At 56.5% G+C, this 57,671-nt stretch carries 46 protein-coding genes and 1 tRNA gene (2 of these 47 cut by a window edge); 25 read left to right on the top strand and 22 right to left on the bottom strand.

Annotated features, from left to right (window positions below; translation table 11 throughout):
- A protein-coding gene (locus Pan181_RS13225; protein ID WP_145252199.1) for a PEP-CTERM sorting domain-containing protein crosses the window boundary here: on the top strand, positions 1-681 show its final stretch. Its footprint begins 2,079 nt before the window's first position; only the last 681 of its 2,760 coding nucleotides appear in the window; its start codon lies beyond the left edge, outside the window; the stop codon is at positions 679-681.
- Positions 682-792: 111 nt separating this feature from the next.
- On the opposite strand, the gene Pan181_RS13220 is transcribed toward Pan181_RS13225, so the two are convergent.
- The gene (locus tag Pan181_RS13220) at positions 793-2,496 is read right to left on the bottom strand and encodes an alpha-L-fucosidase (protein ID WP_197529236.1); all 1,704 of its coding nucleotides are present in this window, start codon (positions 2,494-2,496) and stop codon (positions 793-795) included.
- Positions 2,497-2,898: 402 nt separating this feature from the next.
- Between Pan181_RS13220 and Pan181_RS13215 the strand changes: the two genes are divergently transcribed.
- From Pan181_RS13215 to Pan181_RS13150, 14 genes are all read left to right on the top strand, one after another.
- Positions 2,899-3,801, top strand: coding sequence for an alpha/beta hydrolase (locus tag Pan181_RS13215; protein ID WP_145247282.1), 903 nt, complete (start codon positions 2,899-2,901; stop codon positions 3,799-3,801).
- Between the two features lie 36 nt (positions 3,802-3,837).
- Positions 3,838-6,162: a pectinesterase family protein gene (locus Pan181_RS26125; RefSeq protein WP_197529235.1), complete on the top strand. Its 2,325-nt coding sequence runs from the start codon at positions 3,838-3,840 to the stop codon at positions 6,160-6,162.
- Between the two features lie 446 nt (positions 6,163-6,608).
- Positions 6,609-8,069: a nicotinate phosphoribosyltransferase gene (locus Pan181_RS13205; RefSeq protein ID WP_145247281.1), complete on the top strand. Its 1,461-nt coding sequence runs from the start codon at positions 6,609-6,611 to the stop codon at positions 8,067-8,069.
- A gap of 121 nt (positions 8,070-8,190) precedes the next feature.
- Complete coding sequence (locus Pan181_RS13200; protein ID WP_145247280.1) at positions 8,191-8,880, top strand: NUDIX hydrolase; 690 nt, start codon at positions 8,191-8,193, stop codon at positions 8,878-8,880.
- Positions 8,881-8,959: 79 nt separating this feature from the next.
- Entirely contained in the window at positions 8,960-9,556 is a 597-nt protein-coding gene (gene pncA / locus Pan181_RS13195; RefSeq protein ID WP_145247279.1) for a bifunctional nicotinamidase/pyrazinamidase, read from the top strand.
- A 12-nt stretch (positions 9,557-9,568) separates the two neighbouring features.
- Positions 9,569-10,030 carry an NADAR family protein gene (locus tag Pan181_RS13190; protein WP_145247278.1) on the top strand — a complete coding sequence of 154 codons (462 nt, stop codon included), beginning with the start codon at positions 9,569-9,571 and terminating at the stop codon, positions 10,028-10,030.
- Positions 10,023-10,574, top strand: a complete 552-nt coding sequence (locus Pan181_RS13185) for an RNA 2'-phosphotransferase (protein WP_145247277.1) — start codon at positions 10,023-10,025, stop codon at positions 10,572-10,574. Before Pan181_RS13190 ends, Pan181_RS13185 begins: the two co-directional genes overlap by 8 nt.
- A 272-nt stretch (positions 10,575-10,846) precedes the next feature.
- Complete coding sequence (locus tag Pan181_RS13180; protein WP_145247276.1) at positions 10,847-11,854, top strand: AAA family ATPase; 1,008 nt, start codon at positions 10,847-10,849, stop codon at positions 11,852-11,854.
- Between the two features lie 47 nt (positions 11,855-11,901).
- A complete protein-coding gene (locus Pan181_RS13175; protein WP_145247275.1) occupies positions 11,902-12,762 on the top strand; it encodes a DUF58 domain-containing protein in 861 nt (286 codons plus the stop codon).
- Positions 12,759-13,610, top strand: coding sequence for a hypothetical protein (locus tag Pan181_RS13170; RefSeq protein ID WP_145247274.1), 852 nt, complete (start codon positions 12,759-12,761; stop codon positions 13,608-13,610). The genes Pan181_RS13175 and Pan181_RS13170 overlap by 4 nt, the downstream gene beginning before the upstream one ends.
- Positions 13,607-14,527 (top strand): vWA domain-containing protein, encoded by a 921-nt coding sequence (locus Pan181_RS13165; protein ID WP_145247273.1) that lies wholly within the window; start codon positions 13,607-13,609, stop codon positions 14,525-14,527. The genes Pan181_RS13170 and Pan181_RS13165 overlap by 4 nt, the downstream gene beginning before the upstream one ends.
- On the top strand, positions 14,521-15,594 hold the full coding sequence (locus Pan181_RS13160) for a VWA domain-containing protein (RefSeq protein WP_145247272.1): 1,074 nt from the start codon (positions 14,521-14,523) through the stop codon (positions 15,592-15,594). The genes Pan181_RS13165 and Pan181_RS13160 overlap by 7 nt, the downstream gene beginning before the upstream one ends.
- A 9-nt stretch (positions 15,595-15,603) precedes the next feature.
- Positions 15,604-16,329 carry a hypothetical protein gene (locus Pan181_RS13155; RefSeq protein ID WP_145247271.1) on the top strand — a complete coding sequence of 242 codons (726 nt, stop codon included), beginning with the start codon at positions 15,604-15,606 and terminating at the stop codon, positions 16,327-16,329.
- A gap of 102 nt (positions 16,330-16,431) precedes the next feature.
- On the top strand, positions 16,432-20,586 hold the full coding sequence (locus Pan181_RS13150; protein WP_145247270.1) for a hypothetical protein: 4,155 nt from the start codon (positions 16,432-16,434) through the stop codon (positions 20,584-20,586).
- A 24-nt stretch (positions 20,587-20,610) separates the two neighbouring features.
- On the opposite strand, the gene Pan181_RS26120 is transcribed toward Pan181_RS13150, so the two are convergent.
- Positions 20,611-21,132, bottom strand: coding sequence for a winged helix-turn-helix transcriptional regulator (locus tag Pan181_RS26120; protein WP_197529233.1), 522 nt, complete (start codon positions 21,130-21,132; stop codon positions 20,611-20,613).
- Between the two features lie 764 nt (positions 21,133-21,896).
- Here Pan181_RS26120 and Pan181_RS13140 point away from each other — a divergent pair.
- Positions 21,897-22,652, top strand: coding sequence for a methyltransferase domain-containing protein (locus Pan181_RS13140; RefSeq protein WP_145247268.1), 756 nt, complete (start codon positions 21,897-21,899; stop codon positions 22,650-22,652).
- 9 nt (positions 22,653-22,661) lie between these two features.
- Here Pan181_RS13140 and Pan181_RS13135 read toward each other — a convergent pair whose 3' ends face one another.
- Genes Pan181_RS13135 through Pan181_RS13115 form a run of 5 tightly spaced genes read right to left on the bottom strand, consistent with a single transcriptional unit; the run spans position 22,662 to position 29,006 of the window.
- Complete coding sequence (locus tag Pan181_RS13135) at positions 22,662-23,339, bottom strand: MIP/aquaporin family protein (protein ID WP_145247267.1); 678 nt, start codon at positions 23,337-23,339, stop codon at positions 22,662-22,664.
- A 36-nt stretch (positions 23,340-23,375) separates the two neighbouring features.
- On the bottom strand, positions 23,376-24,536 hold the full coding sequence (locus tag Pan181_RS13130) for a cysteine desulfurase family protein (RefSeq protein ID WP_145247266.1): 1,161 nt from the start codon (positions 24,534-24,536) through the stop codon (positions 23,376-23,378).
- Positions 24,533-26,425 (bottom strand): prenyltransferase/squalene oxidase repeat-containing protein, encoded by a 1,893-nt coding sequence (locus Pan181_RS13125; protein ID WP_145247265.1) that lies wholly within the window; start codon positions 26,423-26,425, stop codon positions 24,533-24,535. The genes Pan181_RS13130 and Pan181_RS13125 overlap by 4 nt, the downstream gene beginning before the upstream one ends.
- 21 nt (positions 26,426-26,446) lie before the next feature.
- Entirely contained in the window at positions 26,447-27,322 is an 876-nt protein-coding gene (locus Pan181_RS13120) for a prenyltransferase/squalene oxidase repeat-containing protein (protein ID WP_145247264.1), read from the bottom strand.
- The gene (locus tag Pan181_RS13115) at positions 27,264-29,006 is read right to left on the bottom strand and encodes a polyprenyl synthetase family protein (protein ID WP_145247263.1); all 1,743 of its coding nucleotides are present in this window, start codon (positions 29,004-29,006) and stop codon (positions 27,264-27,266) included. The genes Pan181_RS13120 and Pan181_RS13115 overlap by 59 nt, the downstream gene beginning before the upstream one ends.
- Between Pan181_RS13115 and Pan181_RS26790 the strand changes: the two genes are divergently transcribed.
- On the top strand, positions 29,005-29,130 hold the full coding sequence (locus tag Pan181_RS26790) for a hypothetical protein (RefSeq protein ID WP_261342253.1): 126 nt from the start codon (positions 29,005-29,007) through the stop codon (positions 29,128-29,130). The genes Pan181_RS13115 and Pan181_RS26790 overlap by 2 nt on opposite strands.
- Here the strand turns inward: Pan181_RS26790 and Pan181_RS13110 are convergent.
- From Pan181_RS13110 to Pan181_RS13090, 5 genes are all read right to left on the bottom strand, one after another.
- On the bottom strand, positions 29,121-30,311 hold the full coding sequence (locus Pan181_RS13110) for a radical SAM protein (RefSeq protein WP_145247262.1): 1,191 nt from the start codon (positions 30,309-30,311) through the stop codon (positions 29,121-29,123). The two genes, Pan181_RS26790 and Pan181_RS13110, sit on opposite strands and share 10 nt — an antisense overlap.
- A 323-nt stretch (positions 30,312-30,634) precedes the next feature.
- Positions 30,635-31,498, bottom strand: coding sequence for an ATP-binding protein (locus Pan181_RS13105; protein WP_145247261.1), 864 nt, complete (start codon positions 31,496-31,498; stop codon positions 30,635-30,637).
- On the bottom strand, positions 31,495-31,860 hold the full coding sequence (locus Pan181_RS13100) for a hypothetical protein (protein WP_197529232.1): 366 nt from the start codon (positions 31,858-31,860) through the stop codon (positions 31,495-31,497). The genes Pan181_RS13105 and Pan181_RS13100 overlap by 4 nt, the downstream gene beginning before the upstream one ends.
- A 125-nt stretch (positions 31,861-31,985) precedes the next feature.
- Positions 31,986-33,092 carry a GTP-binding protein gene (locus Pan181_RS13095; protein ID WP_197529231.1) on the bottom strand — a complete coding sequence of 369 codons (1,107 nt, stop codon included), beginning with the start codon at positions 33,090-33,092 and terminating at the stop codon, positions 31,986-31,988.
- Positions 33,086-33,565: a glycine cleavage system protein H gene (locus tag Pan181_RS13090; RefSeq protein ID WP_231943833.1), complete on the bottom strand. Its 480-nt coding sequence runs from the start codon at positions 33,563-33,565 to the stop codon at positions 33,086-33,088. The genes Pan181_RS13095 and Pan181_RS13090 overlap by 7 nt, the downstream gene beginning before the upstream one ends.
- Before the next feature lie 293 nt (positions 33,566-33,858).
- Between Pan181_RS13090 and Pan181_RS13085 the strand changes: the two genes are divergently transcribed.
- From Pan181_RS13085 to Pan181_RS13050, 8 genes are all read left to right on the top strand, one after another.
- Complete coding sequence (locus tag Pan181_RS13085; protein WP_145247259.1) at positions 33,859-35,016, top strand: AraC family transcriptional regulator; 1,158 nt, start codon at positions 33,859-33,861, stop codon at positions 35,014-35,016.
- A gap of 423 nt (positions 35,017-35,439) precedes the next feature.
- Positions 35,440-36,006 carry a hypothetical protein gene (locus tag Pan181_RS13080; RefSeq protein WP_145247258.1) on the top strand — a complete coding sequence of 189 codons (567 nt, stop codon included), beginning with the start codon at positions 35,440-35,442 and terminating at the stop codon, positions 36,004-36,006.
- Between the two features lie 40 nt (positions 36,007-36,046).
- Positions 36,047-36,988, top strand: coding sequence for an IS5 family transposase (locus Pan181_RS13075; protein ID WP_145244898.1), 942 nt, complete (start codon positions 36,047-36,049; stop codon positions 36,986-36,988).
- Positions 36,979-39,207: a PEP-CTERM sorting domain-containing protein gene (locus Pan181_RS13070; protein ID WP_145247257.1), complete on the top strand. Its 2,229-nt coding sequence runs from the start codon at positions 36,979-36,981 to the stop codon at positions 39,205-39,207. Before Pan181_RS13075 ends, Pan181_RS13070 begins: the two co-directional genes overlap by 10 nt.
- A gap of 100 nt (positions 39,208-39,307) precedes the next feature.
- A complete protein-coding gene (locus Pan181_RS13065; protein WP_197529275.1) occupies positions 39,308-40,360 on the top strand; it encodes a DUF1559 family PulG-like putative transporter in 1,053 nt (350 codons plus the stop codon).
- A 207-nt stretch (positions 40,361-40,567) separates the two neighbouring features.
- Positions 40,568-41,704, top strand: a complete 1,137-nt coding sequence (locus Pan181_RS13060; RefSeq protein WP_145247255.1) for a DUF1611 domain-containing protein — start codon at positions 40,568-40,570, stop codon at positions 41,702-41,704.
- Positions 41,701-42,720 (top strand): dipeptide epimerase, encoded by a 1,020-nt coding sequence (locus Pan181_RS13055; protein ID WP_145247254.1) that lies wholly within the window; start codon positions 41,701-41,703, stop codon positions 42,718-42,720. Before Pan181_RS13060 ends, Pan181_RS13055 begins: the two co-directional genes overlap by 4 nt.
- Positions 42,721-42,839: 119 nt before the next feature.
- The gene (locus tag Pan181_RS13050; protein WP_197529229.1) at positions 42,840-45,137 is read left to right on the top strand and encodes a serine hydrolase; all 2,298 of its coding nucleotides are present in this window, start codon (positions 42,840-42,842) and stop codon (positions 45,135-45,137) included.
- A 1,102-nt stretch (positions 45,138-46,239) separates the two neighbouring features.
- On the opposite strand, the gene Pan181_RS13045 is transcribed toward Pan181_RS13050, so the two are convergent.
- From Pan181_RS13045 to Pan181_RS13000, 10 genes are all read right to left on the bottom strand, one after another.
- Positions 46,240-47,091, bottom strand: a complete 852-nt coding sequence (locus Pan181_RS13045) for a carbohydrate porin (RefSeq protein WP_145247252.1) — start codon at positions 47,089-47,091, stop codon at positions 46,240-46,242.
- A 9-nt stretch (positions 47,092-47,100) separates the two neighbouring features.
- A complete protein-coding gene (locus tag Pan181_RS13040) occupies positions 47,101-47,691 on the bottom strand; it encodes a hypothetical protein (protein WP_197529228.1) in 591 nt (196 codons plus the stop codon).
- 548 nt (positions 47,692-48,239) lie between these two features.
- A tRNA-Leu gene (locus Pan181_RS13035) sits at positions 48,240-48,323 on the bottom strand.
- A gap of 133 nt (positions 48,324-48,456) precedes the next feature.
- Entirely contained in the window at positions 48,457-49,854 is a 1,398-nt protein-coding gene (locus tag Pan181_RS13030) for a hypothetical protein (RefSeq protein WP_197529227.1), read from the bottom strand.
- A gap of 53 nt (positions 49,855-49,907) precedes the next feature.
- Positions 49,908-52,229: an ABC transporter substrate-binding protein gene (locus tag Pan181_RS13025; protein WP_197529226.1), complete on the bottom strand. Its 2,322-nt coding sequence runs from the start codon at positions 52,227-52,229 to the stop codon at positions 49,908-49,910.
- A 26-nt stretch (positions 52,230-52,255) separates the two neighbouring features.
- A complete protein-coding gene (locus Pan181_RS13020) occupies positions 52,256-55,534 on the bottom strand; it encodes an outer membrane protein assembly factor BamB family protein (RefSeq protein ID WP_145247248.1) in 3,279 nt (1,092 codons plus the stop codon).
- 53 nt (positions 55,535-55,587) lie between these two features.
- The gene (locus Pan181_RS13015; RefSeq protein WP_145247247.1) at positions 55,588-56,091 is read right to left on the bottom strand and encodes an ExbD/TolR family protein; all 504 of its coding nucleotides are present in this window, start codon (positions 56,089-56,091) and stop codon (positions 55,588-55,590) included.
- Positions 56,092-56,191: 100 nt separating this feature from the next.
- Positions 56,192-56,725: an ExbD/TolR family protein gene (locus tag Pan181_RS13010; RefSeq protein WP_145247246.1), complete on the bottom strand. Its 534-nt coding sequence runs from the start codon at positions 56,723-56,725 to the stop codon at positions 56,192-56,194.
- Positions 56,726-56,778: 53 nt separating this feature from the next.
- A complete protein-coding gene (locus tag Pan181_RS13005; RefSeq protein WP_145247245.1) occupies positions 56,779-57,417 on the bottom strand; it encodes a MotA/TolQ/ExbB proton channel family protein in 639 nt (212 codons plus the stop codon).
- A gap of 23 nt (positions 57,418-57,440) precedes the next feature.
- Positions 57,441-57,671: the final stretch of a hypothetical protein gene (locus tag Pan181_RS13000; RefSeq protein WP_145247244.1), read on the bottom strand. Its footprint extends 651 nt past the window's final position; the window shows 231 of its 882 coding nt (coding positions 652-882); its start codon lies beyond the right edge, outside the window; it ends in the stop codon at positions 57,441-57,443.

The raw sequence follows: 57,671 nt of genomic DNA, 5'->3' as shown, positions 1-57,671 counted from the left end.
CGCCGTTCGTCGGATGGCAAGACCTTCACCGGGCGGGTGGAGTATACCGGTTCGAAGGTGAATAATCTCGTGCTGCAAGTCGACCCCTCCGGTTCAGGCGATGTGTATCTTCGCAACACGTCGAGCACCACCGTGGAGATCGACGCCTACGAGATCCTCTCGAGCAGCGGTGCTTTGAGCGAAGCGGGCTGGAACAGTCTCGCCGAACAGTCGGCCACTACCAACACCTGGCTCGAAGCACTCGACAACGGGGCTTCGCTGTTGGCTGAGTTCGACACCGAAGGCTTCACCACCATCGGTCCAGGAGCGGCCATTAACCTCGGCCCGCTCTACACTGGGAGCACGCAGGATCTGCAGTTTAACTTCCTGTTGATGGGCGACGACGAAGGCACGGCCGGCGCGGTCATGTACGGAGCCTTTACGGCCGACGCACTGCCAGGCGATTACAATGAAGATAACATCGTGAACCTGGCCGACTACACCGTCTGGCGCGACAATCTTGGCAGTGGCGTACTGCCGAACGATAACGGGCTGGGTACCGTGGGGTACGAACACTACGAGCTGTGGAAGGCGAACTTTGGTTCGTCGCTTCCCATCAGCGGTGTTGGTGCGGTTCCCGAGCCTTCGAGTTGGCTATTACTGGCGATTGCCGTTGCAGGACTAGGCTATCGGCTTCGCTAAGTCGGCCATCATCACTGTTCGCGCACGGCATTCGGCATTTCCAAGCTTGTGCCAGCCGTGCGCGAGCAGTCTCTTTTGATTTCCCCCGAGGAAATGGCTCTTCTGATTGCGTTAGTACTGCACGCGGAATCCTACTGCCGTGCGAAACTCTTTCATCATCGGGCACGTAATCTCTAGGGCGTCTCCGGTCGCCTTCCAGGTTACGGGAGCATCGCTGCCGAGCAGTTCGACACTCTTGGGAGGGGGCGACACTCCTTTACGCGAGGTTCCCAGCGATCGAATCTTCAGGCATTCGAGATCGTCTGGTACGGTCATGCACCAGACGTACAAGGCACCATCTTTGCCTTTGGTGAAGCGGAAGTCCTCGGTGGTGAACTCATAGTCAGCCGTTTTCTGATTGAGTCCCCCGCCGGGTAACTGGTGCGAGCCTTCGCCGAACGTGAAAGCAGCCGAACTGCCATAGATGCCTTGACCGTTGATCTTCATCCAGGCGCCAAACTCTTCGAGCATCGTGGTCGCCTCGGCGGTAAGTTCCCCCTCCGGCGTCAGTGGCACCGAGAGAGCAAAGTTGCCATCGCGCGACACGTACTCGAGCAGCGAGTGAATCACCGAACCGCTGTCGTACACAAAGTCGGGCGCGTAGAACCAGCTGCCGATGGCCCGCTCGCCCATCCACATTCGCGAGCTGTTGATCCCGCCCGACACCCGGCTTTCGCTGGTCGAGGCCAGCCCGTGCTGTGGGCGGCTGAACTTGACGATGGCAAACGTATCGATGTCGCCTCGTCGCTCAAGCGTGCGATTAAAGTAGTGGGCGACCACCCGCTGGGCGGCGTCGCACTTCCAGCCCGAACCGCTCCGTTTGCCGCTAAAAGGCTGCGTGGAGTTGCCGTCGGTATAGATGAAGTCGGGATCGTACTTGTCGATCACATCCATGATCCGCAGCGCCCACTGCGTCGCGTACTGCCGAGCATACTCCTGATGGTGATCGAAAATGCCCTGGCGGCCGTGGGCGATCAGGTGAATCGGTTCGTAGGCGGGATATCCTGTGAGCGGAATGCCATACAAATCCTTCGGGTCAAGTCCATCCCACCAGGTCCCTTTACCATCGGCCGCGGTAAGGTTGCCGTCGTACGGAACCCCAGCCAGCGGGCCATTGGTGTCCGCACCGAACGCGGGTTGCCACCACCACCAGGTATACTCATGGTGAAACGTCACCCCGTAGCGCATCTGATGCGAGCGTGCTGCGTCGACCCACTCTTTTAGAATGTCCCGCTTCGGGCCTATGCGGGTGGAGTTCCATGGCTGGTATTTCGAATCCCACAAATCGTAGTTGTCATGGTGCACGCCCATGATCACCGCGTAGCGAAAACCCGCCTGATGAAAGCAGTCCATCAGACGCTCGGCGTCGAATTTCTCGGCCTTCCACTGATTCAGCACGTCTTTGTACCCAAACTCCGAGGGATGGCCAAACCGCTCGCGATGGTTCGCTGCTGCCGAGTGGTCTTCCAGGTACATATGCTTCGCGTACCAGTCGCCCGACTCTCCCGCAGCTTGAGGCCCCCAGTGAATCCAGATGCCGACCTTCGCTTCGCGGAACCAAGGGACCTCGCCCGGATGATGCTCGTCGATCGACTCCCAAGTCGGCTCGAAAGGACCATCGGCAATCGGAAAATCGAGCTTCGCTTCGGGGAAGCTATCAACGTCGACCTGAGCCATCGCAGAAGAGATCGCGACCAGCGAACTCACCATCGAAGTGACAAGGCATTTGAGGTTAAAGCGGGAAACGATCGGCTGAAACGCAAGGCATCGTAGCATCAGGTAACCTGCCAGTCGGTAAAGGGCTCCCACCATGCGATCCGCATGAGGAAAGCGGAGAAGAAGAGAACACATACAGTGATCACGAACAAGCGGCTCGCCAGTATAGCAAAGTCGCCGATCAGGATGCCGATGAATCGTGGGTATGCATTGGGTGATGTGACCAATTCGAGATTGGCAGTTTATCGACTGGTCAATTTGCGAAATACTGAGGAATTTGATTGAAACAGACTCGCGTGCGGTACGCATCTTGTTTGCTTATAAGAACGACGTAGCAGCAGACAGCGCGTTGCGACTGGTGGGGCTCCTATGCGACAATGACGTCTCGCTATTGGCAGCGACACTCCTCAACAGGTCCGCCTTGGTTGGCAACCGTGACTCTACTCCAGGATCGAAAGAACGATGGCTTCACTCACTTTGTATATAGCAGAGCGATGGCAGCGTTTGATCCAGGGGTGCGCACTCGTGTTGTTACTCGCAACTGCGCAGCCAGCAACGGCCGAACCCACTGTGACCACACTGACCTACAAGCAGGTGGGCGACGAGGAGTTGCTGCTCGACGTGGTGGTGCCTGAGCAGGTCGAGACCAAGGAAGCCAGCGAGTCGGCAGATCGCTCGTTGCCGGTGGTCATCGTCGTGCATGGCGGGGGATGGGGATCTGGCGATCGTAAGACGATGATCGCCCCGGTGCTCGAGACACTCACCCAAGCGGGGTGCATCTACGTGTCGCTCGAGTATCGCTTGAGCCCCCAGCATCGTTGGCCAGCTTGCTTGGACGACGTGCAAGACGGAGTCGCCTGGACCAAGGATCACATCGCGGAGTATGGCGGGGACCCTGATCGCATCGCGATACTTGGCTACTCGGCCGGCGGGCAACTGGCGTTCTGGGCGGCCATACGCGATACCAGTCCGCACCGACTTAAGGGACTCATCGGTCTGGCGCCGACTACCGACTTTCTCGAAGATCTCGGCCGCCGCAGCGGGCCTAGCAAAGCCCTGCGAGACTTGATGAACTGCGAGCAGGACGAGTCGCTGGCAATCACTTTGCAGCGACTCTACGAGGCGTCGCCGATCAACTACCTGCACGACAAGATGCCACCGATACTGCTGATCCATGGTAGCGCCGATCGCAGTGTCCCCCTCCAGCAGTCGGTACACATCCAGCAAAAGATCGCCGAGCAGCGGTGGGACGTACCGTGCGAGCTATACCGCATCGAAGGAGCCCCGCACCGCCAGTCGGAGTGGGACCAGTTCGACGAAGGGTACAAACGCAAGCTGCGTGAATGGCTTGGTAAGCACCTGTAGCTTTTCTAATCACCTCTTCTATACCTAATTCTTATCATGCAAACCAATCGTTGCCGACTCGTCTTTCTCATAGTCCTTGCCGGTATTGCAAGTAACTGCTTCGCCCAGACCAATCGTGCCCCGGAAGATCGCACACCACCAGCCGACGCAGTCGTAGCAGCCGATGGTTCCGGTGACTACACATCGATCCAAGATGCGGTGTATGCCGCGCCGTACCGCCCTGCGGGGCCCGCGTGGGTGATCCTTGTGAAGCCTGGTACCTACAACGAGCGAGTCTACATCCAGCGCGAGCGGGGTAACCTGCGAATTGTTGGCGAGGAGGCCAGCTCCACGATTCTCACCTACCATTTGAATGCCAAGAGTTTGGGCGACGATGGCCAGCCGCTCGGTACGTTCCGCACGCCGACCTTACAGGTAGATGGAGAGCGTTGCGAGTTCGCACAACTCACCATTCAGAACTCTGCAGGGCCGGGGAGTCAGGCGCTCGCGATGCGGACCGATGGCGACAAGCTGGTGTTTCGCGACTGCCAGTTTCTCGGTTGGCAAGATACGCTCCTCTTGAATCGCGGTCGCGCTTATTTCGAGCGTTGTCGTATTGAGGGCCATGTCGATTTCATCTTCGGCGCCGCGACGGCGTGGTTCGAAGCGTGCGACATCCACCTTCGCGGCAGCGGCTACATCACTGCCGCCTCCACGCCCCAAGAGCAATCCTACGGGTTCGTGTTTCACCGTTGCCGAGTCACCAGCGAGCCAGACGTGCGGGCCTACCTCGGGCGGCCCTGGCGAAGCCATGCGATGACATGCTTCCTGCAGTGTGAGCTCTCCGAATCCATACGCCCCGAGGGGTGGCACAATTGGAGCGACCCCGCCCGCGAATCGACCGTGCGGTATAGTGAGTATCAGAATAGCGGACCTGGAGCGGCCGGCGAAGAGCGAGTCACTTGGGCAACACAGCTCAACAACGATCAGGCGGAGCAACTTACCATGACCAACGTGTTGTCTGGCGACGATGGGTGGAATCCAGAGGCCGATCGAGCGAAGGCAAGCTTCACCCCGCGTGGCTGGAGCGATATGCAGTCGGTGCTCGACCGGATCGAAGCCCCAACGTTCCCAAATCGTCGCTTCGATATCACCCAGTACGGGGCGAAGCTTGGCGAACGTTGTACCGCTGCAATTCAGCAGGCGATCGACGCTTGCCACGAAGCGGGTGGGGGACGCGTGGTGGTGCCAGCGGGCACCTGGCCGACCGGCGCGCTCGTGCTTCGTAGCAACGTGAATCTGCATCTTGAACAGCAGGCGACGCTCGAGTGGGTGTTCGACCTCGACGAGTACCCGCTTGTGTTTACTCGGTGGGAGGGGACCGAGTGCATGAACTACTCGCCGCTGATCTATGCGTTCGAGCAACAAAACATCGCCATCACCGGCCAAGGCACCCTCGACGGCGGGGCCACTCACGAAACCTGGTGGGCGTGGAACCCCAAGGACCCAGCGCTTCGCAAACGGGGTCCGGCGCTGCAAGTGAAGGATCGCAACGCGCTGGTGGAGTATGGCACCACAGGCAAACCTGTCTCCGAGCGCGTGTTCGGCGCGGGGCATTACCTGCGACCCAATTTTATTCAGCCGTATCGATGCCAGAACGTACTCATCGAAGGAGTCACCATCGTGCGGTCGCCGATGTGGGTGATCCACCCCGTGCTCTCGCAGAGTATCACCGTACGCGGGGTGACCATCGAGAGTCACGGAGCGAACAGCGATGGCTGCGATCCGGAGTCGTGTCGCGACGTGTTGATCGAGGATACCTTGTTTGATACCGGCGACGACTGCATTGCCATCAAGTCGGGCCGTAACAACGATGGCCGCCGTGTCGATGTGCCTAGCGAGAACATCATCGTCCGCCGATGTACCATGAAGGACGGCCATGGTGGGGTGGTGCTCGGATCGGAGTGCTCGGGAGACATTCGCAACGTGTGGGTCGAAGATTGCCAGATGGATAGCCCGCACCTCGATCGGGCGCTGCGTTTCAAGAACAACGCCGAACGGGGCGGGGTGCTTGAGAACGTCTTCATGCGGAACGTGCAAATCGGCCAGGTGGCCGAAGCCGTGCTGACGATCGACCTGCTGTACGAAGAAGGTCCGAACGGCCCGCATCAGGCGATCGTGCGGAATATCGAACTGCAAAACGTCACCAGCACCGCCAGCCCTCGCGTGATGTACGTCCGCGGGTACGAAGGTGCGATCATCGACAATATCCGCTTCGCCAACTGCGAGTTCGCAGGCATCTCGGCGACCGAGGTCATCGAGCACGCCGGCTCGATTTCGATGGAGCACGTGACCATTCGGCCGCAGAAAACTCCTCGCTAGCCACCCATTCGAGTCAAGCACATTCCCCGATTTACCGGGATGAAATGGCCATAAATCGTTGTGGTAATCAGCCGACGAATTGCTCTAATAGGTGTACGAACGTTGGGTGGTCTCACGGTGAGATCACCACGGTCGAGTGGGGCGAAATCGCCCGCTAAAAGTGCCGATAAAGCCCCCACCCTGGGGGCACACTTGGAGACTTACGTCATGAGCCATATCGCTAACCCCTTTAGTGGCCAAAGGTTACGAGCGAGGCGATCGACGAAGATTTCGCCCCGCGCATCGATTTCCGGGTTTTGGGGGCACAACGAAAGTGGGGGCACAATCGTCGCTCAGCAACGGCAGCCGGCGTCGTTTACCGAGCTGGTTCTGCGAAAGAGTTGGCCGCTGGGACTTGCGGCGTCCGATGATGGTGTAATAATGACACTAACTAGCGAGGCCCAACGATGACGACTCCTACCGGATTAGCGCTGCTTACTGATCTTTACCAGCTCACCATGGCGTTCGGCTATTGGAAGCTGCAGCGAAGCGAGCAGCACGCGGTGTTCCATCTCTTTTTCCGCAAACCTCCGTTCGCCGGTGGGTACGCCATCGCGGCCGGACTGGCGCCGGCCATCGACTTCCTGCAGTCGTTTCGATTCGAGTCGTCCGACATCGACTACCTGGCGACGCTCACCGGTAACGACGATCGTCCGTTGTTCGATGCCGGCTTTCTGGAGTACCTGGCCGAATTGCGTTTAACGTGCGATGTGGATGCCATGCCCGAAGGCACTTTGGCTTTCGCCCAAGAGCCGCTGGTGCGGGTTCGCGGGCCGATTCTCCAATGTCAGCTTTTGGAAACCGCGCTGCTGAACATCATCAATTTCCAAACGCTCATCGCGACCAAAGCGTCGCGCATCAGCGGAGTCACGGCCGGCGAGCCAGTGCTCGAGTTCGGTTTGCGACGAGCCCAGGGAGTCGATGGCGGATTGGCAGCCAGTCGGGCGGCTTATCTCGGCGGTTGTGCGGCTACTTCCAACGTGCTGGCTGGCAAGCAGTTCGGCATCCCCGTCAAAGGTACCCACGCCCACAGTTGGGTGATGTCGTTCGACGACGAACTCGAATCGTTCGCCGGCTACGCCGAAGCGATGCCGAACAACTGCGTGTTCCTGGTCGATACTTACGACACGCTCGATGGAGTGCGGCACGCGGTCGAAATCGGCAAACGGCTTCGCGAGCGTGGGCACGAGATGGTGGGCATTCGGCTCGATTCTGGCGACCTGGCCTACTTGAGCATCGAAGCCCGTAAGATGCTCGACGCAGGGGGCTTTCCCCAGGCGACGATCGTCGCCTCGAACGATTTGGACGAGCACATCATCGAAAGCCTGAAAGGGCAGGGGGCCAAGATTGCCGTGTGGGGAGTCGGCACAAAGCTCGCAACTGCCTACGACCAACCCGCCCTCGGGGGAGTCTACAAGCTCGGAGCCATGCAGCAGCCCGATGGTAGCTGGCAACCAAAGCTGAAACTATCGGAACAAACCGCCAAGACCACGATTCCAGGCGTGTTGCAGGTCCGGCGGTTCGAGCAGCAAGGCACCTTGGTCGGCGACATGATTTACGACGAAACTTCCGGCATCGACTCCCGCGAGAGCATTGTCGACGTCAAGGATGCAAACCGTCGCAAACACTTTCCTCCTGAGGCTACTAGCACCGATTTGCTGGTGCCAGTGCTGCGGGGAGGAGACCTGGTTTCCCGTCCCGAGTCGATTCACGAGAGCCGATCGCGGGCGACCACCGAGCTCGCGCGGCTGCACCCAAGCGTCCGCCGGCTGATGAATCCGCACGAGTACCCAGTGGGACTCGAAATCGGGCTGCACGAATTGCGCGAGCAAATGATTCGCGACCGCCGCTGGGGTTCAGCGAGCTAGTCCCCGTTCTTGCCTTGAAGGGTTCCATCAACAGAAAGCGTTGCAAAAACAGTGAACATCGAATTGACTTCGTGTGTTAACAACACTATGGTGGTGTACATCATACACCAAGGAGCATAGCATGGCTTACACCTATGAGTTCGCCCGCGCGGCGTTGACGGTCGACATTGTCGTATTCGGGCTCGACGAGCAGGCGCTGCAGGTGATGCTGATCGAGCGCGATTTGCCGCCGTTCGAGGGAGAGTGGGCGCTGCCGGGGGGATTTGTCCGCGTCGACGAACCACTCGACGAAGCCGCCCGCCGGGAGTTGAGCGAAGAGACTGGTCTCAATCAGATCTATCTCGAGCAACTTTATACGTTTGGTAGCGTCGAGCGCGATCCGCGAGAGCGGGTGGTGACCGTCGCCTACTACGCGTTGGTAAACCTTGAAGGTCATCACGTACAAGCGAGCACCGACGCCCGCAACGCCGCCTGGTTCGACCTGAATGATTTACCCAAGCTGGCGTTCGATCACGAGCAGATACTCGAGACCGCCTACGAACGGCTGCGCGGCAAAGTACGTTACCAACCGATCGGTTTCGAGCTGTTGCCCGAGCGGTTCACGCTACGCCAGTTGCAGCACTTGTACGAGGTGATTCTCGACCGTGAGCTCGATAAACGCAACTTCCGCAAGAAAGTGCTCGCGATGGGCATCTTGAAAGAAACCTCGGAGATCGAAAAAGACGTTGCCCACCGCGCCGCACGGCTCTACCGCTTCGACAAACGGGCCTACGACCGACTTACCAAGAAAGGATTTCACTTCGAGATTTAGTCATGGAGCGTTACTCACAAAAGCATTGATTAACAAGCTTACAGCCGCAAGAAATCCCCGTCTAACAAGCGACAAGCCGATGAAAGCACTATTGCTGATTGACATTCAGAACGATTTTCTACCGGGCGGTGCGCTGCAGGTTCCGGAGGGGGATCGGGTGATCTCGGTCGCGAATCGCCTGATGGACGACTACGACCTGGTGGTCGCGACGCAGGATTGGCATCCGGTCGATCATCAGTCGTTCGCCAGCCAGCATCCAGGCCATAAGGTCGGCGAGGTGATCGTGGTCGATGGACTCGATCAAGTCCTCTGGCCAGACCATTGTGTGCAAGGTACCGCGGGGGCGGAGCTGGCCGGTCAGCTCGATCGCGGGAAGATCGATCACATAGTCACTAAGGGAACCGATCGCACGATCGATAGTTACAGCGGGTTTTTTGATAACGGTCATCGTAAGGCGACTGGGCTGGGCGACTATCTGGCGAAGCATGGCGTAACAGCGGTCGATCTGGTGGGATTGGCCACCGACTATTGTGTGAAGTTCACCGCGCTCGATGCGGTGAAGCTCGGATTGGCGACAAGCGTAATTGCCGAGGGGGTGCGAGGGGTCGAACTACAGCCGGGAGATTGCCAGGCGGCGTTTGCCGAAATGCAATCGGCCGGAGTCGTGATTCAATGAAAGGAGTAACAGGTGGCCATTGAATTTTATTCGAAGCGAACGTTGTACAGTGAGTTGTCGAACTTCTCGAATCATGCATTCGAGATCGATGGCAAACACTACCCGACGGTCGAGCATTATTTCCAGGCGATGAAGTTCCCTGGTCATGAGCAGGCCGAGACCATCCGCACAGCAGACAATCCGATGGTTGCCAAACAGCTTGGGCGTACTCGTAAGGTACCGCTACGGTCGGATTGGGAAGCGGTGAAGCTCGACATCATGCGCGATGCGGTGCGGGCGAAATTCACCACGCATCCCGAATTGCGTGAACTGCTGCTCGGCACCGGCGACGAGACACTCGTCGAAGCCGCTCCCCGCGATTACTTTTGGGGATGCGGTGCGAAAAAGACCGGCCAGAACTGGCTCGGCAAAATATTAATGGAGGTGCGTGACGAATTGCGAAACGCACCAGTAGGAAATGAAAGCGATGAATAAGGAACAATTGAAGAAGATTAGTAAGGGCCTGAGCTACGTGCTCCGGCATCGCCCCGACTCGGTCGGCATCGAACTCGGCGATGGTGGCTGGGTAGAGGTCGACCGATTGTTGGCCGCCTACCAAGAGCATGGCAAAAGACTCACTCGCGAAACGCTGGAAGTGGTCGTTGAGGAGAACGACAAGCAGCGATTTGAGTTTTCGAGCGACGGCCGCCAGATTCGCGCCCGACAGGGACACTCCACCGAGGTCGATCTCGGCTACGAGCCCCAAACCCCGCCGGAGGTGTTGTACCACGGAACCGCGACGCGGAATCTCGAATCGATCCAGGCCGATGGATTGCGAAAAGGTCGTCGACACCATGTGCATCTCTCGACCAACCAAGAGACGATGCTGCAGGTCGGCATGCGTCACGGCAAACCGGTGCTGGTGGCGGTCGACGCCAGGCAAATGGCGGCCGATGGATACCTATTCTATAAGACCGGAAACGAGGTATGGCTCACCGAGCACGTGCCGCCGAAGTACTTGGGGGTGATCGAACCATGATCGTGGGTTGCCCTGGTAAACTAGTGACAAACCATGGATTCGAGGAATTCGAAGGGAATTTGAGTGTATCGAGCAAGTTTGCGGCTGTTGGAATAGCACCGCTTCGCCGTGCGAAATAATTGACATCTGAATTGTTGTGACCCGCACCTGCATCGTCTAGAATCGAACTCGCCTCGGTGAAATGCCGTACAGAACGCCATCGGGGTACCGTAGGGAACATTGCGAACCAGCCAATTTGTTGGCTTGAATAAGAAGTGAGAGAGGCACCCACCATGTCCATCGTAGAGAGTGATCCGCCGACGCAAACGGTTGACGGGACGATTGAGTTCATTGCTCGCGTTCGTGAGCGGGTAGGGCAAGTCGTCGTCGGCCAGGACGTGGTGGTCGAGCGATTGCTCATCGCGTTGTTCACCAGCGGACATATTCTCTTGCAAGGCGTGCCGGGCGTCGCCAAGACGTTGCTCGCATCGACCCTGAGCAAGGCGATTCATCTCGACTTCAGTCGTATTCAGTTTACGATCGACTTGCTCCCTTCCGATATTCTCGGTTCCGAGATTCTCGATCAGCAGTCGGGCAGTTTCCGCACCCACAAAGGTCCGATCTTCACGAACTTGCTGCTGGCCGACGAAATCAATCGGGCAGCTCCCAAGGTGCAGAGCGCCATGCTCGAAGCGATGCAGGAACGCAAGGTAACGATCGGCGATACGGCTTATCCGCTACCGGTGCCGTTTTTGGTGATCGCCACCCAGAATCCGGTCGAACAGTCGGGCACGTTCGAACTGCCCGAAGCCCAGCTCGATCGTTTCATGTTGCTGCATCGACTCGGATATCCGGAGCCAGAGCACGAACGCGAAATCTTGCGACGCAACATGTCGCTCGGTATCCGTCGCGAAGGCAAAGGAGCCGTCGCTCGCAACGAGTTCGACTCGATCAACGACGAGCCTGTCGGCAGCGAAGACATGCTGGTCGAAGCGATGCATTCGGTGCATGAAGTGCACGTGAGCGACACCTTCCTCGAACACGTGATCGAAATCATCGATCGCACCCGCCGGCACCCCGATCTTGAACTCGGCTGCAGCCCTCGTGCTGGTATCGCGATGACCAAAGCCGCCCGCGCTCGGGCGCTGATCCATGGTCGCAACTACGTGACTCCCGAAGACCTCTACGAACTGGCGGAAGACGTCATTCTGCACCGCATCCGCGCCAACTACGAAGCGTTGGCCGAAGGACGCACCACGGCGTCCGCGCTGCAGGAAATCTTGCAAGAAGTCGGTGCGTAATTGGTTGCAGGCGAACTGGCAGATCAGTTCACCGAAAGGATGAATGGTTGGAAGGTACACTTCATAATATTGAACCGCTCGACTCGCGGCAGTTCGTGATCGCTATCAAGCGATTGGCGACCAGCCTGAGCTACGGCAACGATCGCTCACCGTTCCTCGGGTCGGGCCTGGAGTACGTGCAGTCGCGGCCATACCAATTTGGCGACTCGGTCAAAAGTATCGACTGGCGCGTGACTGCCCGGGCGGGGCGGGTGTTCGTTAAAGAATACGAAGCTCCCAAGCGGCTCCCATGTTATCTGCTGATTGATACGTCGGCTTCGATGACGATCAGCAGTCATCACATTAGCAAGTACTGGATGGCCATCCATATTGCCGGAGGAATTGCGTTCGCCTGCCTCGACCGTGCCAGCCCTGTCGGCGTGGTAGCGGTCGGTGAGCGAACGCTGCGGGTGGAGCCGAGCCTGTCGAAAACGCAGATCCTACAATGGTTCCATGAATTGCGAAGCCATCGCTACGACGAATCGACTTCGCTCGGCATGCGAGTCGCCCAGCTCTCGCCTCGACTTTCGAGTACGTCGTTGGTCATTGTGCTGAGCGATCTGCACGACCCGCGGGCGGTGCCAGCGCTCCGGCAACTGGCCGAGCAACACGACGTGGCCGTGATTCAACTGCAGGACCCAGCCGAGTCGGGCGTGCGGCGGGCGGGGTTTGTGCGTGCCGGCGAGGCCGAAACTGGCAAGCAGTTTACCACTCGCTCCGGCAGGAAATGGCTCGAGCACGACGAAACCGCCGAAGCGCTGAAACGCCGCGGAATCGATCATTTGCTACTGCCGACCGACCAGCCGTTTGTCCACAACTTGCGGAACTTTTTTCGCGCTCGCGATCTACTACGAAGGGGAGCGCGTTGATCAAGACTCTATTACCAGCTGTCTGTTTATTCGCCCTGCTGGCGGTTCCCGCAACCAGCGCGGACGTGTCGCCGAGCGATACGCCGGAAGCCACTTCGGTCGGCTTTCCGGTGACGATCGAAGATCTCGTGCTGCCAGGTCCACTGCTGCAAGTCAAACCGCTGGAGACTCGCGACGATCCATTCATCTTGCGATTGGTCCAAAGCCATCCGCATGGCACGTCGCATCGATACACGTTTGAGTACTACGCCCTCGAACCAGGGGAGTACAACCTGGTGGAGTACCTGGAACCGACCGATGGACAACAAGCGGTCGAGTTGCCAGCGACCATGGTAACGGTCACAGCCATCCTGCCGCCGGGGCAGATTGAACCCAACATGCTCGAGTCGGCTCCACTTCCCCGCGTGGGAGGGTACTGGACCTGGGTGCTGCTCGGTTTTCTCGCCTGGCTGGCAATCGGGTACGCGATACTTACGGTCGGCAAGAAGCGATCGGCCGCTTTAGAGGCCTCAAGCGAAGAGCGTCCACGGACTCTCGCAGATCGACTTCGTCCGACGGTCGAAGCCGCTGTGGCTGGTGAGCTGACCCAGGCGGAGCTAGCGGAACTCGAACGGGTGCTGTTTGCCTTCTGGCGAAAGCGACTCGGCCTCGATCATATTCCGGCCGCCGAAGCTCGGCGAAAGGTGCTTGAGCATCCCGAAGGGGGCCAGCTGCTTCGTCAGCTCGAAGCCTGGCTGCACCGCCCGGACGACGATATGCCGGTCGACATCCCCGAGCTTCTCGCACCCTACCGCAACCTGCCGAGTGAGTCGTTGACCACCGAGGCGAAGGAGGCGGTCGAGGTATGAGCTTCCGCCTGTTCTGGCCAATTATTGTGCTGCTGATGTTGGTGCCAATCGCCATTTTGCTATGGCAATGGCGTCGCCGTCGGCCGGGGGTGGTGATGCCCTACGATCATGGCCAGACGGGTAGCGGGCCCTGGCTGCGAACGCTGCTCAACTCGGTTGCATCGCTGCCGGCACTGCTGCTGGCGGTGGTCGTGCTGATTCTGGCAGGGCCGACTCGGCTGACCGAGCCAGAGGTTCATCGCAAATTGACCAACATCGAGTTCTGCGTCGACGTCTCGGGCAGCATGATGGCCACGTTTGGCGAAGGCAATCGGTACGACGCTTCGATGCAAGCGATCGACGATTTTCTCGTCGCCCGCGAGGGTGATGCCTTCGGGCTTACGTTCTTCGGCAACGAGGTGATGCACTGGGTACCAATCACCACCGACTCGTCGGCGATTCGCTACGCCCCGCCGTTCATGCGACCTGAAGTCGCGCCGCCGATGTTTGGCGGTACCGAAATCGGCAAAGCACTGCTCGCCTGCCAGCGGCGTTTGATCGAAACCGACAATGGCGATCGCATGATTCTATTGGTGTCCGACGGCAACAGTTTCGATCTACTCAATGGCAGCGATATGGAAATTGCCAACCAGCTCAAAGAGAACAACATCGTGCTGTACGCGATTCATATTGCCGAGTCGGAGATCCCCGATCCCATCATCAACATCACCTCGTACACCGGCGGCGAAGCATTCTCTGCCGGCGATGTCGAAGGGCTGAACTCGGTGTTCACGCGCATCGACGATATGGAACAGGCCGAAATGGAACGCACTGCCGCCGACGCGGTGGACTACTATCGACCTTACGCTTTGACCGGCCTGAGCATCATTGGCTTGGGACTCGTTTGTTCATTGGGATTACGTTATACGCCATGGTAGCCGTACTTGCCGCATTCATAGCCTTGGCCATCACGCTGCTGGCCGAAGCGTTGCACTGGCGACGTATGCATCGCATTGCGCACCTGGCGTTCGGTCCCGAAGCCCGCCCGCGAATGTGGGTCCGTGTCGCCCCGTTTGTGTTGGCCGCCGCCGTGGCCGCCTGTGTGTGGGGGCTGACGACATTGCTGCTGATTGAACCAAAGGTGCACACCAGCACGAAGATTGCCGAGAGTGAACTCAAACATCTGGTGCTGGTGCTCGACGTGTCGCCGAGCATGCGGCTGGTCGATGCGGGCCCAGAAGGCGATATTAGCCGCCAACAGCAAGTGCATCGCTTGATGAACTCGTTTTTCGAGCGGGTGCAGCTGCCGAACTATCGAACCTCGGTGGTCGCGGTCTACAACGGAGCCAAGCCGGTGGTGATCGATACCAAAGATCGGCAGGTGGTCGATAACATCCTGGACGACTTGCCGTTGCATCTGGCTTTTAACATTGGCAAAACCGACCTGTTTGCCGGCCTCGGCGAGGCAGCCGATATTGTCGCCGATTTCCCGCCGCGTTCCACCACGCTATTGCTGTTGAGCGATGGCGACACGGTGCCAGCCACCGGCATGCCCGAAATGCCGAAGTCGGTCGAGCACGTCGTGGTGGTTGGTGTGGGAGATCCAGTCGCGGGCAAATTCATCGACGGCCGGCAAAGTCGACAAGACGCCTCGACGTTACGGCAAATTGCCGTGCGGTTGGGGGGCGTTTACCACGATGGCAATCAAAAACACCTTAGCACGTCGCTTATTCGCTCGATTGCCGCTACCGATGCCGTGAGCACGCTCGAAAAACTGACCCTTCGCGAGTTTGCCCTGATTGCCTCAGCTACCGGTGCGGTAGCGATTAGTGTGATTCCGCTGCTGCTGCATTACTTTGGATCAGGCTGGCAACCAGGCGTTCGCTACTCCAATACCGTTTCCAGGGAAAGAAAACGGGTAACGTCTCAGAAGTTTAATCGACACGCGCCTAAGGCTGCCTTACAATCGAAGGCCAGCCCATCGGTTACCTCTGCCCCCTCATAGGAGATTGTTATGCGCCTCGCATTACTACTAGCATGGATCGCCGTGCCAGTCGGCTTCGCCTTCTACCATTTTGGCCCCGGCCAAGATGCGGTTCAAAACGAGCTGGCTGGTCTCGAACTGCGTAAAGCATCGCTCGACTCGAGCAACGAGCGCTGGGCGGCCGTCGATGCGTCGTGCAGCGCTGCCCTAGAGACGCTGGAAACCGACCTGCCCGAGGTCGAGCAGCGTATTCGGCTGGAACGCGCTAAGGCACGCATGCTGTCGCAGCAATTGCCCGCTGCCTACGACGATTTGACCTCTTTGCTCGACGAGTTGGAGAAGAGCGAAAGCGCGGATGCCAAGATTCTTACCGAAACGCGGGCGGCAATGGCTTCGGCCGAATACTATTTGACCTGGCTCATGCGACTAGAGGGGGAACCCCGTGAGCATTGGGAACTCGAGATCGAGTCGGCGCGTCAAACCTATCGCTTGCTGGCTGAAGAAGCGAAGGAATCCGGCGACGAGAAAGCGGCCGAACAGTACACCGAAGACCTCGAAGCCAGTATTCGCCTCGCCCGCATGGATTTGACGGAATTAGAAGCCCTCGACCTGCCAGGGCAGTGCAAGAGCTGCAGCAGCGGTCAATGCAATTGTAAATGCAAGAAACCTGGCAAGAAGCCGAGCAATGGCAAGAAGAAATCGAAGGACGCTCGTGGGGCCAGTTCCGGTCCTCCCGCGGACGGTAGTGGATCGTAGTCGTATTGAAACAAGACTTTTCCAGCTCATGCGGCCGCTTGTTTTGCTTGGCCGCGTGAGCTGGTTGTATGTAAGCTCGCGTTGCTGAAGAGAACCTCTGTCATGAAGAATACCCTCGCTAGTACGTTTGCAGCCCTGTTATTGGGTTTCCTTGCCACTGCATCGCAGCCTGCGTGGGCACAAGCCATTCCGGCTCCGACGTCCGGCGCCGTCCGAGTGATCCAACGGTCGCAAAACGGTCTATCGTTCGAAGTGGTTGAAATGTTCGGGGAGGGAGACGATGAAGTTGAGTTTGTCGACGACATTGAAGGCGAAGCCGTCGAAACCGGCGAGGAGGGAGACAGCGAAGCACAGCAGGAAAAGCAGGAGCGTCTGCAAAAGATCCAGCAGCTTCGGTTCGACCGCCGACCCTCTACGATTTTGGCCACTTGGAAGGCTTTTGAGCTGAAGCAAATCAAAGACGCGGAGAAAGAAGCCGCCGACAAGAAAAAGGCTGAGGAAGCAGCGACCGCGGAAGGCAATGCTGAGGAAGGTGCGGCAGAGGATAGTACCCCTAAGGAGGGTTCATCCGAAGAAGAAACGTCCCCTGAAACGGAGGCGACGGAGACCGACCAAACGACTGCGGAATCAGACAGTGTAGAGAACGAAACGACCGAATCACCGGCATCCGAAACTGAAGATACAGCAGAGCAGGCGTCAGCGGAATCTTCCGAAGAGGAGTCGGCCGTTGCACCCCCAGAAGGGAACGCGGAAGAGGCCAATAGCGAGTCAGCAGGCGAAACCAGCGAAGAATCCGAAAGCGAGGAGGAGCCAAGCGAGCCTGAGGGGCCAAGTTTTGCCGAGCAACTCAAGCAGTTGCAGCAGGATGTGACTCTCGGTCGGTGGGATTCGGTCAAGGCGTTTCTCGAAACGCTTGAGGAAGACGAAGCAAAGGCGGTTTATGAAAAAATCGTCAAGTCGCTCGCAACCACTCCCTCACAACCTCCTGTCGACGCTTCACCAGAAGTTCGTGAGCAGTTGCAGCAACTGTTTCAAATGCAGAACCAGCGAGGGGCTCAACCAGAAACCAATGTGATCTCGCTCGACGATTACATGGCGATCGTCAAGCTAGCTCCCGCTGAGTTGGATGAAACCCAAGTGAGAATGCTCGCGGGGCTCGTTCGCGTTTATCTCGCCAGCGGATATCAACTGGACGAGTTGCTCCACGCATTCCAACAAGAACTCTCCCAAGACGAGGAGACGCGGGCGTTCGATGCCACGCAAGTGGTCGATTTACTGATGCAGTCAGGCCACACGCTCAAAGCCGATGCATTTCTACCGAAGCTCGAAGAGGCCATTGAAAATCAGCAGTTCAAGTCGCTGATTCAATTGTCTCGTTATTTCTATGCGTTGTATCGTAAAGATCACCGCGTGGAAGATCTCGAAAAGGCGTGGAAATCGGTGCAAGAGATTCTTGCCGCTGAAGAGGTAGAGGAAACCGAGCAGCAACTAGCGTTGACCCAAGCGGTCGATTTAGCCCCCCAAGTTCGCGAGAATCTCGGACAAGAGTGGCTGGCCGATGCGTTTCGCGAGGCCAGCTATCGCGGCGTCGAAATCCTCTCGACTATCGGCAACCAATCGGCTCGCGCATTGCAGGCGAACATTCACGATCCGGGAAAACGATTGCAATTGATGAAGCTGCAGTCGACCGCCGTGGAAGCGCTGGTGGAAACCTCGCCGGAGACCGCCGAATTATGGAAAGACAAACTGAGCGTTCTTGCGAGTGTCTGGTTACGTGAAGCGGAAGTGTCGTATCAATTTGACACTTCCGACTCTCGACGCCCCGCACTGCAACGCGATATGTATGGCAACATTTTCTACTACGACACGATGCAGGTGTCGCGTTCACGCAATAGCAACGACCCCGAAGCGATCGCCGTGGATGAAATACTTAAGATTCAGCCCAGCAATACCTGGCTCAAGTACGTAGACGAAGGACTTCGTCCCAAGATCGATAAGCAAGTGGCCCAATTGCTGCTCAAGGTGAATGAAGAGGACGAAGCATTCCCCTACATCGAACGGCTCGCACAAACACACCCTGAAGTGGCAGACAGCCTGGTGAGCGATTTCTTGCGAATCTGGACTGATAATCACGATCCGAATGTCGATCGCAACCGCACAAATAGCTATGTCTACATGTATGGCTTCGAGCAACGTGCCGAGAGCATTCCGCTTACGCGTTCGAAGCAGGAACGTAATCTTAAAGAGCTGGCGGAGTTGGTGGAGCGACTCAATGCTTTGCCATTGGACAACGTGGACGAAAGCTTGCTGGCAAAGGCCTTTACCACCTGCCATAGTTCTGCAGAGGTTTACAAGCTCGAAGCCATCGCGAAGGTGTTTGGTCCGATCGATAACCTGAAGCCCGAGACCCTCGCCGCGCTCGCGGAACAAATGCGAACCAACCTCGTCGGCATGTGGCGCGTTCCCGCGGTACAGAAGGATGCCAAGACGAATCGAAAGCAGCGGGATATCGCACTAGAAGTTCAGCGCGGCTACGAGGTCGCCCTCGCGGTCGTGCAGGGGGGACTGGCCAAGCATCCTGATGATTGGTCGTTAGTATTGGCCCAGGCTTCGCTAAGGCACGACGCGAATGACTTTCGTCGCGAGATTGCTCCTGACTCGCAGTTTGTCGATCGCTTGGAGAATGCCTTCGACGATTTTCAGCTTGCAGCCGATCTTTACTCGAAGACCGTCGGCGATATTCGTGAGGATCAGGAAACCACTCAGCCATTCGAAATCTGGTACTACGCTAGTCTCGGTGCCTGCGATCCGGGACGCTTAAGCCAGGACAAGCCGAAAGACCCCAGCCAGCTTCCTTTGATTCGTCAGGCGATTCTCTCACTTCCAGGTGATGCCGCCGACCGTCACATGGCAAAGTTTGCCAACTCGTTGTTCACTCGCATGAGCAGCATCAAACCGGCCCTTAAGTATCGCTATCTTGAGAGCGGACTGACAATCGTCGGCGATCATGAGCGTGCGGAAGAAGCCCAGAAAATCTTCGACTATTACGCAGATCTGGTGACGGAGATCAAGCTCGAAACCAAAATCGATGGCAGCGATACCATTGGTAAAGACAAGCCGTTTGGGGTGTTCGTGAATCTGGTGCACACCCGCGAAATCGAGCGCGAGTCGGGCGGTTTCTCTCGTTACTTGCAGAATCAGAACAATGGCTCCCGTTACTACTACAACTACGGCCGCCCTCTGGAGAATTACCGCGACAAGTTTGAAGAGCAAGTCGTTTCTGCGGTGGGTGATAGCTTTGAAGTGTTGTCGGTCACCTTCCAGAGCGAGGACGTGAATTCGCGCTCGCTGCCGGAGTACGGCTGGCGATACACTCCGTATGCCTACGTATTGCTGAAGGCGAAAGCTCCTGAAGTCGACAAGATTCCCTCGTTCCAGGTCGATCTCGACTTCTTGGATACCTCGGGATACGCGGTGATTCCGATTTCGTCCCCGCCGCTGCCAGTGGATGCAGCGACCGCCCCGAAGGATCCCCGCCCAGCAGATCAGATTCGCATAACCCAGACCCTGGATGAACGTCAGGCAAAGGATGGGCTGTTGGTTCTGGAAGTGAAAGCCGTGGCTCAAGGTCTGGTTCCAGATCTCGATGAGCTGCTGTCAATCGAACCAGAGGGTTTTGAAGTCACCGAAGTGAAGGACGAGGGATTATCAATCTCGCAGTTTGATCCCGATAGTCCTAGCAACGTGATCCTTTCGGAACGTTCGTGGTTGGTTAACATGGAAACGAAAGAGGACCTGCCAACTCCGCCGACCTCGTTTGAATTCGCTGAGCCGAAGTTGGAAGTCACCGAAGCGATTTACCAACGATACGACGACGCTGATCTGCTGGCGGTCGATTCAGTGATTGAGTTGGAGTCGCAGTACGCGTCGACCGCAAGCACTCCCTGGTGGTGGTACGCGGGGCCGATCGTAGTGATCCTCGGGGTGATTGCATTGATCGTCGCATTCTCGTCGCGTCAGCCGATTGAAGTGACTCAGAATGAGTTTGCGATGCCTGAACGGATTACTCCCTTTTCGGTCATCGGATTGCTCGATCGCATAGAGTCACGCAACGGAATTGATGCAAAGCAGTTGCAAGAACTGCGTCAGTCGCGTCAAGGAATCGAACAATACTACTTCGAAGAAGAAGCCGGCGAGAAGCCCGACTTGGTGGGTATTGCGAGAACCTGGTCGCAGCAAGCTCGGCCGCGCGGCTAGTGTTGCTACTTCTGAAGCAGAGCACTATGCCTGCAAGACGTAGCCGACACCGCGAATGGTCTTGATCATTCCGCCAGCCGGGCCGAGACGCTTTCGCAAGTTCGACATGTGCGACTTGATCGTCTGGTCCGTAGGATTCCCTCCACCAAACTGCGAAATAAAGTGACGCAGCTCGTCGTGCAGAAACACCCGCCCAGGGCGACGAGCTAACCGCGAAAGTAAGTGAAACTGAAGTTTTGTGAGTAGTACATCCCCATGGTCAGCAACCGTGACTCGGAAGGTTATCGCATTGATCGTCAGAGGGCCGACAACTAATGGAGTGTCAGAGTCGACTGTGCGGTCATCCGGCGCCAAATGATAACCTCGCACAGCAACATGCAGCCGAGCGAGCAACACCCGTTCGTCGGAAAAATGAGGCCCCGAGATGTAATCGCTCGCTCCGTTAGTCAAGCAGTCGACTACCTGGTCGGCCTTAAACCGATCTTGCAAGACAATCACCGAGGAGGTGATCGGCAGCCGTCCCCACTCTTTGATTTGTCGACACATCGAAACCGCGTCGATATCTCGAACCTCACAGAGGAGAACAAGTTTGTAATCGTTCGTGTCTCGAAGGCAGCGTAAAGCTTCTCGACCAGAGGGAGCGAAATCAACGTCGTAACCAGCCTGTGTGACAATCCGTTCCATCTGCAGTCGACGATTTTCGTTGCCTGCAACCAATAGCACTAGCGGCCCTTGCTCCCCAGCACGGCTGCCGTTGGGAGAAGCTTGTTGAATTGGGACGTTGGTACTTACCGGAGTATTGGAGTAGGGCTCACCTGCGCGATCGGTCGAGGGCCGATCAGCGGTGAAACCAGCTTCCAGTTTTCCAGTTGGGTTTTGCACCGAAGTCGTACTCCTATACCGCCTGGCAGATCGAATTAGCTTGTTCCTATCGAAGAAAACGAGTCAGCTTCACTATTATGGCGTATTTAGGGGATTGTGGAAGTCACAAAGGAAGGAGCTCAATGGTTTGAATTGGAGAAAAGTGAAACGAGGTTCAGCCATTCAGCGGCTTCCCATAAATGAATGTGAACCAAAAAGGGAGAAAGTTAGGTAAGTAGTTGCCTTAATCGAGGACTGCGGATGTCTGCAGTAGGTGTTTCTGTCTCCTGGAAAGTGATCCTTATAGCGACTGATTGGGCCTGAGTTCACGGTATGGAAGAAAGACGGTTGCGGCGATACGCCAGGTCGCTACCATCAAGTGCTGTATTAACGCCCGACTCACAAGAGTCGGTACCGCATCTGGATTTACCATCGTTGGGTTGCGTGTTATGTCTTCGGTTAGCAAGTCTGTTAAATCCTATGATTCAAGCGATCCCGCATACTACGATGCCTTTCGTGTTTTCCTTGAACACACGAACCAGAAGCAGAATGCGATGCAATGGCTTGAGCAGGCTGTTTCAAAACTATCTCAGCGACGCGTACTAATCGACGCCGGAGCGGGCAATGGTACGCTGACTCAGTGGTTGCTCGAGTCGTTCGATTCTGGCATCGGTATTGAGCCCAACGAGTCGTTGTTCAACGAGTTAGCCCCTCTTTGCGGGCGGTCGCATCAAGTGACCATCATGGATTCGGAACCGGAAGCAATTGGCGATCTTGTTCTCTGTTCGCATGTGTTCTACTACATTCCGAAATCGGAGTGGTCCAGCAACTTGCAGCGTTTGTTAAGTTGGCTCGACGACGAAGGCGTGCTGGTATTGGCGTTACAGAATCCAAGAACCGATTGTATGCAGATGGTACAACACTTTCTTGGAGATTCGTTTGACATCAGTCAGCTGGTACCGATGCTGAACGATATGGAGGGAGGGCCCTACCGCGCCGAACTAGAACGCGTGCAAGCAACCATCCATGCGAATGACCTGGAGACAGCCTGCCAGATTGCGGAGTTTGTGCTGAATGTGTTGCCTGTTCCCGAGGGACTTCCGTGGGGCGATTTAGAAAAGTATGTCGAGGAGCGATTTGCTGACCTAGATGGAGGCTACTCATTTTCTTGCCACCAAGACTTCTTGAAGATCCAACGTCAGTAGACGGCGTTATCAGTTATGCGTGATCTTGTACGTGAAAACGGCCAGCGCGGCACCGATCGTGGGGCCAATTAGATAGATCCAGAGCATCTGCAAGTTCCCTGAAGCAAGTGCGGGGCCTAGCGATCGAGCGGGATTCATCGACGCTCCGCAGATCGGCCCTCCCATCATGGCGAGTAAACCTACGGTTGCACCAATGGCCAAGCCTGCAACGAGTCCTTCCTCCTTGGCCCGCGTTGCAACAGATAGAATGACGTACATCAAAAACCAGGTGAGAATGATTTCGAGCAAGAAAGATTGTTGAGCCGAATATCGCGGGAGCGTCTCGCCCAGCGAAGTGGCTTGCGTAAAGAGTAGTTTCAACGCAGATCCGGCGACGATCGCCCCTAAGCATTGGGCAACGATGTAGGGGAGGACGTCGCGTGAAGCAAAACGGCCAGAAATCCAAAACCCCAAGGTGACCGCTGGATTGATATGAGCGCCCGACTGCTCTCCTATTGCCGAGATGATTGCGAAAACCACCAAACCAAACACGATAGCGATACCAACGTGCGTGATGGCCCCACCGGTCGCGCTATCCACTGCGGCCGCTCCCGCTCCCAAGAACACGAGGGCGAAGGTACCAATCGCTTCGGCGAAGTAACGCTGAAATGAAGTGGAAACCCGCGGGGCATTATCCGATGTGTTCATGGAATGGATCGAATCCGTGACAGGCAAGCCGTCGCTCTAGGATGACGTTGAATCGTTGTTTTGCAAGTCACCAAGTATACCAATGGCATGCGGTAGAGTGTCGCGTAATTCCGCTAAGTTTGTCTGATAGCTCCAAGAGAGTCTAATAGCACAATCCGCCAGGGAGTCGGGGACTCCCATCGCACGCAAAACGTGACTCGCAGTGGCGCAGACCGAGGTGCAAGCCGATCCGTCGGACAAGGCCAGGCAGTCATCGAGCACCTCAATCGCTTGATCAGAGCTAATGCCATGGATGGAGATATTCATGGTGTTCGGAAGCTGGTCTTTAGAGCTGCCATGGCAAGTAACGGAAAGCGAGTTTAGCGATTCGAACAACAAGGCTCTTACCTGCTGGCAGTGAGCTTTGCGTGCGTCGGCTTCCGCGGCTGCTAGTTCGGCGGCCAGTCCAAACCCTGCGATTAACGCAGTTGGCAAGGTGCCGGGGCGAATGCCGAGTTCCTGGCCACCGCCGAACATTAAGGGCTGTAGTGGGGGCAACTCGTTCTTGTGGCGTCGCGCGATCAGGGCACCAACGCCCTGAGGGCCGTGAATCTTATGCCCACTGATGCTGATTAGATCGATTCCAGCGTGGGTGAGTGGATCGAGGTCTTTACCAAATCCTTGGGCTGCATCGACATGGAACCACACGTCGCGAGACACTATGGCCTCGGCGAAGGCAGCTATTGGTTGGCGGACTCCGGTCTCGTTGTTCACCTGCATGACACTCAGCAGCAACGTATCGTCGCGGATGGAATCGACGATCGACTCTGCCGAAACAACGCCTTGGGAATCGCAAGGAACCAGAGTGATATCGAAACCACGTGTTCGCAGTTGCTCCAGTGGTTCCAGCACTGCCTTGTGTTCGATTTGTGTGCTAACGATATGACGCTTGCCGGTTCGTAAGCCATGCTCTGCAAGTCCGAGGAGTGCCAGATTGTTACTCTCTGTCGCTCCGCTAGTAAAGATTACCTCGTGGCGACGTGCGGCTACTAAGTTCGCGATTTGGTCGCGAGCCGTATGGATCAGCTGCTTGGCCTGCGAGCCGAATATGTGCGAACTACCAGCATTGCCATATTGGTTTCGCATGACATCGACCATTAAGTCAATGACACGTGGGTCGACTCGCGTGGATGCATTGTCGTCGAGATACAGTGTCATGACGTCGGCTCCATGACAGTTGCTGGAGTCTCAGCTGACAAGTAGGCATGCGTTCCCCCCAGTGCGGCGACCGTGTAGATCATGGGATATAGCCGCTCATGGTACCAGAGTTTGGCAAAGTAGAATCCTACTGGAGTCGCAGGGAAGTTGGTCCCTTGGTTGGTATGCTCGATGAGCCATTTGGCCCCACAGCGAATCACCTGTTCGATGTTGGGAATGGCTTGAATCATGGCGACCGCGGTCAGTGCTTCCAAAGCGTAAGCGGTTTCCTCAATCGACGAAGGAACAGCCTCCACTCCTCCCCAGCCCCCGTCTGCATTCTGGGCGGTTAGCAACCAATCTGTTCCACGCTTCATGCATGATGACTGCTGTTGCAATCTAGTGCCCTGCTTTTCGAGCTCCGCCAGAGCAAGCACCACGCGAGAAGTACCGTACGTGAGATTGGTTTCATCTTCGTTTACAGCGAGCTGATTGCCGAACCAGAGTGGGGGCCAGGCACCATCGGCGCGCTGTCGAGCAACCAGAAACGACATAGCCTGTGTTAGGGCCTTGTCGACTTTTGGTTGCATTGATTTCGGCAGCTCAGAACGCCAGGTATTCCAGGCTCGCATTCCATGGGCAGTGATATCGCAGCTGCTGCGATCAAAAGGCAGTGTTCCCCAGCCGCGACAGAAGGTGGGGATTCCCCCATCGGAGTTTTGTAGGTCGAGCAACCATTGCACGCCTGCTTGTACGACAGCGTCGAGCGTTGAGTCGCTAGCCTTCAGGTTCTTCAGCGCAAGTAGCGCGCCAGGGGTGTCGTCAGCATCGGGCACGCCGCCTGGCAGATCGGTCCACGCCCAACCACCTGGGGCAGCGTAGGTGTAGGGGTGGCGTTCGCTATACTGCTGGTCGAGTAGCCAGTCAGTAAGGTGTGATGAGGAGTTGTCGCTGAGCACCTTGGCGTCATCCGAATCATTCACTAATGCATTGACCGAAAGCGTGCTTACCCAGGTGGCCAGGTTCGTATCGATGGGCCAACTGCCATCTTCTCGGAAGGAGCGGAGGAGAAAGCCTGCACCTTGAGCGACTACTGGTGAGGAGTATTCGTCGGAGTTGAGCAGTCCGAGAAGTACAAAACTGGTGAGCGGAGTCGCTTCCAGAAACCCACCGCCCGGCGGTTGGATGCTTTCAAGCACCTTTAGTGCTCGACGACGCACTACATTGCGAACGCAGCGAGTCAGAGGGTTGCGGGTGGGGCTCTGGTGATGATGAACTAGTCCGATGGCGATCAATGCGGGCAGGGCGTAGCTGACGACTGGCAATCGCAGAGCGGCGAACCACTCGCGTGGGAAAGCCGAGAGCTCAAAGGGCAACGATGGGATTCGCCGCCAAGCGCGACGGGCGTCGCCGAGTCGGCCATGTAGCGTCATGGTGGTGAGGATCGGTACCGAGAAGGTATGATCCTTACCGTATCGTTCTTTTACTGTGCGGACTAGATCGGCGGTTTCGAGACTCCCTGACTTCTCGGTGATGTACCGCTCAGCTGCTTGTACCGTGTCGGAGTACTGCGACTCGACCCCCGCAAACGCACACCAGCACAGTACCGAAGTACTGATGTTGCTCAGGCTATTGGTCGTGTCGCCCCAACCGCCGTCAGTGTTCTGGTAAGTTGCTAACCATTCGCGACCGGCTGAAACCTGCTGGGTTGCGACATCCACATCGCAGGTGGAGTCAGCGTTGGGAGCCTTTAGCAGGCGTGAAAGAGCACACACCGCGGTTGCCGTGGAAAGGGCACTGCTTGCCAGTTCGCCTTCCCAATGTCCCTCACGGTTCCGCTCGTTAAGCAGCGTGTCACGCGCGTTCTTGAGCGTAAGTCGCAGTTGTTCGAGGAACGAGAAATCGATCATTGGGTGCAGCGGGGTGAGGTGTTACAGGCTCAGATGTCCCAAGGCAAGCAACCCATAGTAGGTGTACTCGCAGTCTAAGGTGTCGTCTTCCCAAGTTCCATAGAAACCACCTTGAGCAGTCCACAAAGTGTCGAGGAAGTCTAGGCAGGCGTCCTGCAATGGTTCGATTGGCGACTTCATACCAGCCAAGGCGTGGATCGCGGTTGCGGTGGATAGCAGATCGGGCAGCGGAGCCTCGTCGAGTGCGTAGAATCCACCATCGGGGTGCAGTCGTCTCAGCAGCCAGAGTTCATGCTCCGCGTCGGCGTGCTGTGCGCTCGGTGCCAAGTGGCGAAGCAGTGTTTCCGCGGCAGCGGTGGGAGGAGTGAGCCCCATCGTCAGCCCGTAGCCATTGGAGTAGCCACCATCCTCGGTACGCAAAGCTTGCACGCACTGAACAATACCTGATGGATTGGGGGGCGTTTGGCCAAGGTCTTGGTAGGCCCCCAGAGCAAGAAAGCAACCATAGATGTCGCCATGTTCGGAATCACGATCGATATGGTAACCGCCATCTGGGGTGCGGTAAGCTTCGATTTCGCTCAGCAACTTGCTGGTTAACGTAGGATCGACTTGACCAGGAGCGACCGACGCCCAGCAGCGAGCCAAGCAGGCGGTGTGCACGCAATCGAGTCCCTCGCCGTCAGCGAATGACGAGAGATAATGCCGGACTTTCTCGACGGGAACCTCGCACTGCAAAGCCGCAAGACCTTGCAGGCCAAAGGCGGTGTAGTAGAGGTCGCTCTTGCCGTCGCGGTCGGCGAATCCACCATCGTCGTTCAGTTGGCTCCAATAGAAGTTCTCAACCAGCGGCGTTGCTTCCCCCAGTTGATTGGGGGCTAGTCTCGCTACTTGCAGCATTTCGAGCCTCAAACTCACTGCACCAGTCCTTCACTTCGATGGAGAAAATCTTGCTAACGACGCGCCGCAGCAGCCCTTTTAGGCTGGCGCTCTTCAGGTCCTTCAGGCATTGCACCGCTTCTTCCTTGTACGACTCTTGCAGTACTCGGCAGCGGGTTTCTACTTCGAACTCTTCCATCAATTCCTTGATGGTTGCGATCTCTTCGGGCGTGCACTCTCGCCGCCAGGCTTTTTCGACAAGGGCTCGCTGTTCGGGTTTCGCCTTGGTGCGTTCGTGGAGAATAGCCAAGGGAAGCGAAGGACGCATCGCCAGCAGATCGTTTGGCGAATCGGCGTCGGTCAGGTCTTCGACATCGTCGCGAATCTGATAGGCGATACCGAGGGCTTCGCTATAGCGAGTGATGATTTGCATCTCCTCGCTGGTTGCACCAACAAGCGAAGCTCCCAGTTGCAGGGCAACTTCGAACGCTGGCGACGTTTTCTTGCGGAAAATGTCGAGCACCTGAGTCAGGCTCAAGGGCGAGGGGGCCAGGGTCCAGTTGAGTTCCGCACCTTGGCCGAGACTCAGCGTGCGATGGCCAGAGGCTGCCGCCTGGGTCATGGCCAGACGTGCTTCAGCGGGCGCGTCGCACTCGAGTATCAGTCGATATCCATCACCGAGCAAAAGGTCGCCCAAGTTCAGCGCAACCGGCACGCCATGCTGCTTGTGCAGAGTCGCTTCGCCGTAGCGATAGTCGTCGTTGTCTTCGATGTCGTCGTGGGCCAGCGATGCTTTGTGGAAGCATTCCACGGCGATGGCTGCCTTCTTTACCGAATCGGGGATCTCGACATCGTGATCTTCCTGCGCAGCTTTCCATACACAAGCAGTCAGGAATGGGCGCCAGCGTTTGCCATCCTTCGCCAGCCACTCGCGGGCTTGTACTTCGGTTTCGCTCGCTGCAGGCCCCATGAGATGCTCAAGCATCGCTGAATCGAACCACCCCTTCACTTCTTCACGGAGGCCATCAAGGTTCAAGCGATGCGTGCGATCGTCGCTGGTCAAGTGCAGTACTTCCCACACCCAGTCGAGGTCCACGGTGACATCGACACAGTCGTCTTGCAGCAGGGGAATGGCGATGCCGGGAATTGCGGCCGCTTCCATGTACGGGAACGAACGTTCGAGCACCGACAAGCAGCTAACACCTACGATGGCGTCGATTTTTCCGGTTTCGATAATCGCCATCACCAGGGCCGAACCTTCGGCCACCAACACAGCGTAACCAAGCCGCTCGGCTTCTTCCTGCAGGTCTTGAATCGAACAAAGTCCGCATTGCTTGCAGAGCAGGCCGAACTCGTCGAACGGAGCGGGGCACTGGTCTTCAATTCGCAGACACTTGGGGAGCAGCAGTAGCCGGCGTTCGAACGGGATGGTCGCCAGATGATCGCGCCAGACTTCGCTGTTGAGCAGCACACCGACGTAGTCGGTGTAGATGGTGTCCAAGCCTTCCCGTTCCACAAACTGCTCGGCAATGCCCCGGAGTTCGGTCATACTTAGCGGAGGAACCGCACCGACTTCCTCTACGTAGGCGCGCAGCCGACTACGTATCTGCTCGCGCTCACCGCGAGTTTGCGGGATGTTCTCTTTCGGCTTGCGTTCACGTTGCAGAGGAACCGCACGCGGCAAGCTTATTACGGGTAATTCCATGGTGTACTCCGAGCGATGCACCAAGCATTCATTGTATTTAGACGACGCAGGAACCGGCAATTCGCATTTCTGGTTGTCGATGATTCAAGCGTACGAAATCGTAGGGGGCGAGCGTTACGTGTAGGCTCCAAATCCGAAATACCAGTGCTTTTTCGCAAAGCGATAGAGCCAGTGTTTCTCTGGGATTTGTGTTTCTGGATTGTGTTGACTGCTGCTAGGAGCCAGCTTGTCTAACTCCGCCATGGCCGTTTGGCGCTGCGTGGTATCGCTGGCGGAATGCTCGATGACAATATCTTTCACAAGATCAGGTCGTTCGAGCACCACGCAGCCTCGCGTGGCCTCGGCCGACAACTCGCGAAAGTCCTTCAGGAACTGCGAGTTGGTCATCAGATCGTAGATACTGTCGCTGTCGCGAATGTTCTCCTTGGAGAACTGAATGATCGGGCAAGGTTCGATCGAACCGGAGGGACCAATGTGATGACTCACACCTGTCGACATGGGGCAAAGTGCCTGGCCGCGATCGTCCCAGTAGGGCTCGACGATGCCGATCGGCATCCGAGTCCGCATGTTGACGATAAACCGGCGCAACTCCAGAACTTGTTCAGGCCGCAAGGCGAGATGCGGAGCCGGCTCGGGACCAACCACTCGATACGTGTTAAACCATACGTAGTGCACGCCGAGGTCGATGAGTTGCTTCAGCCATTGCTCGCTAACCAGATCGTAGTTGGTTTGGCAGATACTGCTAGTGACACCAACGATGAGTCGGTGCTTGATGCAGTTCTTCAGACCGGCAACGGTCTTATTGAAAACTTCCTGGCCTCCGCGACGCTCGTCGCTAACGACCTCAGAGCCTTCGATGCTGATCAGCGGGGTTGCGTTGCCAAGCTTGCGCAGCTTTGCCGCGACTTCGTCGGTGATCAATTGGCCGTTGGTGAAGATCTGAAAGTAGCAGTCTGGATGCCTGGCCAGCAGCTCGAGCATCTGTGGATGCATGAACGGCTCGCCGCCGAGCAAGCCAAAGAAGCTATTGCCGTGCTTTTTGGAGTCAGTTACCAGGCGATCGAGTTCCTCAAGGCTCAGCATTTGCCTGGGCGACGATACATCGACCCAGCAACCCTGGCAACGGAGTTGGCAAGAGTTAATGATTGAGATGAAGAGAAAAGGGGGAAAGTGCACTCCCTTTTTCAGCCGCTGTTTGTATTTCTGAACCGATCGCATGCCTTTGTAACCGAAGTTATAAGCGAACTTCCAAAGCAGTCGCTTATCGGTTTCCATCAGCATCCGGGTAGCAAGTCGGGCGAGCATACGTGAAATCGGCGAAGGGCAGGAGCGGGGCGGGGAGAGACATTCGGGCCAGCAGAGTCTAACCCTTTATTGCAGGGGGCAAGCGTCTGGCAAGCCGCAGGCGAGTCGAATTGGTAGGAACTTACGGTAGCTACGAATGAAGAGGCCTCTGCAGGACCGACATCGCGACTGAGATGTCGAACTCACAAAGGCCTCGGGCGATCGTGGATAGGCCTTCTAGTTTAACCGATCTGGGGCTTGCTGGTTACGTAAAAATCCACGGATCTCGCGGGTTAGACCCTCAAAATCCCGCCTTGGTGGGGAATTTTGCGACCAATTGTGACCTAAAGGTCTTTTTTCTGTCTTTCGAGTGCTTCCTGGGCAATCTTCTTCGACTGTTCGGCTTTCAACCGGATTTCGTCGGCACTCGGTAGATTGGTCAGGGCTTCGGCCGGAATGTCCAGATCGCCCATGCCAGCTTGTAGCTTCTTCAGGCACCGCTGCCGTTCCTTGAGCGCCCGTTCGTCGTCGCGTTCCTTGGAGAACCGCGACTTCGCTTTCGCATTGCGGTCGCGAAGCATGGAGTAGATATCTCCGCCAAGCAGCGACGAGATATCGACCTTCATCGCCTCACGGCGGACATCGTCGGTATTCACTTCGTCGCCATTGATCGGTCCCGCTTTGTACTTGGGGAACAGAATGGCCACTTCCGGGCAAACCCGCGAACACGCAGGGCAATCGGTCTTACAGTTCGTTTCGTTGCGGACGGTGATCTTGCCTTCTTCGGTGGCCCCGTACACATCGAACAGGCAAAAACTCAAACACTGCATGCAGTTGGTGCAACGATCGTAATCGATGACCGGGAACCAAGGCTTCCAGCCCTCGGAACCGACGCCGCCGGTGGTCTGGCAGGCGTCTTCCACCACTCCTAGCACCTGGTCGGAATCGAGCCCTGCGATATCGCGTACGTGCAGGTTTGCTTCTTTGGTGTCTTGCGGAGTGATCGTAGGAATTGGGCCGTTAAACTGCCCAAGAACAACGAGATTTTGATGACCTTGGCCGCGAAAATCGTCGTCGGTCTGCACACAGCTCACCGAATACCCGCGATCGAGCAACGCAGTGAGTAGCTCGAGCCGGGCTCCCTTTTGAAATGGCTCGCTCGCCTGGCCTTCGTAGAGGACGACTCTCTGGACGGTGGCACTCATCATTCGGTCTCCTGGGTAGTATTGTCTGCTTCGCCAGAGGGCTCACCGAGTAGTTGGGCACATGACTCATCGGCATTGAGAGTTCGCATATTCACGATTTCGACATTCTCCTCAGTGAGCGGAGACCCAGCAGCAGCGAACAACCATTTCACCGCTCGAGGGTAGCAGGCGGCAATCTTCAAGCCAGGTTGTTGAGCGTAGCACGCGAGGGTCGGATCGCGTTTGGCCGACATATTGCACAAGTCGGCGACCGATTCGAACGCCACGCCCGACTCTACCAATTGCTCGAGCACGCCATCTTTGACCTCTTTTGGTACCACTTTGGCATAGGCACAGCGACAGTAGAGAATGGGGGGCGACGACATAGCAACTCGTGAAATATCTAATGAAGCACGGTGATGGGCGGCAAATCACCAGTGTACCCGCCGCGGAAGTCTAGTTGAACTTCCCGGGAGATGATAATGTTCGCATTTCGGTAGGCTACACCACGTTAGTCGGCACAAGTAACCCGATGCGTCGGCTGGGGCGGGGCAGGGCGGAAGGCTTCGGCATGGCGGATTTCCGAGTTTGCCGAAAACTTGCTGGACACTTTTTGCAGCTCGTCCTCCACGATCGACTTAAGATCCTGCGGGTCTCCCTCAGCCCGCAGATTCACCAGCAGCTGGCCGGCCGCAATGGGAGCGTTCAATTCGTAGGCCAATTCCACCTCCGAGGCTTGTCGCACCACGTTCGCCACTGCCAGATCCAGCCCTTCTGAGGGGGCGAGCGTGGCCTTCAGGTGGGCTACTTCGATCGATTGCTCGTTAAGCTGTTGGTTGATCGACGTGAGTAGCTCATGCAACAACGCATTTCCATCGAGATCGTCACCGGTGAGGGTCGCTGAAACGTTTACCCAACCAAGCAAGGCTTCCCCTTCGGCATAGATATCGTAGTCGACATCCATGATCTTTCGCGTTGCAGGGCCTTCCTGCTCCATGCGGTCCATCCACTGGTCCAATCCATCGCCATGTCGCGCCGAGATGCGTAAGACTTCGGACTGCGGAAATCGCTGCTCGAGTTCACGCTGCAATTCATCTAGATCTGATTCTTCTAGCAGATCGCACTTGTTGATCACTATCAAATCGGCTTCTTCGAGTTGCTTGCAATAGATGTACGATACTTTTGGCGAGAACGACTTGCCTTCGAGCAAGCCGAGAATGCGCTGGGCACGTATCGGATCGACCAATACACTCAGCGGCGAAACGTTAAAGTGTTCTCCATAGAGCTTGCGAAGTGGGTAGCCAACCGTGGCTTGCAAGTCGGTGCAGCTGCCCACTGGTTCGGCGAGAAACACATTGGGGCTGGCGTCGGCCGTCAGACGTTCGGATGCCTGCACCAACGAATCAAACTTGCAGCAGAAGCACCCACCGCTTATTTCCTCGGTGGCCAATCCTTGCGCACCAAACATCGTCGTATCGACGAGACCTACGCTTTGATCATTGGAAATGAGTCCTACGCGTAAACCTTGGTCAGTAAGACGTTTTGCGATCGCCAGGATGGCAGTGGTTTTGCCGGCACCCAAGAATCCGCCGATCATTGTATAGCGGGCTTTTAGCATGATTTATCCTCTTGCTGCTGTTGCTCGGCGAGCATTTTATCGATGGTGGAGTCTAGCAATGCAATATATTCATCGGTCGTCAGCACTGTGCCAGGCATGCTCCCATTATAGGAAAACAGCCAACCACGGTCGTACGGATCGTTGTCCACTTGCTGAGGATCACTATCGATTGATGGATTGCGACCGACGAAGGTTCCTGAAGCGATACAGTAGATGTCTGCTAAAGCCTTAAACCCCTCAACCCAGCCGATGGTCTGTCCTTCCTCAATTTTGTCTTCAGGATGCGTGTCGAAATGAATCTCGACAAAATCTCCTAACATCCTAGTAGCAAAACGGGTTAAGCCAACCCGAAAGGTATCATCGCCGGTTTGTTCGATCCAATAATGCGATGGAGTAAAAAAATACTCTTTGGGGAGTCGCGTCGTAAAACGTCCTCGGCGGTAGTAAACCGTTTTCGACGGATCAATGGGCATCGCTAAGCTGGCGTAGGTGGGGGGAAGGTCAATCGGGTTAGCCTGCCGAGGTGTCGTCCGAATCACCTGCAAATCGGGGCTGACATAACCCTCTACATATAGCTGCCGACGCGGCAAATCGCAAGTATTCCAAGCGACTTGCGGCCGCTTCTGTCCCGAATTACGCTGCAGTATTACGGGCACTACAGGCGTGTTCCGTAGAGGCATCTGTCGGCAGCTTGGAGTCACTCACCAGATTTGCCTTTCTCCCTCCCATGCGTTGGCAATTTCAGGCGTGTGACGAGCCGTAGTTCATGTTGGACAAGAAGAATTCTCACGTCGTGCAGATTGCGGTGCTGGTTGATATCGACGACTCCTGGGGGCGCGGGATTGTCGAAGCAGTGGCTCGCTACGCGGTAGGCGTCTCTTGGCAATTGCTCATCGCTCCGCGCGACTCGCAAGGCCGGCTCCGCTTGCCCAAAGGCTCGCAACTCGATGGCATGATTGTTTCGATGCGCGAACAATCGATGCTTGCACATGTGAAGCAAGCCAGCATTCCGACAGTGAATGTGTCGGGTATGTTTCTCGACGAGCCCTGGGCTGGTCACGTTGCGACCGACGACACCGCGCGGGCCAAGATGGCGATGGAGCATTTCCGAAGCCGGTTGTTGGAGAACTTTGCGAGCTACGCCCCTCAGATTGGTCGCTATAGCGCTAGCCGCGAGGGAGAGTGGTGTCGCATTCTGGCCGAGGCTGGATTTGAATGTCATCGGTATGCTCCGCGCAGGAACTCTTCAAGAACAAAGTGGTTGGATGATCGTGATCGTGTTGCGAGTTGGTTAGAGTCGTTACCAAAGCCTGTGGGGGTGTTTGCGGCCGATCCTTATCCAGCACGGCAGTTGGTGGAAGTTTGTAGTTGGAAGGGCATCGATGTTCCTGGCGAAGTTGCTGTACTTTCGGGCGACGAAGACGACTTGCTCTGCCAGTCGGTTACGCCAGAGATCTCGAGCATCGAGTTGGCGTATCATCGAATTGGTCTCGAATCGGCAAAGCTCCTCACCCGGATCATGAACTCAGGTAAGACGCCGCGGAAGACTCGCTATATCAAGCCATTAAGCATTCGACTTCGGCGTTCTACCGATATGATGTCGATCAATGATCCGGTCGTATCGGAATGCGTAAAGTTGATTTGGCAACTCCCGCCCGATCAGGTGGAAGTGCACAAGCTTGTCCGCATGGTTCATATATCACGAAGATCCTTAGAGCAGCGTTTTCAACAAGCACTTGGTAGAACTCCCGCGCGGGAGATTCGCCGTATGCGACTCGAGAAAGCAAGACAGCTTTTACTATCGACAACGCTAAGCATCGCCAGCATCGCCGATCAGTGTGGCTTCTCCAGTGGACCCTATTTATCACGAGTGTTTCGGCATCAATTCGGGGTGAATCCGAGCGACCTACGCATCGGTCGCTAGTCGGTGCGCAAAAAGACACAGGGTGTGCGTTGGAACGCATTGCATCGATTTTACCTGTGGCTATCTTGGAAGTAGTGGCAGTCTTCGCGACTGTTAGTGGGGTGATACAGTTCCGCTCTACGAGCGAACAATCACTGCTTGGGTGTCATTCCTATCCATTCATCTTTCAACTCTTCCTCACGGGAGGAGCGACAGGCGTTATTGTCGCAAGGTGATCATCCATCGTTGAGTCTCATGTCTCTTAGGACATTGCAAGTTGCTAGACAACTTGCGATGCGGGTGCTTCCGTCCCGTAAGACGCGATGACTCGAAACGTACCCACTTAGTGCAGGTGGATACGAACAATCAATAGCTAAGTCACTTCTAATGACGCATCGCATGCGAGTTGTGTGGTGGTGGTTAGGTATTCAGAAGGGCAGTTCCATGATTTGTAAGAAACGTCAGCAATCGCTTCGTTGGTGTCTGGCCAGTGCCGTGGCATTGATCTCTCTTGGGTCGGGATTGGCAAGAGCCGAGATTCTTGTATCCGATAACTTCAGTTCGATCGGATCCGGCGTCGGCTGGGCCGAGAATTCCGCCTGGGGCAACCTTTCGAGCCTCGAAGCGGGGGTGCTTGAGTTCGTCGACAGCGGCGTGCGTGAGTTTGCCGAGCCGATCGATGTGAACGCGATTGGCCAAATCTACATGGCCCTCGACTTCACCCAAATTACTCCTGGCGATGGTACCTACTGGGGGGGATTCACCGTGTGGGAAGCCGATTGGGGCGAAGCCATTTTCTATGGCAATCCATGGGGTGGAGAAAACGGGCTGAGCGATCTTGGTGTAGCGACCAATGCTTCGAACGTTGCGGAGGATCCTTCGAGAATGGCTCCTTATAATGTGCTGCATACGGGAGTTGATTTGGACGGGACACTTCAATCCTCGATTCTTGAGATCACACTTCGCAACGGCCTTGTTGAACAATTAGTCACAAACCTCCGTAAAAACTAACGTGGAATGGAACCACGTACCTTTTTTACGGAGATCGAACATGGCTACGAAAGAAAAACGAACCTACAAAGTCACGAACTGGAAGGAGTATAACAAGTCGCTCATCGAGCGTGGAAACATCACTATTTGGTTTAGCGACGAGGCGTTGGAGAACTGGGAACATCCTAACGACCAGACAAAAGTCGGTCGCCCTTTTGTCTTCAGCGATACGGCGATCGAGTGCTTGCTGACGATTCGCGAACTGCTGAAACTTCCCTATCGGCAGACTGAGGGATTCGGCCGCTCGCTGGTGGCGATGTTGGGCGTCGAGGCAGCGATTCCCAATTATTCTTCGCTCGCCAAGCGAGCCAGCAAGCTGAATGTTTCGCTCGATATCGCTAACAAGAGGGGCGACATCGATATCGTGGTGGATAGCACCGGCATGAAAGTGTTTGGCGAGGGCGAATGGAAGATGCGGACGCATGGCAAGTCGAAGCGGCGGACATGGCGGAAGCTGCATTTGTCGGTGAATCCTGACACCCGCGAGATTGTGGCGGAGATTTTGACCGAGAACAGTTGCCACGATGCCGATGCGGTTCCCGAAATGCTGGAGCAGGTGGAGCAGCCCGTAAAAAAGTTTCACGGCGACGGTAGTTACGACAAGTGGAAGGTTTATGAAGGGCTGGAATCCGAAGGCATTGAGCCGGTGATTCCGCCGCAGCACAACGCCAAGATCAAACAACATGGCAACTCTGCGGAGGAGCCTTTGCCCCGGGACGAGGCAATTCGTCAGATTCGACGCAAGGGGCGTAGGAGTTGGAAAGAGGAAGTGGGCTATCATCGTAGAAGCTTGGCGGAAACGACCATGTACCGAGTGAAACAAAGCTTTGGGAGCCATCTCAAAAACCGAGTATTCGAAAACCAACAAACGGAAGCCCGCTTGCGCTGTAAAATCATCAATCAATTCACCCAACTCGGGCTTCCACAGTTCGAGTGGAGTTAGTCAACAAGGCCCTTCGCAACAATCAAGCGAAGTATCGCCTGTGGGGTCCTGGCAATTACGACTTTAGCTCGCCAACTGACGAGTTCGTGGTACCTCTTGCCGACTCTCCGATCGACGCTCCTTGGGTCCGCACCGCGTTTCGTTCGAATCCCGATGATGGAGTGCTGAACGCGGCCGACAATCTGGTGATCGCTACGTTGCCGACAGACGTTGGGTTGACCTCCACGGTGGATGTCGAGGTCGATCGCACCACTGGCACGGTGACCATAGCCAGTTCGTCGACCCAAGCGAACGTGGTTGGTTACACGATGACTTCTTCCTCGGGTTCGCTCGATCCTGTGGGATGGACTCCGATTGCTGGCAATTACGACGCCGCCGGGGATGGTTCGGTAGACGACACAAACTGGCAAGTCATGTCCAATTCGATTGGAGGACTCGTCGAGATGACTGTTCCTCCCAATGCAGTAGACGGCGCAAGCCTTGGCGGTTCGACCATCGACCTCGGCAACGCCTGGATTCCGTCGCCTTTTGAAGACGTCGAAATCTCGTTGATGGTTAACGACGGTGGGCAAGTCAAGGAAATCTTGGGCATTGTCACTTTCACCGGCTCTCGTGAACTGGCCGACCTCAGCGGCGACGGCGTTGTCGACGTCGACGACTGGACCGCTTTCAAGTCGGGACAAAACGCGACTGCCGGCCTGAGCTTCGGGCAGGCGTATCGGGTCGGCGATATGGATGGTGATCTCGATCATGATCTCGAAGATTTCCGACTCTTCCAAAATGCGTATGACGAAGCAAACGGGCTGGGGGCCTTTGATGCCATGCTGGCAGGGGTGGCGGTTCCCGAGCCCTCTTCGGTGGTGTTGTTAGGATCTCTTCTCGCAATCGGCGTTGCCGCGCGTCGGAGTCGTGTGCGAGTGTTGCTGCTAGCTTTGTGCTTCACGTTTGGCCTTGCGATTTCGACCCAAGCCGAAACCTACGTGAAGGACTCCTTCACCTACGAAGGTTCGGGCAGTGGTTGGCGAGCTGGAGATATCTGGAATATCGTGGAAGACGATACTTCGCTCTCGACACCTGGCTACGACGCATTTCGAATCACAGAAACTCCGATCGATCCTTTCGATAGCGGGCAAGTTTATATCGCATTCGATATGGAGGTCACCACCCTTGATGGTTGGGGAGGTTTGGCATTTTTCGAAGAAGATGATTTAACTGGACAAGGATATGGAGCTGAGACGCTGTTTATTGGTCAGCCGTTTGGGCAATCGAACCTGGGCATTAGCCTGAATCAAGGTGATCTACTAATGAGTTCGGTCTCGGCTCTTCCCGAGGGAACGATGCATCGCATGGTTGTTGGTATCGATTTCGACGACGATGGCAATGAACCTTTCCAAGATATATACAGTCTGTGGGTGGACAATGATGATATCGAGAATCCTTCTGCTTCATTGACGATTGAAAATAGTCCGATTCTTAATTCGTGGAAGGCAGTCCGCATTGCAGGTTCTACGAGTTTTGCAACCGACAACTTGGTTATCACCGATAACGCCGACGAGGCGTTTGCCAAGCCGCTGCAGTTGCAGGTCGACCCCGTTAACGGAACCGCAACTGTCGTGAATCCAAACAACATGGAACTTACCATAGACTCTTACTCCTTGGTTAGTGAATCTGCTTCCATCAATCTGGGCGGTGCGGCTGGCGACTACAACGCTGATGGCGAAGTCAATCTCGCCGACTACACGGTATGGCGCGACAACCTAGGCGCCGATGCGGGTGCTTTACCGAATGACCCCCACAACGGTGTGATTGGGATGGACCAGTACGACACCTGGAAGGCGAATTTTGGCACATCTGGTGGCACCGGCAACGGATGGTTGCCGATCGCCGAGCAATCACTCCCAGGCGTTTCCACCGGTACTAGCGATGGATCTGGATGGGAGATCGGCAGCAACCCGAGCAGCAGTGAGGTCAGTGAGTACTTCCTCCTCGGTGAAACCACGGTAGCAGCGGGTGGATCAATCACGCTGGGCCAAGCGTTCGACACATCGGGTACCGACGATTTGGTTTTTACGTACCAGATCAACGGCGAACGATACATAGGGGGGAAGGTCTCGCTGACTGGTTCGTTAGCAGCAACCACGGTTCCGGAACCCTCAACTCTAGGACTGGCCGTGCTAATGCTTGTCGGTTTCGCGCAACAAGTACGCTGCCGAGTGTAGGCAAGTCGTGTCGATCGAGTAGGAATGGTTACCTGCAGATCGATTAGTTCAACGAGCCAGAACGTCTTATCAAGTGACATGCGATTGGAGGAGCAGGAAGGTGTTAAAACAGTATTCCTATCAAACGAAAGTGAAACCAGGATTCACACTGGTAGAGTTGCTGGTGGTGATCGCCATCATTGGCATTCTCGTTGCACTTATTCTGCCGGCCGTGCAAGCCGCACGAGAGGCCGCTCGACGAACTCAGTGCATCAATCAACTCAAGCAGTTTGGTCTAGCGGCTTTGAACCACGAGTCGTCGCACGGCTATTTGCCTACCGGTGGTTGGGGCTGGCGGTGGGCGGGAGATCCTGACGCGGGATATGGCATAGAGCAACCAGGCGGCTGGTACTTCAACGTGTTGGAGTATCTCGAAAGCGGTACCCTTCGCAATTTGGGTTCCGACGGCAATGCTAAGGTGATTTCGACCGAGCAGTTGAATTTCAGCGGCCAGCGAGTATCGACACCGGTGCCAGAGTTTGTTTGTCCATCGCGTCGGGGAGCAAGTGTGTATCCCTATATTCACTCGAGCGCCTACTTCAACGTCACCCGCCCTGAGTATGTTGGCCGCAACGACTACGCGGCCAACGGCGGTAGCATCTTCCCACCCGATGGTATGTGGGAAGGGCCTGCACCAGTTGGCAACCAGATGCCTGACATTCGCGAAATGAAGAACCTGTTCTACGAATACACTACACCATTTGCCATCAAGCAAGGGCGTGGTGTCAAAGACCCGGGCAATGGTCCGATTCTGGCGCTTAGCACCACTCGGCTGGCACGCATCGTAGATGGCACTTCGTTGACGATCCTGTTTGGCGAGAAGCACATCCCGTTCGGCGAGTACGATACTTCGAACACGGCCGGCAATGATCAAGGTTGGGACCTCGGATACGACATCGATATCCAGCGATGGACCACTCACCCACCGCAATCCGACTCCGAAACCGAGCAAGTCGATGTGTACTCGGTATTCGGAAGCAGTCACCCGGGTGGGTGTCAGTACGTAAATTGCGATGGCTCGGTGGTCACCATAACTTACGATGTCGACGAAATCGCCTATCGCGCGCTCGGCAGTATCAATGGTGAGGAAATCGTCGATCAGGCCGCATTCTAAACGGCACCTCAATTGAACAAGCGTCTTCGAGGCAACTGTTTGCCAGTGGGTAATCACCAGCGTTGGTGAGTTGCCTGGGGCAGTCTGGCAGGCAGTTGTCTCCCTGGACGATGGCCAGTTTCTACAGCGGCTACGCATTCTTGGTAGGTTTTTACTTGTGCGAGTAGGTAGCAGAAGCTGCATGCGCACAAGAGGAGTAATACGACTATGGCCCAACTTCGTACCGATCTGCCGATCGGCGATCATAAACCACTGCATGCACGACTCATTCCGAAGGTCGTGGACGACTCGCCGATCGATTTGTTGCAATACCAGCGAATCGTGATTGTTACCGATGGAGCTTCGCGCTCGGGAGCAGCGAAAACCGCGACCGGCTTGTTGCGTTACCGCCCACAGCACATCGCTGCAGTGCTCGACCGTAGCGAAGCAGGCAATACCGCTCAGCAGGTGTTTGGCACCGGTGGCGATGTGCCGATCGTGAGCAGCGCGCAGCAGATCGCCGACGCAGATGCCATGTTCATCGGCATCGCACCCGCGGGTGGCAAGCTGCCTGAGTCGTGGAAGCCGGTGCTCACCGAAGCCCTCGAAAATGGGGTCGATATTGTCTCGGGGCTGCATGAGTTCCTCGTCGACGATCCTCAGTTGACGGAGACGGCAACAAGGCATGGCACCAAGTTGATCGACGTCCGCCGGAATCGTTTCAAGAGCGTTGCCAGCTGTGCAGAGTTTCCCGCCAGCAACCTGCGGGTGCATACCGTGGGGCACGACTGTGCGGTCGGCAAGATGGTAGTCTCTCTCGAAGTACAGCGCGAACTGCAAAATCGTGGGCGCGATGCCCGCTTTCTGGCCACTGGGCAAACGGGAATCATGATCGCCGGGCGCGGGGTGCCGGTCGATTGCGTGGTGGCCGACTTCGTGTCGGGGGCGGTCGAACAGTTGGTCGTCAGTCATCAGCAACACGAGTTTGTGCTCGTCGAAGGGCAGGGCTCGCTGACGCACCCTAGTTTCTCGGGGGTCACCTTGGGCTTGTTGCATGGGTGTGCTCCTCAGGGACTCATCATGTGCTACGAGGCTGGGCGTCGATCGGTGCATGAACTGGCGCATGTTCCACTTCATTCTTTACGGGATTTAATTAGTATTTACGAGTCGATGGCCAACGCTCGTCACCCAGCCAAAGTGATTGGCGTCGCGGCCAACTGTCGGAATCTTGACGATCAGGCCGCCGAGTACGAAGTCGCGCGGGTTCAGGACGAATTGGGTTTGCCGGCTTGCGATGTGTTTCGCCAAGGGGCAGGGAAACTCGCTGATGCAGTCGAACAATTAAAACTCGAGCTGACGCGATGAAACTGAACGTGCATCGGTGGAATCTTCCGCTCAAAGCCCCGTTTCGAATTGCCCACAGCGTGACCACTCACCAGGCAACGCTGGTTATCGAGTTGGAGCACGAAGGTGTTCGAGGTTTGGGCGAGGTCGGAGCCAGCACCTACTACGGGCATACCATCGAGTCGCTGCAGCAAAGCGTCGAGTCGGTTCGCAGTCTTGTAGAAGCCATCGAGCCTACCTCTGGCGACGACCTGTGGAACGCTTTGCACTCGGCGCTCGCGCATGATGTTTTCGCCCTCTCGGCGCTCGACATGGCGTGTCACGATCTGGTCGCCAAGCGAGCTGAGCAGCCTTGGTACGCGATGCAAGGTCTCGAGTGGAACAACACAGTTCAGTCGAGTTGGACCATCGGCATCGACACGCCGGAGGCCATGCTCGAGAACTTGCAATCGCATCCTGGCTGGTCGTGCTACAAGGTAAAGCTCGGTTCTCCACACGACATGGAAGTAATGGCCCTGCTGCGGGCGAATACCGACGAGTTGCTGCGGGTCGACGCGAACGCCGCCTGGACCGTGGACGATACGCTTCGCTACGCGGAGCAGCTTGCCACGTTGGGAGTCGAATTCATCGAGCAGCCGCTGCCGCCAACTGCGACGAGGGAAGAACATTTGCAGGTGTTTCGCAACGCCTGCTTGCCGATCATCGCCGACGAAAGCTGTTGTACCGAGGAGCATGTGGAACCTTGTTTGGAGACTTTTCACGGGATAAATGTTAAGCTCTGTAAGTGTGGTGGGCTTACTCCGGCGCTTCGCATGCTTCGGCAAGCACGTCGGGCGGAGGCGACCACGATGGTGGGCTGCATGCTGGAGACCTCCATCGGCATCTCGGCCGCGGCGCAGTTGCTGCCGCTGCTCGACTGTGCCGACCTCGACGGGGCGCTGTTGCTTGGGCGGGACCCCGCGGACGGTGTGAGCATTGATTGCGGGCGAGTCACTTTGTCGCCCCACCATGGTTGCGGTGCCGATTGGCAGCCGTGATAGTAGAGAACAGGCGAATCATAAGTCATAATTACCCCAAAGATGATTCCATGCACCGATTGCCAGTTGCACTTCTTCTCGTAATGCTCTTGGCCGCCACGCCTGTAACAACCGACGCCGTGACAGCTCCACCTGCCAATCCCACTGCCGACGACTACGCCCCGGTGATGGAGAAGCTCACCGAATTCATCAAGGCCGAGCGGAAATCGAAGCGGCTCGCGGCGGTGTCGATCGCTTTGGTCGATCAGAATCACACCGTCTGGCAACAAGGATTCGGTACGGTCGACACCAGAAGCCGGCAACCGGTGACCGATTCGACCGTGTACCGAGTCGGATCGGTGTCGAAACTCTTTACCGACATGCTGGTTGTGCAGCTCGCACAAGAAGGCAAGCTTGATCTCGACGCCGATATCCGCGAGTACCTTCCCGAGTTCGCCCCCGAGAATCCCTACGACAAACCAATCACCCTCCGTCAGTTGATGTGTCACCGGTCGGGCATCGTCCGCGAACCGCCCGTCGGACATTATTTCGATCCTACCGAGCCCACACTCGAAGCGACCGTCAATAGCTTGAATGAGACCAAGCTGGTCCATCCTCCGGAGACTAACACCAAGTACTCCAACGCTGCGGTGTCGGTCGTTGGACGCGTGGCCGAAGTCGTCGGCAATCAGCCATTTGCCGAGTTGGCCACCGACCGGTTGCTTGTCCCACTCGGCATGCAGCACAGCGATTTTGTGCGGACCGACGAAATCGATCGCCTGTCGGCCACCGGCTGGATGTGGTCGGTGCACGCCCCGCGGACGCCTGCCCCCACGTTCGCGCTCGGTACCGCCCCCGCGGGTAACCTGTACTGCACGGTCGGCGATCTGGCTAATTTTGTGGCAATGGTTTGCAACCAAGGCAAGTTCGCCGGCCAGCAAATCATGCCCGCAGAGGTGATTCGCGAGATGCTCACGCCGGCCGCTGATAGTACTGGTGCGCACGCCACGTATGGACTGGGGTTCCGACTGAGCGAAATTGAGGGGCATCGCACCTTTGGCCATGGAGGAGCGGTTTATGGGTTTTCGACCAACGTGCTCGGTCTGCCCGACGACGAGATCGGCGTGGTCGTCACCTCGGCGGTTGATTGCTCCAATGGATTTACCAGTCGTGTTTGTGAGTACGCCGTGCGACTGCTGCTCGCTCACCGCGCCGGCGAACCGTTGCCTGAGTGCCCAACGAGCAAGCGACTGCCAGAAAACATGGCTCGCTCGCTGGAGGGACCTTATGCTTGCAATGGCGAAACCCTGCACCTGCTGGCCGACGATAACAAGCTGTACATGGAAAAGGGATACCAGCGCCGCGAGCTGCGGTCGCTCACCGACAATACTCTGGTAGTCGACGACCTCGATGGCTACGGGCCACAAATCAAGCTCTCGGATTCCGGCGAGCTGTCGATCGATGGCAACACCTGGCAACGCCAGCCCGATACCTGCCCGCCGGAGTGTCCGGAGCATTTTCAGCAGTACATCGGCATCTATGGTTGGGATCATAACAAGCTCTATGTGTTCGAGCGTGACGGGCAGTTGTGGGCGTTGATTGAGTGGTTTTTCTACTACCCACTCACCGAAGTCGAAAAAGACGTGTTCGCGTTCCCGGCCGAGGGAGGACTTTACGAGGGTGAGCAGCTTGTTTTCGAGCGAAACGAGGAGGGGGAGATTGAATCGGTCGAAGCTGCGTGCGTCGACTTCAAACGCTTGCTGGTTGGCGAGAGTCTGCAGCAGCACTTCGAACTGAAGCCAACCAAGCCAGTTGAAGAACTCCGACGGATGGCCGCCGCGGCTGATCCGCCCCGCGAACCTCGCAAACTCCGCGAGTTCGATCTGGTGGAACTCGACAAGCTCGCGCCCGGCATTCATCTCGACATTCGCTACGCAACCACACGCAACTTCATGGGCACGCCGTTCTACACGTCGGCCCATGCAATGATGCAGCGCCCCGCGGCCGAGGCCACTGCGGCCGCACAAGAACAGTTGGAAGCTTCTGGTTACGGGTTGTTGATTCACGACGCGTACCGCCCTTGGGTGGTGACGAAAATGTTCTGGGATGGCACGCCGGCTCATCTGCGCAGGTTCGTCGCCGATCCGGATTACGGCTCGCGACACAACCGTGGCTGTGCGGTTGACCTCACGCTGTATGATCTGCAAACCGGCGAGCCAATCGATATGACGTCGCTCTACGACGAGTTCTCCGAACGCTCGTACCCCCTCTACCCAGGCGGCACCGCCCGCCAGCGATGGCATCGGCGGTTGCTCCGCAACATGATGGAAGACCAAGGCTTTAAAGTCTTCCGCTACGAGTGGTGGCACTTCGACTACGAAACCTGGTCGCAATACCCAATCGGCAAGGAAACATTCGAAGAGATCCTGTCCGAGTAACCACCTGCTGGCAGGCGATTATTCTCAATCGTCGGTCTTTGCAACGCCCCCTGCTGCAGCCGATGAAATAGATTCCCAATTTACCCACCGATGGGAGAATTGAATCTCGCGCAACTCTATAAAACCAGTGGTATTCGAGTGCGAATAGATTCCCATTTCCCAAAACGCATCGGATGGGAAACTATTTTCCCGCTGCGCACTTATCACAAGTCGTTTGTAGGCATGCACTTACATCAACACCTCCACGATAGTTGCCAAAAATAGATTCCCATGGGTGGGAAACTATTCTGGGAGGGGGCCGATTGGAGATTTGTGATTGCAGATTGCGGAATGTCATCCTGACGGGAGCAGCTTCCAGCACCCGAAGGATCTAGCCTGCAGCTTTGACACCCGCGCAGCAGCGAACACCTACGCAACCAACCATTCGCCTGCGCACTGCGACACGTTTGAATTGTCAAAAACCATCACATCTCGCTAACCTCCCATCGATACAAAACCAACACACATTGCACCTGTTCATTAGACCACCATAAGTGGCCATTTGCAAGCAAAAAGTGTTGTCGATAATCCAGCGAGAGACCCCTGTTATTCTGCCTGATAAAGGCGTCGACTAGAGAGGTGGAATACGTAATTGCGATGCTTGCGCGGACACTCATTTCCCTAGAACCGAGAGAGACCCTGATCTGCTCGAAAATCTCACCGCTCGGCCATCCAAGCCGGCTAATCGATGCAATACAACCAGTTGAAGATATCTGTTGCTTGATTAGGATGAACTACAACAGCTTGGGTTAGAATTCTTGTCTCTCTAGCGGAGTCACCACAGATGAAACGTCGTCTACGTCTCTTTCTCGTATTAACGGCATTGATCGCTTGCAACGGAGTGCTGCTGATCGGCAATGCTCCTTCCACCGTTAGTGCCGACTCTACTTTGCAGAGCAGTTGTGTAGCCGCTCGTTGGTATCACCGCGCACGCCAGGGACAATTGAACTATCGATCGACTCGCTCTGGTCGATCCACGCGACACACTGTCGAGCCACAGAGTGTGCAACCTCGCCAGCAATACCAATATCGGTAAGGTGTGCTATCGAAGCAGCGCGTGCGATTACAGCATGCATTGGAAGCGAAGACCAACGACGAGCGCATCGCGACCGCTCCCTCCTGGGGTGACGATATATTGCAGGTCGGGCTGCAACTGCAGCCAGGGGGTCGCCTCATAGAGATAGAACCACTCCAAGGCGGTTTCGCTCATGTCTGAATCTTCACTTCCCATTGGGCTCAGGAAGGTGTGGGTTCTACCTCGATAAACCGTTTGACGGCTGATGATGAGCGGACTGGTCAGTGCAGTGCTGAAGCACGCGTGGGCAATACCGAAGCCAACGTAGTCATTGTCGCGGCCCTTGAACAGTCCTTTGTAAAGCAAGCCGCCGCCGTAGTACTGCGTCACGTCGTTGTACTCTTCAGGGGCCCAGCCAAACTGACCGAATAGGGCCAAGCCCTGGTCGTCCTCCGGACTGTCATGCTCTTTCCAGAGGAGTTGTTCGCCAGCAGTGAATAGGCCATAGTTGCCCGCGTGGGGTTCCCCCGTACCTATGTTGCTAACCTCACCACTGTGATACCACAGACCAACATGATAGCCGCCGGGCAGCGAACCGCTGGCAAATGCAGGACGATAGATCGCCTCGACTATGCTTAGCGATCCCTCACACCCCAAGTCGGACCACCCCCAGGTTCGTCCATTGGAACAGCCATCAAACACCGCTGCGCCAATCCACCAGGCATCATTGGGCGTCAAGTACACGGCTGCTCCCATCGCCGGATCGGGAAAGGTTGGCAGCGGTACGTTCGGAATCAAGCCGAACGACGATCCAATGAAACTGGCCGCCGAATCGAGGGCACAAAAGTCGGCATTGCCATCCTGTTTTCCAAACTTGAAGGTGATTAAACCTTCGGCCAATGGCTGTAACTACCAGTATTCGCTCACTTGCGAAAAATCGCCGGCGTCGATATTGCTGATTGTTTGAAAGTCCCCCACGAAGTCTTCAGTGATACCACTGCCGTGCCCTTGCTGGCCGTAGAGAAAAAATGTACCGCCGGACAATCCAGCGATTTGCTCTAGGTCAAAGTCGAGAATCAAGTCGAGATTCCCGCGATATCGGGTAGCGGACTTCGTGCTTAGACCTCCGCGTGCATTATTGAAGAACTCACCTGTATAGGCGAACTCGCCCACTACTGGTCCCAGTTGATGCAACCGATCGTCGAACAAGTTCAACCGCGGCAGAGTTTCATCTGTCGGCTCTTCGAGCGTCGACTCGTCGTTCAATGAGTTGGAATCAGGTTCATCGTCGACAGGTGCAGTTGGGAAGTAACCATCGGAAGCGATGCTTTTGTCTTCTGCTGCAGGGGCTCGCGAAGAGGCTACCGCCACCGAGAGAGGTTGTGCCAAGAGCATGCCTTGTTGGGGGAAGGAGTGGATGTCCCCCGACCAAGTCTGCGCTGCACCAAAGAGTGTGCTGACGAATACAGTTAGCGATAGTGATAATCGAATGAGCCTCATGGCAACTCGTGCTTCCCAACTAAGAACTAATCATCCTTGTCTTCGGTACAACACTGCCAGACGAATACCATCTCTCACCACTGTCCAATTAGTCTGATTGTGAAGGCACATAAGAGCCATGGTGAAGTGATTCATTCCCCTATCTATGCTACGGCAGCAGAGTGCGGGCTATTACAAAGCATCGGTTGATGGCTTGGAGCAACTTCGTAATCTGTCCATGGAGGTCCTGAGCATTCGCTTACAAAGGAATGTGGATCTGGACCAATTACACCAGTTTGCCAGAGGTGAACATTCCCGCTCGCGGACCACAGCCAGTCAACCATCCTGGGGTAGACATGCTCGAGAAACGATCCCTCAGTTGTTGAGGTGGATCTACTTCCTAAGAAGCAATGGCAGACCATTGTCCTGGATCAGATTTGAGAAAGCAGGCGAGCCAGTGATGCAAGGGCAGTACGAATCCAAAGCCGACTCTGATTTACCACGAATCCCTTATGGGCATAAGAAAGGACTCAGGGATAAACCGCCCTAAGTCCTTGCGTTTGAGAGAGTACCGGAGGAGGGACTCGAACCCTCACGCCCTTGCGGGCACTGGATTTTGAATCCAGCGCGTCTGCCAATTCCGCCACTCCGGCTTGGTAGTGGTAGATATAAGCTTACGTTAATCTGCGTCAGTGACAAGTGGGTGGTCTGGTAGCGGCGAAACCGGCCGCTTCAGGCCGTGGGAGGAGACGTCGATTGACGCAATTGCGTAAAACAGGGCGGCTTTTACTGGGCCGCTGCGTTGGCTTCGGCGAGCTCTCGCTTGAGCTGCTGGGCCAGGCCGGGGGCCAGGAACTGGGCCAGCACGTCGCGGGTGTTGCTGAAGAGCGTGGTGATCCGCTTTTGAACTTGCGGATCTTTGCTGGTGATGTACTGCTCGGATGGGCGGAGGTGTTGCTGATCGAACGCGGTCGCGGAAGGTATATTCTCGAGCATGACAATCAGGCGGTTGGCTTCGGTGAAGTCCTTGGCCTTGATCTTCATCCGGGCACGCGAAGCATAAATGTTTCGCTGGGCGACGTAGTCGATCAATTGCTCGCGGATGCCAACCAGTTTGGCCTCGGCTTCTTGCCGCTTGCTATCGTCGAGCACGGGGGCTTCGATGATTCCATCGGCTCCAGGCACAAGCGGGATCTTTGCGATCCATTGCCCGCTGCTTTGGACGAAGGCGACCTGAATCGGCGTTTCGCCATGGTGGACGACGATCGTCCCATCGTCGGTAGTCTTGCCGATGAACTCTCCTTTTTCAGCGCCCGCGTCTCGCTGATAGACACGGAAACCAGCCAAGGGATCTTGTTGCTCATCGCGTGAGTAGAGCTTCAGACGGGTTTCTCGATTGCCAGGACGCACGAAGGCAGCGACCTGATCGACACGGCCACGCTGGCGAACGCCCATGGGGATGGGGGTATGGCTGACGATGTCGGCCGTGGTGGTCTCGCCATCCAAGGCGTTGGTCGACAAGTAGGTCCAGGGGACAGGCTGAATCCCGTTTTCGACCGGCTGGCCGGTGCGATCAACACGGCGGAGCACAGGGCGGAAGACTTGTCCTTCCTCCAGCAGTGGGAGCGTGTGTTCAGGGCGCGGCAATCGCGAACCTTTCATGCTCATCTCCACTTTGGTGGGTGTCTCGCGAATGACTTTAAACGTAGCCATCGGCGAGAAAGCTTGCAGTGTGGCGTCGAACGCCAACTCTTGCAGCTCCGCCTGATTGCGGGTTTCAAGAGTCCAGATTTGACTCCAAGTTTCTAGCAGGCAGTCGTATTCCTGGGCGTTGGCCGTGTACCCGGTGGTGGTCTCACAAAGTGATACGACGATCAGTTTGTCGAAATCGGTGCGAACGGACTTGATCGCCTTGTCGGAGAAGACCGCAAGGTTCGAGTCGTTCGAGATGGCCACATCGTCGGGCAGTTGGGCGATGGTAATCTTCCAAAGCGGTCCCATCGAAACCCGGCCACGCGATTTCAGATAGACCGGTAAACTCTGCTCAAGCTGGCGATTCCAGGTCTCCGACAAACGGCAGTCGACAAGTATTTGGATGTTGTAGGGGGTGATATCCCAGTAACGGTCGACCGATGCCCCCCACGAAATGGTAGACAGGGCGAACCAGCCAATCAGCACACGCATAGCGAGCGATGAGGCGAGGTAAGTACAAGTTGACTTAATAGAGCGGAGCATTACTAGCGTTGCGGGCGAATCTCGAGTTGCCACTTGGCGACATCTTGGAACAGGTGAACCGGCTCGGCCGATATGCCTGTCAGGGCGCTACGGTAGGCGAAATAGTTAACTGTTTGCCAGAGTGGAATCACCGGCAGGTCGGTGCTGGCAACATCATGAATGTTGAATAGTTCGTTGCGTACCTGGTTCCAGTTTTCGGCCTGATCGAGTCGGTCGAGCGAAAGCATCATGTAATCGCTCGCTTCGCCGAGCAGGCCATTGGCCCCGAGCAGCCGACGAGCGTCGACCACGGGTTCCCAAGTTTCCAATTCCACGTACTTGAGGTCGACCAGGTCGTCGGCCATAAGCATCTCCTCGGTGGAGAGTTCGACGAGCTCGACCGAAATGCCAAGTGGTTCAAGGTACTTCACGATCTCGTTGCAAGCAGTGCGAGCTACCGCGTCGGAGGAGTGCCCAAGCTTGAGTTTAGGCAACGGCGTGTCGGGATTGGGCTCTTTAATGCCTTGCGACTTTTGCACGTTCGACCATGCTGCGGACGACAGCACAATGGCCATGTAGGGATCGTACTTCCGAGGCTTCACTTGACCGTTGTAGCCGTAACGAATGGGATCAACTGTGTTCAAACCGGCCGGAAAGGGGCCACTTACCGGCTGAAAACCAGGAACATCGTTGCCGGCGAGTAGCACGTCGCGAATGATTGTTTCGTTGTCGATACCATAACACAGGGCGCGGCGGAACTCGCGCTGGCTGGTAATTGGCGACCGCCCTGTAGGTATCAGCACGTGTATGGTTGGTAGCTTATAGGTGCCGATCACTACCTGCTTGTTTGCCCGAAGACGTGGGAGTTGCCATGGCGGCACGCGGTCAATCACGTCGACCGTGCCTAGCGAAACCGCAGTTACCAGGTCTTCGTCGTCGGCGAAGGCGACTTCATGGAGTTCGGCAATCGCCCCGCGGTGATCGGGGTCGGCTACGAATCGAGTCAATTCGTTGTTTTGCTCCGAAATGGAGAAAATGCCGCGATCGCTTAATTGCCCTACAGCAGGCGACATTGGCAGCGTGAGCAACGCCTCAGGACGCACATGCGAGTGGCTTAACTTGATGTGGACGAGATTGGGATACTCGACAGACACCTCGACGATGACCGTGCCGAGGGCTTCGTCGTACTCGTCGCTGGCGGGATTGGTCACTTCGATCAGTTTGCGAGCAAAAGCCGACGCTGCCAAACCAGTCTCCACCGGATTGCCCGAGGGAGCGTCGACAAACTGAACGGTTAGTTCCTGGCCCGTATCGGAAAGTTCTACTTGTCCTACCGACGAAACGTACTCACCACCTTCAGAAGTGTAGCCTCGCAGTTCCACCAATGTGGGAGCGATGAGCGAAGCCGCGCGGGTGGACGCGAAGCTATCGAGTCGGTGCGTGGGCTTACTGGGGGAACGCTGGAGCACGCCGAGCGTGACAATGGGATGCTCGCGTTGCAGGCGTTCCTGCATTTCGACAATACCTGGTTGTTCGGGCCATACGCCGACTGCTTCGGCGATGGCCTGCCGAGCTTCAAGGTACTGGCGGGCGTTGATCAGCCGTTCGGCTTCCTTCAACTGCGACGAAGCGGTTTGCTTGAAGTTACCCCGCCATTGATTGACGACTTTGATGTCTAACCCGCGAAACGTATGGTCGACTACATCGAGGGTCAATCGAGCCGCTTTGTAATTTTTCTCGGCCAGGTACTGCTCGATGATTTTGCTCGCAACGGTATCAACCGCGCCGGACAACCCACGGGAGTTCGGCGTGCGTTCGTACAGGCTGCCGAGAATCGCCAAAGCGCGATCGAACTCATGCTGATCGTAAGCAGCGAGGGCATTGGTTTGCAGGTAGGTGCTGATTGCCTGATCGAGTCCGCGAGTTTGAGGTGCTTCCTTCAATAGGTAAGCAAAGTAGGGGAAGGCGTCGTCGAACTTCTTATCTTTGGTCAGTTGCACACCTTCTTGCATGATCATGTCTTCAAACAGATCGATGCGGGCGACTTGCGACCAGGAGATGTCATATTCCGATAGGGTATTCGGACCTTCAAGCAGCCGGGCCTTGAAGGTTCCCGCCGCGGGCAGCGTAGCTGGCACCGTGCGTCCGCCCCAGGGGAGTCGCAACTTCTGGACGTTAACCTTTTGCCCCGACTTCATAACGATGCGGTCGAACGGGGTCCGCATGTAGAGCGGCCCTTCGTCCTTGTTCTGAGCAAGGGTTTCCGCGCAAGTGGCTACCGTAAGCACCACCAGCATCAGGTGGAACAAGCGGAAGGCGACAGGGCGTGGCGAAGCGGACATCATTCGATTGCTTAACTGCGGAGAAAACATTAGGGAGCGTCGACAACCAACAGGGAACCATCACGGGCGGAGACGACCAAGCGGTTGCCCAGCTTCACCGGACCAGCAGCGATGGGCTCGCCGGCATCGGCCCGACCAGCAATACTGCCATCGGCAAGGTTGATTCGCAGGATCGTGCCATCCTGGGCGGCAACGATCATCGAGCCGCCATCAGTCAGCGGTGTGCCGGCCAAAGCACCGGTTTCCAAGGGAACCTGCCAGGTTGCGGCGCCAGAGCTGTCGATGGCTGTCAACGACTTAGCGGTTGCCAGCACCACGGTTTCGCCAGCGGCATGGGGGCCCCACACAACGCGGCCGCCAGGGTTCACGCTTTGCAGCGGTTCGAGTTCTGGCAGTTTGTAGATGGAAAGTTGGCCATTAGCGGCAATCGCCACGGCGACGTCGCCCGCCACGGTGAAGCCGGTACTGAGCGGGGTGAGATTGAGTGTTGCTTCGCTCGCGGCGGTAAGCGCGGGAGCCCCATCGTCGCCGACTTCAAGCATGTAGAGTTTGGTCGCTCCGTCGGTGATTAGCAGACGATCCTGGTCGTAGACGCTGGCAGGTTTCCAATGCAGGGTGCGTCCTGCTTCGAGGGTCGGCTGGAACGGGGCGGCGATTGGTTTACCGGACTCGGCATCGAGCACAAACACCTGCCCAACTTTCAGCGGAGCCACCCAGCCTTTACCAAAGGTCGTGGGGCTTGCTGCCAGGGGAGCAGCCAGGTCGATCTTCGAGAGTGGCTTCGGTGCACTCGGAGAATACAACAACACGTGCGCGGCATCCTCAGCCGCAAACACGGCAGCCCCGTCGGCTAGCAGGTTCGAATAGCTGTAGACCGTTTCGTCGGAATTGCCCAACGGATTCTCGAGCGAGTCGTTCTGCACGCGAGTCTTGATGGCCTCGGGATCAAATCGGTAGACCTTGCCATTCGCATCGGCTTCGAGCAAAGCCAAGGGATTGGCGCTCGCCAGCGGATTGCCGGCTGCAGGAGTCGCGATATCGGTTTCCCAGTAAGGGCTGCCATCGCTGCTGTTCGAGGCAGTCACGGTGAAGCCTGCCTTACGGCGGCGACCACGCGTGTGAATCACCACGTCGCCGCGTACCGCGAGCGGGGTGACGTACTGCGAGCGGTTGTAATCGTTCTTCAAACCGACCGCATTCAATCGATTACCAGTCGGAGAGATGGCGTACTTTACGAGTGAACTCTCGGCAACCCAGACGTGGCCATCGAGCATATGTCCAAAACTAACACGGGGCTGAGCACTACGATCCGACTTCTGGGCGACCAGCGTTAGAGCATCCCCATCGGCACCGACACTCACCTCGTAGACAGCGATTTGCCCACGGTCGGTGATGAATGTGATTCGGCGACCGTCGACTAACGGCTGAGTGACTACACGGCCAGTAAGACGCTGTGCGCCGAGTTGTTTATCGATGGCTCCGTTAGCCGTTGTCGAGAACAAGAGCACCTTCGAGGTATCGGCGCCATCGTTTTCGACCACCACGACTTTGTCGATGGCGACCACTGGGGGAGCCACGATGCTGCCGCGGGCGTGCTTGGTGAAGTACACACCGAGGCAACTCATGTCGTTGATCGAAACGCTGTAGAAACTGGATCGCTCGCCAGTCAGGTAAACGACACCTTTATTCGGGTCGAACGTAGGAGTCGTTGTGAGTGGTTGCGAGAACTGCACGTAGCCCGCGCGAGCACCACTCTTGGCGTCGACCACATGCAACTTGCCAGAGGCTCCGGCAAGCAGCAAACGATTGCCCGCCAGCGTCGGTGCGGCGACTTGATCGTCGAGTTCCAACCGCCAAACGAGTTGTCCCGTTTCAGCGTTCACTCGCACTAGCGATTGCTGCACCTTGTTGGGCTCGGGCATCCGCCAGTCGATCAGGATCACGTCACTCTCGATGCTCAGTGCTTCCTGGGGCGACGTGGATGGCCCTGTGTAGCGACGCCAGAGCACGTTGCCTGTGCTGGAGTCGATGCCATAAGCGGCTCCGTCGACCACGACGCAAACGGCCCCTGTTGCCGGCGACGTGCCAGTGATTCGGCGGTTCGCTACGGCAAGCGTTGCCACCACATTGTTGTCGCGTTCGCTGGTCGAGGCATCAACCGGCTCTTCGACGTAGCTAATGTTCTTCTGTTCGGTTTCCGAGATGCTTTGCAATGCCTTCAGCAGCTCTTGGTTGTTGAGCAGCGTGGGATGCTTGTCGACCAGTTCTTCCTGCACCGCAAAAGCAGCCGAAGCATCGCCCTGGCCGTTGAGTTCTTCAATCTGCTTAAGGGCAGCTGCCAAGTCGGAAAGCGACTGCTGACGCTTGGCAATCGTGTCAAGCGTCGCGAGAATCTCTTCAAGTTCGGTGTTGTCGCGACGCGACTTGGGGATGTACTTGGTGTTGTTGGCCATCTCCAACGCACGAGTCGCGCGGGCGGCCAAGTCGTCGGTCACTGCCGGGTCTTTGCTCGCTTCGGCTTTGTCGGCCAACCCTCGAGCGATGCGCGGGAGCAGGGCGCTAAGGTCCTCCTCGGCGACATGGAAATCGGGTTCACTGCCGATGGCGTTCAGTTCCTTCTCGGCTACTTCAAACGCATCCTTTTCGTCGCTGGTTTCTAGACGCTGGCGAATGCGGGCCATCGCCAGTTCTACCCGCGCGGTGCTGTACTCCGCGTTGCTCTGGTAGCTCTCGACAAACTTCTCGTAGTTGGCGATCGCATTTCCATACGAGCCAGCTTCCATGTCGTCGCGAGCAGCACCAAGAATGTTGTCGGCGTTTTCCGCGAACATGATCCAGTAGATCAATAATCCCACGACGACCATGAATACCAGGCTACCGCCGCCGATCAGCAATAGTGGCGAGTCCCATTCGTTGCCTTTTTTGCTCTTCTTGCGTTTCTTCTTCGAAGTGGGCTCAGCAGCTTCCATGGCGCCGCCGGTCGGCTCGGCGAAGGCACCGCTTTCGCCATCCATGGTCCACTCCGACGAGCTACTCAGGTCCTGCAGATCTTCCATCGGCAGGTCGACGCCGGAAGGCTCGCCAGTGCTGGAGGGCTCGGGCGGGGGAAGCTTCACTTCGCCGCCTGCGGCCAGGGCTTCCACCACGTCTTGCTTGGAGAGATGTCCCTTTTCAATCAGAAACCGAGCCAGCGATTTTGCTGTGAGGGGCTTGCTGCTCTTGGCAATCTTCTTACGAAGCTTGTCTGCCGTTTCCTTGGGCAGTAGCTCTTTGGCTTCCAGCGTGTCGATTAACTCTGCGGCTGTCATCTAATCTTCGGGGTCTATGTCAATACGAATGAATGGGGGAGCCTGGCGAGGGGTCAGAAATCTTCGTCCTCGACCACTGCCACGCTTATTTCGTTAATCTCGGCCGCGGAACCGGCATCGATCGCGTCTACCAGTTTCTCGTACACCGCTTCTTCGTGCGCTTGCACCATCATTTTGGTTGGGCCAGGGCCGTTCGAATCGCCATCCTTTGCCTGGCGCACCTTGGCTCGCATATCGATCGACGTGATCGCTTTCTCTTCGCTGTCGGGCCAGATGGGAGCACTGATCCAGAAGATGTTGTCGGCGTCGATCTTCACAACGATCGAATCCTTCTCGATATCGTCAACTGGAATCGCCGACACTTCGTCGTCGTTCACCGGCGGCACTTCCAGCACCTTCTGGATGGCGAAGGCCGCGGTGACCATGAAGAAAATCAGCAGCAGGAAGGTCACGTCCACCATCGGCGTCATGTCCAACTCGTCGTCCGTACGCTTTTTGGGCGCGGGCGGCGTGAAGGCCTCGGCTGCGGCATCGTCATCATGAAGGTCGGTGGACATGGATCGTAGCAGGGGTAACAGCGATGAACGGGGCGTTTGAATGGGTTAGCAACCGAGGTGAGTAGGTCCCTGCCCCAAGACCTACTCACCCCGGCGCCGTTTACGAATTGGGCTCCAGCACACCGAGATGGAGTTTTATTTTTTCCACCTTCGACACCGCTTTGAGCACTCCGTCGATACTGCCGCAAGGCACGGTTCGATCGGCTTTGATCACAACATCGAGTTTGTCTTCGGCCAGCCCGGCGCGAATGTACTCGCCGATTTGTTCTTCACGACGCTCGGCGTCGCGCGAGAACTCTTCGGTCGGGTTGTTGGCATCCCCTTTGAAGACCGGCGCCGAATCGATGCCCCCTTGGCCCACATAAATCATGGTGGAGAACCGCTGACTCACCGAACTACCATGCTTGGCCTGCGGCAGCTTGATAGGGGTTGATTGGTCAGGGGTCGACGACACCAGGAAGAAGATCAACAACAGAAAGGTGATGTCGATCATCGGCGTGATATCCATGTCCAGGTCGTCGGCATCGCGCGCCGGACGTTCAGGACGAGCAAAATCGTCGTCCTCCTCAGTCATGATAACCGAGTCGTCGGCACGCTTCATGACGACGGAGTCGAGTTTATCGTTAATGGACATAGCCGAATCGGTGGGGGTAGGGGAGCGAAGTTGGGCAGTGGCAAATCAAGCGACTAACGCGAACGACCGAAAGCGAGTTTCAGCGTTTCGATCAGTCGACCGATACCAAGACCAACCAGGTCTTCCATTTTGCGAATGCGAACCACGATGCTATTGGTGACAATCAACAGCGGCACCGCGATCGCCAGACCACACGCGGTGGTGATCAGGGCGAGCATGATGTTACCGGCCATCGTTGTGGGGTCGGCACCACCTTCGCTGGTTGCGATGCTACGGAAAGCACCCATCATACCAAGCACGGTACCGAACAACCCGACCATCGGGGCACTCTTCACCACGGTGGCCACCCAGCTCAAGCGATGCTCAATATCGGAGAGCACGTCTTGCTGGAAGCGTTCCCACAACCGGCGTTGGAGTTTGCCGATGCCGATCTCGCGGTTCTCGATCGAGAACAAGGCCAGCTGTGGCAGCGCCCGACGATCTTCTTCGCACAAGGCGACCGCTTCTGCGTAGTTGCCTTGGCCGAGGGTGCCATCGAGTTCGGTGAGGAACTCTTCTTGTTCCTCTTCGTCGCTAAAGCGAACCTGGCCTACGCGTCGCCAAACAATCACGGCACAGAAGGCACCCCACAGCGCGAGCAGCGCCAAGGCGACGTACACGACGATGCCAACAACATTAAATAGGACGTCCATCGAATCTCTAAAGTAGGAGTGAACTAAAAGTAAGTTTGCTTTTCGACATTCAAGTTGTAATCGCTACCTTGCTTGGACACGCGAATAATCGTGCGATCGATCTCGTCGATCGACTTGTGTCCGTTCTTCCGCATTTCCGCTTGCTCAATCGTGTAGATCTTGGTGGCAAACTCTTCGGGATAGAACACCACCACGATGGCATTCGCCTTCATGATGTTTGCTTTGCGGGCGAGTTTGACTTCCAGGGGCTGTAG

This window comes from Aeoliella mucimassa (assembly GCF_007748035.1).
In the GTDB taxonomy this organism is placed as follows: Bacteria; Planctomycetota; Planctomycetia; order Pirellulales; family Lacipirellulaceae; genus Aeoliella; species Aeoliella mucimassa.
This window is presented reverse-complemented; position numbering and strand designations above follow the sequence as displayed.

Bases quoted from the DNA above. Each gene is read 5' to 3' on its own strand.
- Pan181_RS13115 (WP_145247263.1), bottom strand. From the start codon at position 29,006: ATGGAATTACCCGTAATAAGCTTGCCGCGTGCGGTTCCTCTGCAACGT.
- Pan181_RS13155 (WP_145247271.1), top strand. From the start codon at position 15,604: ATGCGCCTCGCATTACTACTAGCATGGATCGCCGTGCCAGTCGGCTTC.
- Pan181_RS13100 (WP_197529232.1), bottom strand. From the start codon at position 31,860: ATGTCGTCGCCCCCCATTCTCTACTGTCGCTGTGCCTATGCCAAAGTG.
- Pan181_RS13020 (WP_145247248.1), bottom strand. From the start codon at position 55,534: ATGACAGCCGCAGAGTTAATCGACACGCTGGAAGCCAAAGAGCTACTG.
- Pan181_RS13185 (WP_145247277.1), top strand. From the start codon at position 10,023: ATGAATAAGGAACAATTGAAGAAGATTAGTAAGGGCCTGAGCTACGTG.
- Pan181_RS26790 (WP_261342253.1), top strand. From the start codon at position 29,005: ATGGTGTACTCCGAGCGATGCACCAAGCATTCATTGTATTTAGACGAC.
- Pan181_RS13165 (WP_145247273.1), top strand. From the start codon at position 13,607: ATGAGCTTCCGCCTGTTCTGGCCAATTATTGTGCTGCTGATGTTGGTG.
- Pan181_RS13090 (WP_231943833.1), bottom strand. From the start codon at position 33,565: ATGCCCATTGATCCGTCGAAAACGGTTTACTACCGCCGAGGACGTTTT.
- Pan181_RS13055 (WP_145247254.1), top strand. From the start codon at position 41,701: ATGAAACTGAACGTGCATCGGTGGAATCTTCCGCTCAAAGCCCCGTTT.
- Pan181_RS26125 (WP_197529235.1), top strand. From the start codon at position 3,838: ATGCAAACCAATCGTTGCCGACTCGTCTTTCTCATAGTCCTTGCCGGT.
- Pan181_RS13015 (WP_145247247.1), bottom strand. From the start codon at position 56,091: ATGTCCACCGACCTTCATGATGACGATGCCGCAGCCGAGGCCTTCACG.
- Pan181_RS13150 (WP_145247270.1), top strand. From the start codon at position 16,432: ATGAAGAATACCCTCGCTAGTACGTTTGCAGCCCTGTTATTGGGTTTC.
- Pan181_RS13085 (WP_145247259.1), top strand. From the start codon at position 33,859: ATGTTGGACAAGAAGAATTCTCACGTCGTGCAGATTGCGGTGCTGGTT.
- Pan181_RS26120 (WP_197529233.1), bottom strand. From the start codon at position 21,132: ATGTGTCGACAAATCAAAGAGTGGGGACGGCTGCCGATCACCTCCTCG.
- Pan181_RS13205 (WP_145247281.1), top strand. From the start codon at position 6,609: ATGACGACTCCTACCGGATTAGCGCTGCTTACTGATCTTTACCAGCTC.
- Pan181_RS13200 (WP_145247280.1), top strand. From the start codon at position 8,191: ATGGCTTACACCTATGAGTTCGCCCGCGCGGCGTTGACGGTCGACATT.
- Pan181_RS13135 (WP_145247267.1), bottom strand. From the start codon at position 23,339: ATGAACACATCGGATAATGCCCCGCGGGTTTCCACTTCATTTCAGCGT.
- Pan181_RS13125 (WP_145247265.1), bottom strand. From the start codon at position 26,425: ATGATCGATTTCTCGTTCCTCGAACAACTGCGACTTACGCTCAAGAAC.
- Pan181_RS13105 (WP_145247261.1), bottom strand. From the start codon at position 31,498: ATGATGAGTGCCACCGTCCAGAGAGTCGTCCTCTACGAAGGCCAGGCG.
- Pan181_RS13075 (WP_145244898.1), top strand. From the start codon at position 36,047: ATGGCTACGAAAGAAAAACGAACCTACAAAGTCACGAACTGGAAGGAG.
- Pan181_RS13060 (WP_145247255.1), top strand. From the start codon at position 40,568: ATGGCCCAACTTCGTACCGATCTGCCGATCGGCGATCATAAACCACTG.
- pncA (WP_145247279.1), top strand. From the start codon at position 8,960: ATGAAAGCACTATTGCTGATTGACATTCAGAACGATTTTCTACCGGGC.
- Pan181_RS13080 (WP_145247258.1), top strand. From the start codon at position 35,440: ATGATTTGTAAGAAACGTCAGCAATCGCTTCGTTGGTGTCTGGCCAGT.
- Pan181_RS13095 (WP_197529231.1), bottom strand. From the start codon at position 33,092: ATGCTAAAAGCCCGCTATACAATGATCGGCGGATTCTTGGGTGCCGGC.
- Pan181_RS13215 (WP_145247282.1), top strand. From the start codon at position 2,899: ATGGCTTCACTCACTTTGTATATAGCAGAGCGATGGCAGCGTTTGATC.
- Pan181_RS13040 (WP_197529228.1), bottom strand. From the start codon at position 47,691: ATGAGGCTCATTCGATTATCACTATCGCTAACTGTATTCGTCAGCACA.
- Pan181_RS13025 (WP_197529226.1), bottom strand. From the start codon at position 52,229: ATGATGTCCGCTTCGCCACGCCCTGTCGCCTTCCGCTTGTTCCACCTG.
- Pan181_RS13140 (WP_145247268.1), top strand. From the start codon at position 21,897: ATGTCTTCGGTTAGCAAGTCTGTTAAATCCTATGATTCAAGCGATCCC.
- Pan181_RS13110 (WP_145247262.1), bottom strand. From the start codon at position 30,311: ATGCTCGCCCGACTTGCTACCCGGATGCTGATGGAAACCGATAAGCGA.
- Pan181_RS13030 (WP_197529227.1), bottom strand. From the start codon at position 49,854: ATGCGTGTGCTGATTGGCTGGTTCGCCCTGTCTACCATTTCGTGGGGG.
- Pan181_RS13005 (WP_145247245.1), bottom strand. From the start codon at position 57,417: ATGGACGTCCTATTTAATGTTGTTGGCATCGTCGTGTACGTCGCCTTG.
- Pan181_RS13180 (WP_145247276.1), top strand. From the start codon at position 10,847: ATGTCCATCGTAGAGAGTGATCCGCCGACGCAAACGGTTGACGGGACG.
- Pan181_RS13160 (WP_145247272.1), top strand. From the start codon at position 14,521: ATGGTAGCCGTACTTGCCGCATTCATAGCCTTGGCCATCACGCTGCTG.
- Pan181_RS13010 (WP_145247246.1), bottom strand. From the start codon at position 56,725: ATGTCCATTAACGATAAACTCGACTCCGTCGTCATGAAGCGTGCCGAC.
- Pan181_RS13220 (WP_197529236.1), bottom strand. From the start codon at position 2,496: ATGCTACGATGCCTTGCGTTTCAGCCGATCGTTTCCCGCTTTAACCTC.
- Pan181_RS13120 (WP_145247264.1), bottom strand. From the start codon at position 27,322: ATGCTGCAAGTAGCGAGACTAGCCCCCAATCAACTGGGGGAAGCAACG.
- Pan181_RS13130 (WP_145247266.1), bottom strand. From the start codon at position 24,536: ATGACACTGTATCTCGACGACAATGCATCCACGCGAGTCGACCCACGT.